This window comes from Streptomyces sp. NPDC031049, assembly GCF_055571015.1.
Map to the genome: position 1 here is coordinate 170,282 of NZ_JBVIGC010000001.1, position 55,901 is coordinate 226,182.

Genomic DNA, 55,901 nt, shown 5'->3' on the forward strand with positions numbered 1-55,901 from the left:
CGAGCGCGTCGCGCGTGAGGGTGTCCGTGGCCCGGGCGATGGTCGTCATCGTGGCGTCATCCCTTCACGGCGCCGGAGGTGAGGCCGGCGGCCATCTTCTTCTGGACGATCATGAAGAACGCGACGACCGGTATCGCGATCAGTGTGGAGGCCGCCATCAGGGCGCCGTAGTCCGTGCCGCGGTCGGTGGTGAAGTTCATGAGCCAGACGTTGAGCGTGTACTTGTCGTTGTCCTGGAGCACGATGTACGCGAGCAGGTACTCGTTCCACGCGTTGATCAGGGAGAAGATCGACGCCGCCGCGAGACCGGGGGCGAGCAGCGGGAAGATCACCCGCCAGAAGGCGCCCATGCGCGAGCAGCCGTCCACCATCGCCGCCTCTTCCAGCTCCTTGGGGACGTTCACGACGAACCCGCGGATCATCCAGGTCGCGAACGGCAGCGTGGAGACGAGGTAGATGATGATCACGCCCCAGTACTCGTTGATCGCGCCGAGGTCGTTCAACTGGATGTAGAGGGGGATGAGCATGGTGGTGGGCGGCAGCAGCTGCACCAGCAGCAACGTGATCATGAAGACCTTGCGGCCGGCGAACCGGAAACGCCCGATGGCGAACGCGGCGATCGTGGACAGGATCATCGCGCCGACGACCGCCGTCACGCAGATGATGAGGCTGGACTGGATCGCCGTGCCGAAGTTGGGCGCCTCGATCGCCCGGGAGAAGTTGTCCAGGGTGAGGGAGGACGGCCACAGCTTCTGGTCGTAGGAGCGGATCTCGTGGTTGGGGCGCAGGGCGCTGACCACGAGCCAGTAGACCGGGAAGGCCATCACCACGAAGGAGACGAGCCCGACGAGGTTGTAGAGGTGCCGGCTGCGCTTCTTGCGGTCGGGCCGGTAGGCGGGCGTCGTCGCGCCCGGCACGGTGGTGGCGGTCGTGTTGCTCACTCGACCTCTCCGATCTTGAGCAGCTGGCGCAGGTAGTAGACGGCCACGCCGGACAGGAGGAGCACGGTGATCAGCGCGATGGCGGCGCCCTGGCTGAAGGAGTTGGACTCGAAGGCCTTCTCGTACGAGTAGAGGCCGAGCAGGTTGTACTCGGGCTCCGGCTTGTTGCCGCGCATGAGGAAGATCTGGCCGAAGACGTTGAAGTCCCAGATCACCGAGAGGGTGGCCACCATCTGGAAGACGGGTTTGATCACGGGCCAGGTCACGTAGCGGAAGACGCCCAGGCGTCCGGCGCCGTCGAGTTCCGCGGCCTCCTGGAGCTCCGCGGGCACCTGGGTGAGCGCCGCGTACAGGGTGACGGCCACGAAGGGCACCGCTCCCCACACCACGACGGCACCGATCATCAGGAAGCCCTGCTTGGGGTCGAGCCACCAGTTGTGGCCCTGGAAGTCGAGACCGAAGTACTCGGTCAGCACCATGTTCACCACGCCGTAGTCGGAGTCGGCGAACCAGCGGAAGATCGAGGTGGCCACGAGCAGCGGCAGCGACCAGGCGGCGATGAGCGCGCCGGTCAGCAGCAGGCGGACGGACTTGGTCATGCGCTGCATGGCGTGGGCGAGGAAGAGGCCGATGGCCATGGTGGCGACGACGCACACGACCATGAACAGGATGGTGCGCCACAGGACGTCGTAGAACTCGCCGTCCCCGAGGATGTTGGTGAACTGCTCCAACCCGACCCACTCGGCGGCCTGGCCGGTCCACAGTTCCCGTCTGCCCACGTCCTGGAAGGACATGATGACCGTCTTGATCAACGGCCAGGCGAACACCGCGGCGAGTGCCACGACGGCCGGCGCGATCAGCAGATAGGGCAGCAGGGGCCCGTTCGTCCACCGGCTTCGCCGGGGCGCGGACGGCGCCGGGCCGTCGCCGCGGGGTGAGTCCGGGACGGACACCTCCGGGCCGGCTGTCTTGATGTCGGCGGCACTCACTGTGCTGGCCTTCCGTTCGAAGGGTTCTGCATCGGAGCGGTGGCCGGCGCGTCGCGGGCAGCCGGCCACTCGACCGGCCCTGCCCGGCCGTACGGCCGGGCAGGGCACCGGAAGTCAACGAGAATCGAGCGGTACGGCTCAGGCGGTCTCGTTGATCAGCGAGTTGATCTCCGCGTCCGCGGCCTTGGTGGCCTCGGCGACCGACTTGCCCTTGAGGATGTCGAGCAGCATCGTCTCGAGGGTCTCCTTCTTCTCGATCGCGGCCCAGCCGGGGGCGATCGGCGTGAACCACGCGTCGGGGACGGCGTTGGCGATCGGCGCCGTCTCCGGCTTGGCCTTGAGCGGCTCGAGCTGCTTGGTGTTGTTCGGCAGGATGTCCTTGGCGGCGAGGGCGGCCTGGGCCTTCTCGTTGGTGAACATCGAGATCCAGTCCTGCGCCAGGTCCTGCTGGTCGGACTTGGAGATGGTGGCCAGGTCGGAGCCGCCGATGAAGGAGGGCAGGGCCTTGCCCTCCGGGCCGGGCATGCCCGCGACGGCGATCTTGTCCTTGAGCTCGGGGTTGCCGTTGGTCTTGGAGTCGACGACGCTGCCGGCCTCCCAGCCGTTGCCGTAGAGCATGGCCGTCTTCTCGTTGGCCATGACGTTGGCGTGGTCCTGCTCGTCCTTGGTCTGGTCGCCGTTGTTGTACTTCTTGACCAGGTCGACGAAGTGCTGGATGCCCTTCTGCGCCTCCGGCGTGGACAGGGCGGCCTTCCACTCCTTGCTGCCCTCGTCGTAGGTGGCGATCTGGCCGCCGTACGCGGCGACGTAGGACATGGCGGCGTACCAGTAGCGGCCCGGCAGGTACAGCGCGGAGAAGGCGTTGTCCTCCTTGTACTCGTCCTGGACCTTGTCGAGGGCCTTGAGCAGGTCGGCCTCGGTCGTCGGCAGCTGGTCGGAACCGGTGCCGGCCTTGAACATGTCCTTGTTGTAGATGGCGACGCGGGCACCGGCGTAGTACGGGACGCAGTACAGCTTGCCCTCGTAGGTGCAGGTGTCCTTGAGACCCTCGATCCAGGTGTCCGAGTTGTCGTACTTCTTGGCGTCGATCTCGCCGAGGGCACCGTTGAGGATGTAGGTCATCGTCTCGGTGTTGCCCAGCTCGACGACGTCCGGGAACTTGTCGCCGGACAGCGCCGCGTCGAGCTTCTTCGTCTTGTCGGCCCACTGCTGGTACTGGACGTTGACCTTGACGCCCGGGTACTTCTTGTTGAAGTCGGCGTTGGCCTGCTCGACCAGCTCCGGCCAGCTGCTCTGGGCGTCGACCATGAGCCAGACGGTGAGTTCGCCCTTGCGGTCCTTCGGGTCCTGATTGGACGCGCCGTCGTCGGACCCCCCGCACGCCGCGATGGAGACCATCATGCCCGCGACACCGATCGCGGATATCAGCTTGCGCTTCACGCCACCCTCCTCAGGGATGCCACAAACCCCCCTGCCTCCCCGCGGTGTGCGTCGACGCGTAAACCGCCTCTGGGGCCGGGACCTGGACCAATGGTGTAGACCAGTACGGGGAGCTTGGCCCAGACCAATAGGGCTGTCAAGGGTGTTCCGACGGGCTCCCGGCGTCCGTGATGCGACCGAGATATGCAGGGACCTTTCATTCCGCAAGCGACAGAACGGGCGCCGCGCCGCCGGGTGTACCACACGCGCCGGCGCGGCGAGGTCGTCCGGACCCGAGGGTGCATACCACCGCCCCCGCACGGCGCGGTGGACTAGACCAACGGGTGCCCCGCGGGTATACAGAAGGGATCACGGAGCGTGCGGGGAACCCCTGGAGAACATGCCGGGAACACCCCGTACGATGCCGTGCCACGATGTGAGCCGTGGCCGATGGAGGGATGTCGGTCGCTTCGGCACCCGGAGCCGGGAAGGCAGAGCATGAGCACCGACGTCAGCAGTGCGGAGAACGAGGGTGGGACGACCGTCCGTACCGCGCGCGTGCCCAAGTACTACCGACTGAAGAAGCATCTGCTCGACATGACGCAGACGCAGGCACCGGGCACACCCGTCCCGCCCGAGCGCACGCTGGCCGCCGAGTTCGACACCTCGCGCACGACGGTCCGCCAGGCCCTCCAGGAGCTGGTGGTCGAGGGCCGGCTGGAGCGGATCCAGGGCAAGGGCACCTTCGTCGCCAAGCCCAAGGTGTCCCAGGCCCTGCAACTCACCTCGTACACCGAGGACATGCGCGCCCAGGGCCTGGAGCCCACCTCACAGCTGCTCGACATCGGCTACATCACCGCCGACGACCGGCTGGCCGGTCTGCTGGACATCGCCACCGGCGGCCGGGTGCTGCGCATCGAGCGGCTGCGCATGGCCAACGGCGAGCCGATGGCCATCGAGACCACGCACCTGAGCGCCAAGCGCTTCCCGGCGCTGCGCCGCAGCCTGGTCAAGTACACGTCCCTGTACACCGCCCTCGCCGAGGTCTACGACGTCCACCTCGCCGAGGCCGAGGAGACCATCGAGACCTCGCTGGCCACCCCGCGCGAGGCCGGCCTGCTCGGCACCGACGTGGGCCTGCCGATGCTGATGCTCTCCCGGCACTCGCTGGACCGCGAGGGGCGGCCGGTGGAGTGGGTGCGCTCGGTGTACCGCGGCGACCGCTACAAGTTCGTGGCCCGGCTGAAGCGGCCCCAGGAGGAGCACTCGTAAGGCTTCCCCGCCCCCGACTCCCCCGGACTCCCCTCCCGGCGCCCGTTCCGCCTTCCGTGGAAGGCCTGTGGAAAGCGGTGCGGATGTGCGGGCGAGGGGTTCCGCTGCCTCGACACCGTCACCTACATTGCCTGCGCATCGCTCCAGGTGATCAGTGAGGGGACGGAGAGCCGCAGATGTCACAAGCCCCACAGGCGGGCAGAGAGCCGGTGGTGACGCCCGTGCGCGTCGTCATCGGCCTCTGCCTCGCCGCACCGTTCGTCGCCATGATGTGGGTCGGTTCCTACACCAGGACCGACCCGGAGTTCATGGGCATCCCGTTCTTCTACTGGTACCAGATGGCGTGGGTGGTCATCTCCACCGCGCTGACGATGGTCGCCTACAAACTCTGGCAGCGTGACCAGCGCGCTCGCCGGGGAGGTGGCGGCAAGTGAACGACGGCGTGAACGGCGTGGCGCTCGGCGTCTTCGTCTTCTTCTTCGTGCTCGTCACCGTCATGGGCTTCCTGGCCGCACGCTGGCGCAGGGCCGCGAACGAGCACAGCCTCGACGAGTGGGGCCTGGGCGGACGCTCCTTCGGCACCTGGATCACCTGGTTCCTGCTGGGCGGCGACCTCTACACGGCGTACACGTTCGTCGCCGTCCCGGCGGCGATCTACGCGGCGGGCGCGGCGGGCTTCTTCGCGGTGCCGTACACCATCCTCGTCTACCCCCTGATCTTCACGTTCCTGCCCCGCCTGTGGTCGGTCTCGCACAAGCACGGCTACGTGACCACCTCCGACTTCGTGCGCGGCCGGTTCGGCTCCAAGGGCCTGTCCCTGGCGGTGGCCCTCACCGGCATCCTGGCGACCATGCCGTACATCGCGCTCCAGCTGGTCGGCATCCAGGCGGTGCTGGACGTCATGGGCATCGGCGGCGGCGAGGACACCAACTGGTTCGTCAAGGACCTGCCGCTGCTGATCGCCTTCGGCGTGCTCGCGGCGTACACCTACTCGTCGGGGCTGCGCGCCCCCGCGCTGATCGCCTTCGTCAAGGACACGCTGATCTACATCGTGATCGCGGTGGCGATCATCTACATCCCGATCAAACTGGGCGGGTTCGACGACATCTTCGCCGCGGCCTCCGACAAGTTCACCGAGACCGGCAAGGGCGGTCTGGTGCCGCCCGAGGCGGGCCAGTGGACGTACGCGACGCTGGCGCTGGGCTCGGCGCTCGCGCTGTTCATGTACCCGCACTCGATCACCGCGACGCTGTCCTCGCGCAGCCGTGAGGTGATCCGGCGCAACACCACGATCCTGCCGCTGTACTCGCTGATGCTGGGCATGCTCGCGCTGCTGGGCTTCATGGCGATCGCGGCCGGGGTGAAGGTGGACAACGGCCAGCTGGCGATCCCGCAGCTGTTCGAGAACATGTTCCCGGCGTGGTTCGCGGGCGTGGCCTTCGCGGCGATCGGCATCGGCGCGCTGGTCCCTGCGGCGATCATGTCCATCGCGGCCGCGAACCTCTTCACCCGCAACATCTACAAGGACTTCATCAAGCCGGACGCCACTCCCAAGGAGGAGACCCGGGTCTCCAAGCTGGTGTCGCTGCTGGTGAAGGTGGGTGCGCTGGTCTTCGTCCTGGGCATGGACAAGACAGTGGCCATCAACTTCCAGCTGCTCGGCGGGATCTGGATCCTTCAGACGTTCCCGGCGCTGGTCGGCGGCCTGTTCACCCGCTGGTTCCACCGCTGGGCGCTGCTGGCGGGCTGGGCGGTCGGCATGATCTACGGCACGCTCGCCGCGTACGGGGTCTCCTCGCCGACGCAGAAGCACTTCGGCGGCTCCTCGGAGGAGATCCCCGGCATCGGCGAGATCGGCTACATCGGGCTCACGGCCTTCGTGTTGAACGTGGTGGTCACGGTGGTGCTCACCCTCGTCCTGCGGGCCGTCAAGGCTCCCGACGGGGTCGACGAGACCAGGCCGGAGGACTACACGGCCGACGCCGGCGATCCGGGCGTACAGGTGGAGCTGCCGCCGGCCACCGCGGGGTCGTCGCACTAGAGGTGTTCTTCGGCCGCGGGTGCGTCGTGGCCGGTTCGGCTGCGGGTTTCGTCGTGGCCGGTCGCGCAGTTCCCCGCGCCCCTTTCGGGGCGCTGTCCACGGGCCGTCGGTGGGAAAACCGGCGGCCCGTTGTCGTACCCCTCGGGCAGACTCGGGCCCATGGACATCGTCATCCGGCGGGCCGACCCCGCCGAGTACTCCGCCGTCGGTGAGATCACCGCGCAGGCCTATCTCCAGGACGGGCTGCTGGACTTCGGGGAGAGCGACGCCTACCTCGGTGAGCTGAGGGACGTGGCGAAGCGGGCGGCGGCGGCCGAGGTGCTGGTCGCCGTGGACGGCGAGCGGCTGCTGGGCGGGGTCACCTTCGTGCCGTCCGGCGGGCCCATGGCGGACATCGCCGGGCCCGGCGAGGCCGAGATACGGATGCTCGCCGTGGACCGGGCCGCCCGTGGCCGGGGTGCCGGCGAGGCCCTCGTGCGGGCCTGCCTGGACCGGGCGCGGACCGTCGAGGGCTGCGTGCGCATCGTGCTGTCGAGCCAGCGCACCATGCACGCCGCGCACCGGATCTACGAACGCCTGGGCTTCGTCCGCACCCCCGAGCGGGACTGGAATCCGCTGCCGGAGCTGGACGACATCATGCTGATCACCTACGGGCTGACGCTCTGACACCACCGGCCCACCGCGGGGCGCCTGGGCCGCTCCCCGCCCAGGACACAACATCTGGGGGTGTCACCGGAACACGGCACAAGATGTATGCTCGTGCTCGCTGTCGCCGCAGGGGAATCCGGTGCGAATCCGGAACTGTCCCGCAACGGTGTACTCGCGTGTGTCCGCACGCCCGTCGTGTGCCCATACGCCTGTTCAGTCCGAGGACCTGCCGACAGTGCACCCGGCCGTCCGGTCCGGGTGCCCTGACGTCCGGGCCTCGCGGAATGGGCCGGTGGACGCGACGCCGCGCGCGCTCGTGAGCTGCCCCCTGCCCTCCGCAAGGCCCCGTGCCGAGCGAGGGAGTGCCCCACGTGACCATCGCGCCAGCCGACCCGGCCTCAGCCGACCCGGTGACGGATGCGCCGACGCCGGTGACCGAGGAGTCCGACGGGCCCGGTGCCGCACTGCTGCGGACCCTGACCGAGCTGACCGCCGACCTCCCCGACGCCGACCCCGGCCGGGTCGCCGCCGCCGCACTGCGCGGCCGGTCCGCCCGCGCCGACGACCGCGAGCTGCGCGAGCTGGCCACGGAGGCCGCCGCCGGCCTGATCTCCGAGGACCCGGCCTACTCCCGGCTGGCCGCCCGGCTGCTGACCATCGGCATCCGCGCCGAGGCCGCGTCCCAGGGCGTGGTCGCCTTCACCGACTCCGTCGCCGTCGGCCACCGCGAGGGCCTGATCGCCGACCGCACCGCCGCGTTCGTCCGGCTGCACGCCGAGCGCCTGGACGCCCTCGTCGACCCGGCCGCCGACGACCGGTTCGGCTACTTCGGGCTGCGCACGCTGCACAGCCGCTACCTGCTCCGGCACCCGGTGACCCGCAAGGTCGTCGAGACGCCGCAGCACTTCCTGCTGCGGGTCGCCGCCGGTCTCGCCGAGGACGACACGCTCCGTTCGGTGGACGAGGTCGCGGACCTCTACGGCCTGATGAGCCGCCTCGACTACCTGCCCTCCTCCCCCACCCTGTTCAACTCCGGCACCCGCCACCCCCAGATGTCGTCCTGCTACCTCCTGGACTCCCCCAGGGACGAGCTGGACTCGATCTACGAGCGCTACCACCAGGTCGCCCGGCTCTCCAAGCACGCCGGCGGCATCGGCCTGTCCTACTCCCGCATCCGCGGCCGGGGTTCGCTGATCCGCGGTACCAACGGGCACTCCAACGGCATCGTCCCGTTCCTGAAGACCCTCGACGCCTCGGTCGCCGCCGTGAACCAGGGCGGCCGGCGCAAGGGTGCCGCGGCGGTCTACCTGGAGACCTGGCACTGCGACATCGAGGAGTTCCTGGAGCTGCGCGACAACACCGGCGAGGACGCCCGGCGCACCCACAACCTCAACCTGGCGCACTGGGTGCCGGACGAGTTCATGCGCCGGGTCGCCGACGACGCGCAGTGGTCGCTGTTCTCGCCGTCGGACGTGCCCGGGCTGGTGGACCTGTGGGGCGAGGAGTTCGACACCGCCTACCGGGAGGCCGAGCGCCGGGGCCTGGCGACGAAGACGCTGCCCGCCCGGGAGCTGTACGGCCGGATGATGCGCACCCTCGCGCAGACCGGCAACGGCTGGATGACCTTCAAGGACGCCGCCAACCGCACCGCCAACCAGACGGCGGAGCCCGGTCACGTCATCCACTCCTCCAACCTCTGCACGGAGATCCTGGAGGTCACCGACGACGGCGAGACCGCGGTCTGCAACCTGGGCTCGGTCAACCTCGGCGCGTTCGCCGACCCGGCCGCCGGGGACCTCGACTGGGAGCGGCTGGACGCCACCGTCCGCACCGCCGTCACCTTCCTCGACCGGGTGGTGGACATCAACTTCTACCCGACCGACCAGGCGGGCCGCTCCAACGCCAGGTGGCGGCCGGTGGGGCTCGGTGTGATGGGCCTCCAGGACGTCTTCTTCGCCCTGCGGCTGCCGTTCGACTCACCGGAGGCCAAGCGGCTCTCCACCCGGATCGCCGAACGGATCATGCTCGCCGCCTACGAGGCGTCCGCCGGCCTGGCCGAGCGCAACGGCCCGCTGCCCGCCTGGGAGAAGACCCGCACCGCCCGCGGGGTCCTGCACCCCGACCACTACGACGCGGAGCTGAACTGGCCGGAGCGCTGGGCGGCGCTGCGGGAGCGGATCGCGACCACCGGCCTGCGCAACTCCCTGCTGCTCGCCATCGCGCCCACCGCCACGATCGCCTCGATCGCCGGCGTCTACGAGTGCATCGAGCCGCAGGTGTCCAACCTGTTCAAGCGCGAGACCCTGTCCGGGGAGTTCCTCCAGGTCAACTCCTACCTGGTGGACGACCTCAAGCGGCTCGGCGTCTGGGACGCCCGCACCCGGGAGGCGCTGCGCGAGGCGAACGGCTCGGTGCAGGAGTTCACCTGGATCCCCGAGGACGTGCGCGCGCTGTACCGCACGGCGTGGGAGATCCCGCAGCGCGCGCTGATCGACATGGCCGCCGCCCGTACGCCCTTCCTGGACCAGGCCCAGTCCCTGAACCTGTTCCTCGAGACGCCGACCATCGGCAAGCTCTCCTCGATGTACGCCTACGCCTGGAAGTCCGGGCTGAAGACGACGTACTACCTGCGCTCCCGCCCGGCGACCCGGATCGCCCGCGCGGCCCGCGCCGCCACCCCCGCCCAGGCGGCCCCGGACCCCGAGGCCGTCGCCTGCTCCCTGGAAAACCCCGAGTCCTGCGAGGCCTGCCAGTGACCACCAGCACCACCCGAGCCCGGAACCTCCTCGACCCGGGCTTCGAGCTGACCCTGCGCCCGATGCGCTACCCCGACTTCTACGAGCGCTACCGGGACGCCATCAAGAACACCTGGACCGTGGAGGAGGTCGACCTCCACTCGGACGTCGCCGACCTCGCCAAGCTCTCGCCCGGCGAGCAGCACCTGATCGGACGTCTGGTCGCCTTCTTCGCGACGGGCGACTCGATCGTGGCGAACAACCTGGTGCTGACCCTGTACAAGCACATCAACTCGCCCGAGGCGCGGCTGTACCTGAGCCGGCAGCTGTTCGAGGAGGCCGTGCACGTCCAGTTCTATCTGACGCTGCTCGACACCTACCTGCCCGACCCGGACGACCGCGCCGCCGCGTTCGCGGCCGTGGAGAACATCCCCTCGATCCGCGAGAAGGCCGAGTTCTGCTTCCGGTGGATGGACTCGGTCGAGGAGATCGACCGGCTCGAGTCCCGGTCGGACCGGCGCCGTTTCCTGCTCAACCTGATCTGCTTCGCGGCGTGCATCGAGGGCCTGTTCTTCTACGGCGCCTTCGCCTACGTGTACTGGTTCCGCAGCCGCGGCCTGCTGCACGGCCTGGCCACCGGCACCAACTGGGTGTTCCGCGACGAGACGATGCACATGTCCTTCGCCTTCGACGTGGTCGACACCGTCCGCAAGGAGGAGCCGGACCTCTTCGACGACCGGCTCCAGGAGCAGGTCACCGACATGCTGAGGGAGGCCGTCGAGGCCGAGCTGCAATTCGCGCGCGACCTGTGCGGTGACGGCCTCCCGGGCATGAACACCGACTCGATGCGGCAGTACCTGGAGTGCGTCGCCGACCAGCGGCTGACCCGCCTCGGCTTCGCCCCGGTGTACGGCTCGGAGAACCCCTTCTCCTTCATGGAGCTCCAGGGGGTTCAGGAGCTGACCAACTTCTTCGAGCGGCGTCCCTCGGCGTACCAGGTGGCGGTGGAGGGCACCGTCGACCTGGACGAGGACTTCTGAGGGGTCTCCTCTCCCTCCCGGTCCTCCCGCTGGGCCTCCCTGAGCTGACGGTCGATGCGCCGGTCGCGCACGATGCCGATCAGCGAGGGGAGGACCATGAGGACGAGGAGTCCGAAGGTCACGAGCATGCCGATCAGTGCTTCGATCTGGTTTCCGGTCATGACACCACTGTCGCGCCGGATGCTCCTTACCGGGAGTGGCAGGACTGCCGTAACACCTCGATTTCCTGCCATCGGCGAGGCACACTGGCAGCATGCTGAACAACGTGGCCGCCGTCCTGCTGGACGGGGTGCACCCTTTCGAACTCGGTGTCCTCTGCGAGGTCTTCGGCGTCGACCGCAGCGACGACGGACTGCCGGTCTACGACTTCGCGGTGGTCTCGGCGGAGGGCCCGGCGCTGGGCACCCACGTCGGCGGGCTGACCGTCTCCACGCCCTACGGCCTGGACCGGCTGGAGGCGGCCGACCTGATCGCGGTCCCCGCCGGGAGCGACTACGCCCGGCGGGAGTACCCGCCCGAGCTGCTGGACGCCCTGCGCCGGGCCGTGGACCGGGGGGCACGTGTGCTCAGCGTGTGCTCCGGCGTCTTCGTGCTCGGCGCCGCCGGCCTGCTGGACGGCCGGCGCTGCGCGGCCCACTGGCACCACGCGGCCGACCTGGCCCGGCATTTCCCACGGGCCACGGTCGAGGCGGACGTGCTCTACGTCGACGAGGACCCGGTGGTCACCTCGGCCGGCACGGCCGCCGGGATCGACGCCTGTCTGCACCTGGTCCGCAAGGAGCAGGGCCCGGAGGTCGCCAACAAGATCGCCCGCCGGATGGTCGTCCCGCCGCACCGGGACGGCGGGCAGGCGCAGTACATCGAGCGGCCGCTGCCCCGCTCCTCCTGCGACACCGTGGGCGAGGTGCTGGCCTGGATGGAACGCCACCTCGACCAGGAGGTCACGGTCGAGCAGCTGGCCGAGCGCGCCCACATGTCCCCGCGCACCTTCGCCCGCCGCTTCCAGCAGGAGACGGGCACGACTCCCTACCGCTGGCTGCTGCGCCAGCGGGTGCTGCTGGCCCAGCGGCTGCTGGAGGCGACGGACGAGACGATGGACACCATCGCGTGGCGGACGGGGTTCGGTACGGCGGCGGCACTGCGGCACCAGTTCGTCCGGACGCTCGGCACCACCCCGCACGCCTACCGGCGCACGTTCCGGGGCCCGCAGGCCGCCTGACCGTGCGCCGGGGCGCCGGTCAGCGCGGCAGGGCGCGCAGCATCAGGCGGCGGGGCCGCAGCGTGATGCCGATGCGGGGCCGGGGATCGGAGCCGGGCGCCTGCTCGAACCGGTAGTTCGCGGCGATCGCCGCCGTGATCAGCGTGAGCTCCGCCATCGAGAAGTGGTCGCTGGGGCACTTGCGGTTGCCCACGCTGAACGGGCTCATGGCGTACTTGGGCACGTCTTTCGCCCGCTCCGGCAGCCAGCGCTCGGGGTCGAACTCCTCGTGCCGGTCGTAGGACCGCCGGTCGCGCTGGATGGCGTACGGGCTGTAGATGACGTCCGCACCTTCCGGAATGCGGAATCCACCCAGCTCCGTCTCGGTCACCGTGCGCCGCGTCAGTATCCATACCGCCGGATACAGTCGCATCGTCTCGACGACCACATTCGCGGTGTACGTCAGCTTTCGGACGTCCTCGAATGCGACCGGGCGGTCACCGGCGACCGCTTTCACCTCGTCGCGGATCTTGTCCCCGAGTTCCGGGTGCTCGGCGAGAACCAGGAGAAGGGACATGATTGTGGAACCCACCGTTTCGCTTCCGGGGGTGAGGATCGCGATGACCTGATCGTGGATCTCCTGTTCCCCGATGGGCTCGCCATTCTCGTCCGTGGCGTCCAGCAAAGCCGTCAGCAAATCGTCCGGCTTTTGACCGCTTGCCCGGCGGTCGGCGATGATCTCGTCCACGAGGAGGTGCAAATCGGCCAGCGCCCGGTTGAATTCCCGGTTGGCCGGAACCGGCACCCTATAAAGCGGTCCGAGTGGGACGACCATGCGCTGGTACATGCCGCTGAAGAGGGTGGCGAGGGCGGTGCATATGCGCTCGGCGCGTGCGTCCATGTAGCTGCCCCGCATCAGGCAGCGGGCGGCGACCCGGACGGCCACCCGGAAGGACTCGGCGGTGACGTCCAGCACCTGGCCGGAGCGCCAGCGCTCCACGAGCGCGTACGCCTCCTCGGCCATGATCGGTCCGTACGCGGGAATGGCGTCGAGCCGGAACGCGGGCTGGATGGTGCGCCGCTGGCGCCGGTGCAGCGGGCCGTTGGCGGTGGCCACGCCCTCCTTGCCGAGCAGGCTCTCCAGGGACTCCCACAGGGGACCGGCGATGATGTAGTCGGGGCTCAGCGCCAGGGCGCCGGTGAGGGCCGGCGTGGTGACGGCGTACACCGTCTTCGGGCCGAGCTTGATCCGGACCACGTCTCCGTGGTCGCGCAGCTGGGCCATGAAGGCCAGCGGGTCGCGGACCAGCTTCCAGCCGTGGCCGAGGAGCGGGACGCCACCGCCCGCCACGGGCGGTTCGCGCAGGGCGGCCGTCCGGCCGTCCCGGGTCTCGGGGTGTGCGGAGTCGAGGGTCATTTCTCACCTGCCGCTTCGTTGTTGACGTACGGGGGCGTGGAGCGGTCGTCCCAGGCGTCGACCGTGTACCGGCCGGACTCGTGGTGGAACCAGTAGACCGAACTGAACCAGTTCCGCATATTGCCCACACAGGCCCGCACCGCGACGCCGAGTTCCTTTCCGCGCACCGTGCCGTCGGCGAGTTCGTCGGCGAGCCGTAATGCCTCCTGCTCGGCCTCGAGGAATTCGGATATGCATTCCTCTACGCGTCGCCGGACTTCCACGATCGCCTCTTCGAGGGTCAGCCCCTCATGAGTGATGAGACTGATCCCGAGATTGTGCACCTCATCGCCCGCAATTTCCTTGGGCAGTGAGCAGAGGTCGTTGTACCAGGCGGCGAATTCCTGGCTCAGCAGCGCGGCCCGCCTGAATGCCGGGTGTTTTCGCACCGGGTCGGGGAGTTCGCAACCCGCGCTCGGCTCCAGCAGGTCGGTCCAGATCCAGTGCGCGAAGGTGAGCCGGCGCAGCTCCAGATACTCCTGCACGCCCGGGACGATGCCGTGGCTCCGGTTGTGGAACTCCCGGTCGTACGCCTCGATCACCGTGTGGAAGTGCCGGGCGAACCGGGCGTTCCAGGTGGCGGGCAGGAAGGAGTACAGCCGCGCCACACTGTCGGCGAACCCGGCGACCAGCGGGTCCTCGTGGTGCAGGTGGTGCTGCGGTGAGTCCAGTGCCGTGTGCAGCCTCTGCCGCAGCCGCCGCCAGGCGGCGGGCCGGCCGTGCACGATGTCGCGGTCGTGCCGGTCGTCCCAGACGAAGAACCAGGCGCTGTAGTCGGCTATCGCCTGGAGCACCTCGTCGGGGGCACCGAGGTAGTACCCCGCCATGAGGTCCGTGTAGCACAGGCCATCGGCATATTCCGCGACCTTGTCCGCGGACATCAGCCGCTTTTCCAGCAACCAGGTACGCGTCTTCTCCTGGAGCTTTGGCCAATAATCATGGAGCTGCCGGGGAAACGCTGCCTCGATCACGGGCAGACGGAGCGATGACGGAACTGCGATCGCCGTCGGTGTCGATGTGGTGCCGTGTGAGAAAGCATGCACGAACAGACCCCTCTCTCAGCCGCCGATGGCGCACCCCTCCCGCTGAGCGGGGCGTGCGCCGTTGCGTATCCCCGCCGTTCCCATTGAGCACTACAACTGACCGTTCTGGGAACGGATTTGCTCCATTCACTACCCCGGGGTGCCGGGATTCTCCTGTTGTGTGGCAGGTTCCCGATCACCAGGAGAGCAACGGGCGTCGAACACACGACGGCAGGACGAACGGCGCCCGCTCGGAGGGATCGAACGGGCGCCGTGCAAGAAGAGGCCGGGGAGGCTGACGGGGATGTCCCCGCGCAGCGGTCAGTCGTTGGCGACCACGGGGTAGCGCGGCTCGTTCTCGGCCATCTGCCGCAGCGCGTCCTTGCGTTCACGCTTGGAGAGCCGGTCGATGTAGAGGTACCCGTACAGGTGGTCGGTCTCGTGCTGCAAACACCGTGCGAAGTAGCCGGTGCCGCGCACCTTGATCGGGTTGCCCTTCTCGTCCTGCCCGGTCACCTCGGCGTAGTCGGGTCGGGCGAGCGGCGCGTAGGCGGTCGGCACGGACAGGCAGCCCTCGTTGCTGTCGTCCAGGCGGCGCCGCTCGGCGGGCAGTTCGACGAGCCGGGGGTTGCAGACCACGCCGACGTGCCGGACGCCCTCGTCGTCGGGGCAGTCGTAGACGAACACCTTCAGGTCGACGCCGATCTGGTTGGCGGCCAGGCCCACGCCCTCGGCGGTGCGCTGGCTGGCGAACATGTCGGCGACCAGTTGCTGGAACTCCTCGCCGAAGTCGGTGACGTCCTTGCACTCCTTGTGCAGCACCGGGTTGCCGACCACCGTGATGGGCCGTGAGGTGCCGCGCTCGCGCCACGCCGTCTCGCGCTCCTCGCAGTCCTCCGTGTCGATGACGTACCCCTCGTCGTCCACCGGGAGCACGCCCGCGTTCTGCTGATCGGTGTCCTGCTGCGCCATGACCGACGTACGCCTTCCTCACTGAAACGGGGGTTACTGCTCGATACAGGGTACGGGCAACGCGCGCCTGGAAGGGGCGCGGGACCGTGCCGGCCCGCGGCCCCACCGCCCTGCGCGCGACCAGCCACGACGACCCCGCACCCGGTGCGGGAGATCAGCACACCTCTTCCAGATCCCGCCAGTCCCGGGAGTCCGGACTGTCCGCGACCCAGCCGTCCAGCAGCCCCCGTACCAGGGACGCCGGCGCCGCCACCCCGCACTCCCGCTCCGGCACCCACAACTGCCCGTCGGTCCGGTGGCCGAGCGGCCCGGGATGCCCCGGCTCGCTGTGGTCGTGCGGGTCGAGGTGCTCGCCGTCGCCCTCGTCCGACGGCATCCGGGACTCCGAGCACATCCGGCACAGCAGCCGCACGGACGACGACCAGTCCTCGGCCGCGAAGCCCGCGTCGGCGGCCAGCTGTTCCAGGGCGTCCCGGTCGGCCTCGGTGGCCGCCTCCAGCAGCACCACCCAGGTGGGCACCGGCGACGGCGCCCACAGCTCGATCTCGTCGAAGACCGGGAAGGAGTGCCCGGCCGCGGTGGTCCGCTCGCCGTGCGGCACCCCGTCGTGCAGGACGACCTCGCCCCAGCGCCGCCCCGAGGACGGCAGCGGGATCGACAGCACCTCGATCCGGGCGGGGTCCAGCCGCCGCCCCCACACCACCTCGGCCTCCCCTTCGGGGGACAGCCGGACGGCCGCGCTGCCCAGTTCCATCCCGGCCGGCTCCCCGGAGTCCGTGGCCCCGCCGGGCATCCGCAGCCCGTACGCCTGCCAGGCCCGGCGGGCCAGCGGCCAGTCCTGGAGGGCGGTCGCGGCGATGCCGACGTTCCACCAGTCGGGCGCCCCGGTGTCCCGGTCGAGCAGCGCGACGGCCCGCAGACCGGCGGTGCGCGCCTGCTCCCAGTCGTGCCGGAACTTGTGCAGCAGCGCGAGGTTGAACCACGACTCCGACAGCCAGGGCTCCAGATCGGCGGCCCGTGTCAGCAGTGCCCCCGCGTCCTCGTAGCGACCGTCGCCGATCAGCGTGAACGCGCGGTCGGTGGCCTGCCGCCAGGAGGCGGAGGGCCGGTGCCGTCCCTTGCCGAAGATCCTCACGATTCCCGCCTGCCAGTTCCGTTCAGTGGGCTGGCTGTGCCGTTCTGCGCCCCCGGACACCCTCTCCTGCGCATCAAACCACGTACGGCTGGAGGGGCGCTCATTACCCATGGGTTACCCAACCACACGGGACGTAAGACAGCCCCGGGACAGCACACGGGCCAGGGATTCCACGACGTCGGGGGCGTAGTCGCCGGCCGTGCCGAGGCGCAGTTCCTCCAGTGCCGCGAGGGCCCCGCCGGGACCGGCGTCGCGCACCTTCTCCTCGTAGGCGTTGACCGCCCGGACGATCCGCGCGGCGACGGGCTGCTCGCGGTAGGGGTCGGCCTGCCGCTCGACGACCACCGCGACGGCCGGGTCGACGCCGGTCTGGCGGACCACGGCGCCGCCGAGCAGCGCGATCCGGCGCCGTTCGGCGGCGGGCAGTGCGGCGGTGGCGCCCGCCGGGACCGGGTCGACCAGGCTGAGCTGCCCGATGTCGTGCATGAGGGCGGCGTACTCCAGCACGGTCAGTTCCGGCCCGGACAGTCCCAGGTCCCGTCCGACGGCGCCGCTGAGCGCGGCGACGCGGCGGGCGTGCCCGGTCGGCGTGTACCCGGCGATCTCGGTCGCCCGGGCCAGCGAGGCGATGGTCTGCCGGTAGGTGGCGCGGACGGCCGCGTAGCGCCGGTAGGACAGCTGGGTGAGCAGCAGCGGCACCGAGAAGACGGGCAGTGCCCACAGCCCGACGACGGCCACCGCGAGTGCCATCACCGCGCCGGTGGCGCACACCGCGGAGGTGATTCCGCCCATGCTGCGCAGTTCCTCGCGCAGCAGCGGGCCGAACGGCCAGCCGGTGCGGGCGTGCGCGGGCGCCGCGGCGAGCACGGCGTCGCACAGGGCGGTCAGGGTCAGCAGGACGAGCAGCAGCAGCGCGTAGACGTGGCCGTCCAGGTCGCGCAGGGCGCCCGCGTTGAACAGGGGCTGGAAGCACACGGCGGCGAAGGCGACGGTGAGCACCCGGCGCGCGAGGTGGTCCAGGCCGGCCCCGCGCCCCCGCGCGATGTGCGGCACGCTGCCGAGCAGCGAGGCGGCGAGCACGACGGCGACGGTCTCGGCGACGCCGTGCCCGGTGGGCCGGCCGGCGTTCTCCCCCAGCAGGGCGTACGCCAGTGCCCCGGCGGTCCCGAGCGGAGCGGACTCCCGGACCTCGGCGCCGGGCCGGCGGGTCAGCTCACCGACCGCGATCAACGCGCCGAATGCCAGCGCGACGGGACGCTCGGAGAGCCCGGTCCACAGCACGGACAGCAGACAGCACAGAGCGACGCAGCCGGCACCGGCATGGATCAGCAGGGGAACGACGACGGCCCGCGAGTACGTCATGCCGGCCCCCGCCCGGCGCGACCCGGCCACCGGGCGGGGGCCGGCCGCCCGGCGGAGCCCCACCGTCCGGCGCCACCCCGCCATCCGGCGCCGCCACACCCTCCGGCGGCGCTCCGTTGTCGGGTGTCACCCCGCCATACGGCACCACGGCGCCCCCCTGCGCCGCCCCACCTTCCGGCACCGCCACGCCTTCCGGCGGCGCTCCGCCACCCGGCACCACCGCACCCTCCGGCGGCGCCGCGCCACCCGGCGCCGCCGCGCCCCCCGGCGGCGTTCCGTTGCCCGGCGGCGTTCCGTTGCCCGGCGGCGTTCCGTTGCCCGGCGGCGTTCCGTTGCCCGGCGGCGTTCCGTTGCCCGGCGTCACCCCGCCCCCCGGCGCCGACCCACCTTCCGGCACCGCCACGCCTTCCGGCGGCGCCCCGCCACCCGGCACCACCGCACCCTCCGGCGGCGCCGCGCCATCCGGCGCGCGGTGTCCCGCGGCGGCCGACCGGCTCGTCCGGCGTTCTCGCGGTCCGGTGCGCAGGCCGGTGCGCTCGTGTTCTCGCGATCCGGAGCGCAGGCCGGTGTGCTCGTGCAGCGGCTGCGTGGGCCGGGCGGCGGGACGTCATGACGCCGCCCCCCGTCCGACGCTGTCCCGCCGATCCGTGATGGATCTGGTGGACGGCAGGACCGGGCCGGGTTCCGCGCCGTCGGCCGTCACCTGCGGATGCCAGCCGTACCTGCCCAGCGAGCGCACCAGCGCCGCGACCATCCGCGGGTCGAACTGGGCGCCCGCGCACCGCTGGAGCTCCGCCACGGCCGCGGCGACGGGCCGGGCCCGGCGGTAGGAGCGGGTGGACGTCATCGCGTCGAAGGCGTCGGCGACGGCCACCACCCGCGCCGACTCCGGGATCTGGCTGCCGACCAGGCCGTAGGGGTAGCCGCTGCCGTCCAGCCGCTCGTGGTGGTGCAGTACGGCGGCCCGGGCCTCGCCGAGGAAGCGGATGCCGCGCACCATCTCGTGCCCGTACTCGGGGTGCAGTTCGATCACCCGCCGCTCCTCGGGGGTGAGCGGCCCGTCCTTGCGCAGCAGGCGGGTGGGGACGCCGAGCTTGCCCACGTCGTGCAGGATCCCGGCGAAGCGGAGCACCTCCACCCGCTCCTCGTCCATGCCCAGCTCACGGGCGATCATCATCGACGCCTGGCCGACCCGCTCGCTGTGCCCGCGGGTGTACCCGTCCTTGATGTCGACGGCCTGCACGAGCGCGCGGATCGTCGCCTGGTGCGCGGCCTGCTCGCGGTTGTACTGGGCGAACGCCCACCAGGCGACGCACATCGGCAGCAGCACCAGCAGGGCGGCGACGGGACCGTACGGGCTGCGCCACAGCACGGCCATCATCAGCCCGGCGAGCCCGTGCACGGCGATCGGGGCGAGCGAGCGCCCGAGCAGCCCCCGCCACGCCCGGCGCAGTGGGACGCGTTCCGCCAGCGCCAGGATGCCGCCGTCCAGGACGGTCAGCACCAGGCAGAAGACCAGTACCGCGGCACCGGCGGGCACCAGCGCGTACGGGAAGTCGGGCGCCACGACGGCGTCCCGCCCGCCGCACTCCCAGTGCACCCGGGCCGCGGCCCACACGGCGAGCGCGAGCTGCGCGGCGCGCCAGACCCGGCGCAGCGCGGGCGCCCCCTGATCCACCGAGGACAGCAGTGCCCCGGGCAGCGGGACGAGCGCCGCGGCCGGCGCCGGCAGCAGAAACGCTCCGGCGAGCAGGACGGGGTAGCAGGTCCCGGTGTAACGCCGCCGGGCCGCGTGCTCGCAGCCGGCGTAGACCACGGACAGCAGCAGCACCGCCCACCAGGGCGTGTGCAACGACGGCAAGGGGCTCAGGCAGACCAGGGCGGCGACGGCGGCACCGGCGACGTAGACACGCGCCCGTGGCGGTACCACCTCCATGTGTCCTCCCCGGCCAGGTCCCTCAGGCTCCGGAGCCTAGGGAGACGGGGGAGGCGGGCGGGCCGATAACCCGCGGATTAGCACGTTCGGGTGACGCACGAGGGGTTCGCGACTCCCCTGCAGGGGTCGTTCACGGGGCCCACGAGGTCTTGGTCGTGGTCGTGGTCGTGCCCCGTGCGGAGGTCTACGACTCCTGCGGCGTGGCCGGGGACGCGGTGACGTCGTGGTCGGGCACGGCCTGCCCGGAGCGGATCAGATCGATCCGCCCCATGACCTTGGCCCGCAGGTCGCCCGGCACGTCGTCATGCCCGCAGCACCGCTTGACCAGCTTCTTCACGGCCTGCTCCAAGCCGTACTTCTCCAGGCACGGCGAGCATTCCTCGAAGTGGTGCTGGAACTTCTCGCGATCGACGTCCGGCATCTCACTGTCGAGGAACTCGTACAGGTGGTCCAGGACCTCACTGCAGTCCGTCTCGTGCGGCTCTCCGCAGCTCATGAGCCCGAGCCTTTCGCTTCGTTCGACTCCCCGGCGCCGGCCGGGACGAGGCCGCGCTCGCGCGCGTAGTCCTCGAGCATGCCGCGCAGCTGACGGCGGCCCCGGTGCAGCCGGGACATCACCGTACCGATGGGTGTCCCCATGATGTCCGCGATCTCCTTGTAGGCAAAGCCCTCGACGTCCGCGAGATACACGGCGATGCGGAACTCCTCGGGGATCGCCTGGAGCGCTTCCTTGACGTCCGAGTCGGGCAGGTGGTCGAGCGCCTGCGACTCCGCGGAGCGCAGACCCGTCGACATGTGCGACTCGGCGCGCGCCAGCTGCCAGTCCTCGATCTCCTCGGCCGCGCTGCGCTGGGGTTCGCGCTGCTTCTTGCGGTAGGAGTTGATGAAGGTGTTCGTGAGGATTCGGTACAGCCACGCCTTGAGGTTGGTTCCTTCGCGGAACTGGTGGAACGAGGCGTACGCCTTGGCGTAGGTCTCCTGCACCAGGTCCTCGGCGTCGGCGGGGTTGCGCGTCATGCGCAGGGCCGCCGAGTACATCTGGTCGAGGAACTCCAGCGCGTCCCGCTCGAAGCGCGCGCTGCGCTCCTCGGTCGTCTCCGTGCCCGTACCCCGGCCCTCGGGCTGCTCCGCCTGGCCGTTCTCGGTCCCTGCGTCGGTACCGGTGACCGGACCCACCTCCTCAAGAGTCTGCGCGGGGCCGACACCGGTCCCGCCAGAATCGGAGGATAGACGACGATCCGGTCCGCCCGCCGCCCGAATAGGAGCGGTCTTGGCCGCGTGCAGCACCGTCCAGTCCAGGTCAGTGCGGCTGCTGCGGCTCGGGCAGTAGATCGAACCCATGCGGCGGACTTCCTCTCCCACGGCGTCGGTGCTGGTGCTTTCAGCAACGTACGCCCGGCACAACGCGGCGGGGTCCCGCGTCATTCCCGGGGGTTCATCCGAGTGACCCGGTCCACGCGACGACGGCGTCGGTGATCACGGCGAGCGCCTCGTCCTGGCCGACCGGCGCCCGCTTCGGCACGGCGAAGCCGTGGTCGCCGTACGCCACCTCGACCAGTTCGTAGTCGCCCTCGGGGAACTCCTCGGGCTTGCCGAAGGGGTCGTTGCCGCCCTGGACGACGAGGGTGGGCACGCCGGCGCCGAGCAGTTCCTCGGCGCGGGACCTCTCGGGCCTGCCCGGCGGGTGGAGCGGGAAGCTCAGGGCCAGGACGGCGTGGGCGCCCAGCTCGGCGGCGGTGCGGCAGGCGACCCGGGCCCCGGCGCTGCGGCCACCGGAGATCACCGGCAGGCCCGGCGCGGCCAGCGCGGGCCAGACGCCCCGCCAGCCGGCGTCCAGCGTCTTCGGCGCGGGCGCCAGCTTCTTGCCGGCCAGCCGCCAGGGCTGCTCGACCAGGGCGACGGTGATGCCGTGGCCGGGCAGCGCCTGGGCGAGGGCCCGCAGGTCACGGGCCTCGATGCCGCCGCCGGCGCCATGGCTCGCGGCCAGCACGAGCCGGGCGTCCGGCGCGCGGTGCCAGGTGATGCGGGCCGGACCGGCGTCCGTCTCGACGGTCTCGGTGGTCACCGGGGCGTCGGCGGTCTCGCCGGACTCGGTGGTCACGGGAGCGTCGATAGTCCCACCGGCGCCTTTGGTCCCTTGGGTCCCTTTGGTCCCACCGGCCTCGTTCGTCTCGCTGTTCTCGGGAGTCTCGCGGGTCACGTCAGAAGAGTGTGCCCTCTTCCGGCGCCTCCAGCTCCTTCAGCAGCTCCGGGCCGTTGTTGCGCACGTTGCTGACGGCGGTGGCCACGGGGTACGCCCGCATCAGCCCGGCGGGCGGCGGCGCCAGCAGCGACGTCAGGTCGTCGACGTCGGTCCGCGCCGGGTCCAGCCAGGCGTCCCAGCGGTCCGGGGTCAGCATCAGCGGCATCCGGGGATGGATGTCGGCCAGCGAGCGCGGGCCCTCGGCCGGTGCGACCGCGAGCGGGCTCTGCTCGGCCTCCGTGGTGATCACCGAGCACGTCACCCACCAGGCCTGCGGGTGGTCGTCGGGCAGCGTCCGGTCCCGCCAGAACTCGTACAGCCCGGCCATGGCGAACACCGACCCGTCGGCCGGGGTCACGAAGTACGGCTGCTTGCGCGGGCGCTTCTTGCGGCCCTCGACCTCCAGGTCCCGCTCCTGCGTGCCGGTGACCCACTCGTAGTAGCCGTCGGCGGGCAGGATGCAGCGCCGGGTCGCGAAGGCACGGCGGTACGACGGCTTCTCGTGCACGGTCTCGGCGCGCGCGTTGATCATCCGGGCGCCGCCCTCGGGCGTCTTGGCCCAGGACGGGACCAGGCCCCACTTCAGTTTCCGCAGCTGACGAACCGGGCGCGGGTCGGGGGCGTCTTTCAGAGGGCGGTCCAGGACGGCGTAGACCTCCTTGGTGGGGGCCACGTTGTAGTCGGGCTCCAGGGTCTCCTCGGGCTCCCACTTCTCGATCTCGAAGATTCCCGCGAGATCCTCCGGTCGACGACTGGCTGCATACCGTCCGCACATACGTGCAACACTGCCAGACTCCGCGCCAACGGGAGGGGCCCTCACCACAACATGGACCCGCACATGGACCCGCACCTGAATCCGCTCACGGCCATGAGCCCGGTCGGCACCGCCGCCGCGTCGCTCACCTCCGTGTGGGACGAGATCACCGGCACCCAGCCCGACCCCGACCTGTGGGTGGTGGTCGCGACCCTGGTCGCCGCGCTGGCCGTCGTCGTGCCGCACGTGGCGTGGCGCACGGCGCGCAACGCGATCACGATCGCCCACGAGGGCGGTCACGGTCTCGTGGCGCTGCTCACCGGGCGCACGCTGACCGGCATCCGCCTGCACTCCGACACCAGCGGGCTGACCGTCAGCCGCGGCAAGCCGCACGGCCTGGGCATGATCCTGACCGCGGCGGCCGGGTACACCGCTCCCCCGCTGCTCGGCCTCGGCGGCGCCGCGCTGCTGGCGTCGGGACGCATCACGCTGCTGCTGTGGCTGGCGACGGCCCTGCTCGTGGCCCTGCTGGTGATGATCCGCAACGCCTACGGGGCGCTGACCGTCCTCGTCACCGGCGGCACGTTCGTGCTGGTGTCCTGGCTGGCCGGGCCGCAGGTGCAGGCGGCGTTCGCGTACGCGGCAGTGTGGTTCCTGCTGCTCGGCGGGGTGCGTCCGGCGTTCGAGCTCCAGGCCAAGCGGGCGCGCGGCGGTGCCGGGGACTCGGACGCGGACCAACTGGCCCGGCTGACGCACGCGCCGGCCGGGGTGTGGTTCTTCCTCTTCCACGCGGTGTCGCTGTGCTCGCTGATCGGCGGGGCGCGCTGGCTGCTGGAGGTGTGAGCCCCGGTCCGCCGGACCGGCCGGACACCGGCCACGCGGTCCGGACCGGCCGGACACCGGCCACGCTGTACCGCTTCTGATCAAGATCCCCCGTCGCCCCCAGCCATTAAAGTGGGGGCCATGGCCTCGAACCCCGCAGACACCGCCCTCTGGCCCGCCCCGCACGCGAGCGGAGCCGTCGACGCGACGGTCCACGTGCCGGGGTCCAAATCCGTCACGAACCGCGCCCTGGTGCTGGCCGCCCTCGCCTCCGAGCCCGGCTGGCTGCGCCGCCCGCTGCGCTCCCGTGACACCCTGCTGATGGCCGGCGCCCTGCGGGAGATGGGCATCGGCATCGAGGAGGGCGTCGGCCCCGACGGCACCGGGGAGTTCTGGCGCGTGATCCCGTCGGGTCTGCGCGGCCCGGCCACGGTCGACGTCGGCAACGCCGGCACCGTGATGCGGTTCCTGCCGCCGGTCGCCGCGCTCGCCGACGGCCCCGTCCGGTTCGACGGCGACCCCCGTTCGTACGAGCGCCCGCTGCACGGCGTGATCGACGCCCTGCGCGTCCTCGGCGCCCGGATCGACGACGACGGCCGCGGCGCGCTCCCGCTGACCGTGCACGGCGGCGGCGCCCTGGACGGCGGCCCCGTGGAGGTCGACGCGTCCTCGTCGTCGCAGTTCGTCTCCGCCCTGCTGCTGTCCGCGCCGCGCTTCAACCAGGGCGTGGAGGTCCGGCACACCGGCGCCACGCTGCCGTCGCTGCCGCACATCCGGATGACCGTCGACATGCTGCGCTCGGTCGGCGCCCAGGTCGACACCCCCGAGTCGGGCGGCGAGCCGAATGTGTGGCGGGTGACCCCGGGCGCGCTGCTCGGCCGGGACCTGACCATCGAGCCGGACCTGTCCAACGCCCAGCCCTTCCTGGCGGCGGCGCTGGTGACCGGCGGCAAGGTGGTCGTCCCCGACTGGCCGGCCCGCACCACCCAGCCCGGCGACCGGCTGCGCGAGATCTTCACCGAGATGGGCGGTTCCTGCGAACTGACCGACTACGGCCTGGTCTTCACCGGTTCGGGTGCCGTGCACGGCATCGACGTGGACCTGAGCGAGGTCGGCGAGCTGACCCCGGGCATCGCCGCCGTCGCCGCGCTGGCGGACTCCCCGTCGACGCTGCGCGGTGTGGCGCACCTGCGCCTGCACGAGACGGACCGACTGGCCGCGCTCACCAAGGAGATCAACGAACTCGGCGGTGACGTCACGGAGACCGCCGACGGCCTGCACATCCGCCCGCGCCGGCTGCACGGCGGGATCTTCCACACGTACGAGGACCACCGCATGGCGACCGCCGGGGCGATCATCGGCCTCGCGGTCGAGGGCGTGCAGATCGAGAACGTGGCGACCACGGCGAAGACGCTGCCGGACTTCCCCGAGCTGTGGACCGGGATGCTCGGGGCATAGGAGTTCAGCACCATGCGCCGCTACGGCAAGCACACCGACGAGGACGACATCCGCTCCCGCCCCAACCGCAAGGGCAACCGGCCCCGGACGCACATCCGGCCCAAGCACGAGGACGCCGCCGAGGGCATGGTCCTCACCGTGGACCGGGGTCGGCTGACCTGCCTCGTCGAGGACCGGGTGGTCATGGCGATGAAGGCCCGGGAGCTGGGCCGCAAGGCGGCGGTCGTCGGTGACCGGGTGGCGCTGGTCGGCGATCTGACCGGCAAGAAGGACACGCTGGCGCGGATCGTCCGCATCGAGGAGCGCACGTCGGTGCTGCGCCGTACCGCGGACGACGACGACCCCTACGAGCGGGTCGTCGTGGCCAACGCCGACCAGCTCGCGATCGTCACGGCCCTGGCCGATCCGGAGCCCCGCCCGCGCCTGATCGACCGCTGCCTGGTGGCCGCGTTCGACGGGGGTCTGGAACCGCTGCTGGTCATGACCAAGTCGGACCTGGCCCCGCCGGACGAACTGCTGGAGCTGTACGGCGCGTTGGACATCCCCTACGTCGTCACCAGCCGTGCGGAGCTGGACGGCGGCGGCGCGGCGGACCGGGTCCGCGAGCATCTCGGCGGCAAGGTCACCGCCTTCGTCGGCCACTCGGGCGTCGGCAAGACGACCCTGGTCAACGCGCTGGTGCCGGAGGAGCGGCGGCGTACGACAGGGCACGTCAACGCGGTCACGGGCCGGGGCCGGCACACCACCACCTCGGCGCTGGCGCTGCCCCTGGCCGGGGCCGAGGGCTGGGTGGTCGACACCCCCGGCGTCCGTTCCTTCGGGCTGGCCCACATCGACCCGTCGCGCGTGATCCACGCCTTCCCCGACCTGGAGCCCGGCACGGCGGGCTGCCCGCGCGCGTGCAGTCACGACGAGCCCGACTGCGCGCTGGACGCCTGGGCGGCCGACGGCCACGCCGATCCGGCCCGTCTCTACTCGCTGCGCCGGCTGCTGTCGACGCGGGAGCGGAAGGAAGGTGACTGACCTTCGCGTTGTTTGCCATGGCAGGACGCCGGTAAGTGCATAATCGCACCAAGCCGGAACCAACCCAGAGCAAAGCGGTCACGGTACGTGACACCCACGGGAGGACTGCACATGGCGTGGCTGCTGGTGATAGTGGCCGGGTTGCTCGAAACCGGTTTCGCGGTGTGCCTGAAGCTGTCGCACGGCTTCACCCGGCTGTGGCCGACGATCGCGTTCGCCGCCTTCGCGCTGGGCAGCTTCGGTCTGCTGACCCTCGCCCTGAAGCGGCTCGACGTCGGCCCCGCCTACGCGGTGTGGACCGGCATCGGCGCGGCGGGCACGGCCATCTACGGCATGGTCTTCCTCGGCGACCTGGTCTCCACGTTGAAGATCGTCTCGATCAGCCTGGTGATCATCGGGGTGATCGGCCTCCAGCTGTCCGGTTCGGCGCACTGACCCCCGCTCCGCTACGGCGCCGGCTGCCGGTGCGGCGCGCTCCGTTACGGCGCCGGCTGCCCGTGCAGCGCACTGCGCACGATCTCGGCGACGCCGCCCTCGCCGGGTGGGGCGGCGACACAGGACAGCGCGAGCCGGACGGCGAGTTCGCAGGTGCGGGTCAGCTCGGCGAGGTCCGGCCGGGACGCGCCGGGTCCGGACAGCACCGCCACGGCGCGGTCGCGGACGAGGACCACGAGGTCGCCGGGTGAGGGCAGCGCCCCGTCCGCCCGGCGCTGTGCCGGGACGGCGGAGGACGACGGCACCGGCGTCAGCGCCGGGGCGGGCAGCCGCTCGCTCCAGCAGCCGGTGAGCAGGGCGCGCACCAGGGCGTTGTCGCGGGCGGCGGACGCCGTCCACTCGGCGGTCGCGGTGAGCCGCTCACGCAGATCGCCGGTTCCGGCGAGCGCGCGGTCGACGCCGGCCAGATAGCCGTCCGCCTCCCGGCGCACGAGGGCCCGCGCGAGCCCGTCCTTGCTCCCGAACTCGTTGTAGAGGGTCTGCCGGGACACCCCGGCGGAAGCCGCCACGTCCACCATCCGCACGGCCGACCACGGCCGGCGAGCCAGCGCCGTGTACGCGGCGTCGAGCAGGGATTCCCGCGCTGCAGGCATCATCGCCTCCCTCGGGGCGGGCAACTCTGCGCCACAGAGTTGACGCCCCCAAACCCACTGTCAACCCCCCATACCGCCACCTCGTCGCCACGCAGCTGCGGGCAGCCGTGCCGCGCAACTGCCACAGCTCCCGTAGCTGCGGGCAGTCGTGCCTCCCCCAGTGCCTGGACGGCCTGGGAGGTGCCCCCAGGGCGGTGGGGGTACCTCCCGCTCGAGCGAAGCCGAGAGTGGGGGAGGGTGGGCGCCGGGGGTACCCCCTCTGGGGGAGGCACCCCCTCGCGCCGGGCTGCGCACCCACCCTCCGCACCCACGCCCCGCACTCGGCCCACGCCCACCTCCACGCCCCTGCCCCACCCCGCAGGCTCGCCCGCACCCCACCGCCCACGCCCACCCCAACGCCCCTGCTGGCCCCGCCCAACCCCCGCCGGATACCGTTGCCGCATGCCGGACTACCTCGACGACCTCCGCCTCGCCCACGTCCTCGCGGACGCCGCCGACGCGGCGACGATGGACCGCTTCAAGGCCCTCGACCTCAAGGTCGAGACCAAGCCGGACATGACCCCGGTGAGCGAAGCCGACAAAGCCGCCGAGGAACTCATCCGCGGCCACCTCGCCCGCGCCCGCCCCCGCGACGCGATCCTCGGCGAGGAGTACGGCGTCGAGGGCACCGGCCCCCGCCGCTGGGTGATCGACCCGATCGACGGCACCAAGAACTACGTACGGGGCGTCCCGGTCTGGGCCACCCTGATCGCCCTGATGGAAGCGGCCGAGGGCGGCTACCAGCCCGTCGTCGGCCTGGTCTCCGCCCCCGCCCTGGGCCGCCGCTGGTGGGCCGCGAAGGGCAACGGTGCCTTCACCGGCCGCAGCCTGACCTCGGCCACCCGGCTCCAGGTCTCGCGCGTCTCGCAGCTCTCCGACGCCTCCTTCGCCTACTCCTCCCTCTCCGGCTGGGAGGAGCAGGGCAGGCTCGACGGTTTCCTCGATCTGACCCGCGAGGTCTGGCGCACGCGCGCGTACGGCGACTTCTGGCCGTACATGATGGTCGCCGAGGGCTCGGTCGACATGTGCGCCGAACCGGAGCTGTCCCTGTGGGACATGGCCGCCAACGCGATCGTCGTGACGGAGGCCGGCGGCAGCTTCACCGGCCTCGACGGCCGCCCCGGCCCGCACAGCGGCAACGCCGCCGCGTCGAACGGCCTGCTCCACGACGAGCTGCTCGGCTACCTCAACCAGCGCTACTGAAGCGCACGGCACGCGCCACCGCACACGCGCCCGCGGCGAGGAAGCACCGAGCGCCCCCTTGTTGACCCCCGCTTTACCTGCAACTCTGAGAGTCCCCCCACTTGTGAACTTGTGAATCCATGAACTAGCTCATGGATTCCTAGGAGGTGGCTCTCTTCATGCTCGTCCGCGACGCCATGAGCACGGTCGTCCTCACCATCGGCCCCGATCACACGCTCCGCCAGGCCGCCGCCCTGATGGCCGCCCGGCGGATCGGCGCCGCCATCGTCCACGACCCGGACGCCGGCGGCATCGGCATCCTCACCGAACGCGACATCCTCAACTCCGTCGGCCTGGGCCAGGACCCGGACACCGAACGCACCCACGCCCACACCACCAACGACGTCGTGTTCGCCGCCCCGACCTGGACCCTGGAGGAGGCGGCCTCGGCGATGGCGCACGGCGGCTTCCGCCACCTCGTCGTACTGGACCACGGCGAGCCGGCCGGCATCGTCTCGGTGCGCGACATCATCCGCTGCTGGGCGCCGGTACGGCAGCGGGCCCACACGGCCCAGCAGATCCCGGCCTGACCCCGTCCCCGTAGAGCCCGGCCCGTCCCCGTAGAGCCCAACCCCGGCCCCCGGCCCCGTACGCACGAAACGGGCCGGACCCCCGTCGAAGGGGATCCGGCCCGCCGCCACGACAAGCGGTCCAGCGCTGGATTGTGTCAGCCGCGCAGGGCCTGGACCGCGGCCTCCAGCCGCTTGCCGAAGTCGCCGTCCGCCTGCCGGAAGTTGTTGATCGCGCGCTCGACGATGTCCTCGCGCGAGACCTGCGAGATGGAGCCCGCCAGGTTGTTGATCAGGCGCTCCTTCTCGTCCTCCGACATCAGGCGGTAGAGGTTGCCGGCCTGCACGAAGTCGTTGTCCTCGGCATGCGAGGGCGCCTCGTGGTTGCCCGTGCCACCGTCGACCGCGACCGGCTGCCACAGCGGCCGGTCCGTCTGGAACGGGCCGCCGAAGCTGTTCGGCTCGTAGTTCTTCGCGCCCTTGTGGCGGCCGTCGTACAGGTAGCCGTCACGGGAGTGGGTGCGGGCCTCGGTGGCGTGCGGACGGTTCACCGGCAGGTGGTCGGCGTTGATGCCGACGCGGTAGCGGTGGGCGTCGCCGTAGGCGAAGAGCCGGCCCTGGAGCATCTTGTCCGGGGACGGACCGATACCGGGCACGAAGTGCGCCGGGGAGAAGATCGACTGCTCGACCTCGGCGAAGATGTTCTCCGGGTTGCGGTTCAGCTCCAGCTTGCCGATCCCGACGACCGGGTAGTCCGCGTGCGGCCAGACCTTGGTCAGGTCGAACGGGTTGAAGCGGTACGTCGCCGCCTCGGCCACCGGCATGATCTGCACGCCGACGGTCCACGTCGGGTACTCGCCGCGCTCGATGGCCTCGCGCAGGTCCCGCTGGTGGGAGTCGGGGTCCTTGCCCGCGAGGATCTCGGCCTCCTCGGCGGTCAGGTTCTTGATCCCCTGGTCCGTCTTGAAGTGGTACTTGACCCAGAAGGCCTCGCCGGCCTCGTTGCTCCACTGGAAGGTGTGCGAGCCGAAGCCGTCCATGTGGCGGTACGAGGCGGGGATGCCGCGGTCGCCGTGCAGCCAGGTCACCTGGTGCGTGGACTCCGGCGACAGGCTCCAGAAGTCCCAGACGTTGTCCGCCTCCTGGCTGCCCGTGTACGGGTCGCGCTTCTGGGTGTGGATGAAGTCCGGGAACTTGATGGCGTCCTTGATGAAGAACACCGGGGTGTTGTTGCCGACGAGGTCGTAGTTGCCCTCCTCGGTGTAGAACTTGACCGCGAAGCCACGCGGGTCGCGGACGGCGTCCGCGGCACCGAGGTTGCCGGCCACGGTCGAGAACCGCAGGAACACCTCGGTCTGCTTGCCGACCTCGGAGAGGAACTTGGCACGCGTGTACTTGGTGACATCGGCGGTGACCGTGAAGGTGCCGTAGGCACCGGCGCCACGGGCGTGCACGACACGCTCCGGAATGCGCTCACGGTTGAAGTGGGCCAGCTTCTCCAGGAGGAGCTGGTCCTGGACGAGCACCGGGCCGCCGACGCCCGCGGTCTCGCTGTTCTGGTTGTCGGCTACCGGAGCACCGGCCTCCGTAGTGAGCGGTCCCTGAGTCACGTGCGCCTCCTGCGCCATTACTGACGTTGTCCTGTCCCTTGGCCAATGCCAGGCTCGATCCTACAATGGACATTGTCTAAGTCAAGTAAGGCTCCAACTTCACACCTGTTCGGGACCTGGTCCCCCTTGCTGCTAGGCTGGCTGCTATGAGCGACCTTCTGGAACGACTGCGCGGACGTGGGTGGCGCATGACCGCACAGCGGCGTGTCGTGGCCGAGGTCCTCGACGGCGAACACGTCCACCTGACAGCCGACGAGGTGCACGCCCGGGCCGTGACCAAGCTGCCCGAGATCTCGCGCGCGACGGTCTACAACACCCTGGGTGAGCTGGTCTCCCTCGGCGAGGTGCTCGAGGTGGCCACCGACAAGCGCGCCAAGCGGTACGACCCGAACGCCCATCGGCCGCACCACCACCTGGTCTGCGGCCAGTGCGGCTCGATCAGGGACGTCCACCCCACCGGCAACCCGCTGGCGGACCTCCCCGACTCGGAGCGCTTCGGCTTCACCGTGTCGGACGTCGAGGTGACGTACCGCGGCCTCTGCCCGAACTGCGCCTCCGCTTAAGACCCACGCGCACAGCAGCAAGCCCCGGCAGTCATCGCTGCCGGGGCTTGCTGCTGTGCGCGTACGCCGTGCGGCCACAACACACCGAGGGCCGGAACCCTTTCGGATTCCGGCCCTCGATCTTCAGTAGCGGGGACAGGATTTGAACCTGCGACCTCTGGGTTATGAGCCCAGCGAGCTACCGAGCTGCTCCACCCCGCGTCGGTGAATGCAACGTTACGTCAACCCCACACCCAAAGGCAAATTCCCCCCGGCAGCCCGCGGGCAGTCGTGCCTCCCCCCGTGCCTGAACGGCCTGGGAGGTACCCCCAGGGCGATGGGGGTACCTCCCGCTCGAGCGAAGCCGAGAGTGGGGGAGGGTGGGCGCCGGGGGTGCCCCCTCTGGGCGAGGCACCCCGCTCCGCCGGGCCGCGCAACGCCCTCGCCCCCCAACCACAACGCCGGGCACCCGAAACCACGCCCCGACCTCACCCCCGTAGCCACCCCAAGCCCAGCGCAGCGCGGCACGGCGGTCACGCCGACAGTTCCTCCCGCAACGCGTCCCGCAACCGCGCCGCCCGCTCCGCGACCTCCTCCGGCCCGGACGACACCGCCATGTCGGCCCACCGCTGCCCCTCGGCCAGCTCCCCCCGCCGCGCGTACACCAGCGCCAGCCGCAGCGCCGCCCGCCCGTGCCCGGCGTCCGCCGCCCGCCGCCACCACAGCACGGCCTCCGGCTCGCTGCCCTCCCGGGCCAGCAGCAGCCCCAGGTTGAACGCCCCGTTGCGGGACCCGGCCTCGGCCGCCTCCCGGTACCAGCGCGCCGCCTCCACGACGTCCCCGCGCGCCGCGGCCAGCATCCCGACCCGCACCTGAGCCCGCCGGTGCCCCTGCGAGGCCGCCCGCTCGTACCACTCCTCGCACTCGGTCCGCTCGTGCGCCGGCTCCCCCAGCTCGTGCGCGGGCGCGGGCGGCCGGCGCGCGTCGAGCAGGGTGGCCAACCGGTATGCCGCCTCCGCGCTGCCGCCCCCCGCGGCGCAGCGCAGATGCCGTTCCGCCTCCTGCTCGTCGCCGTCCCGCAGCCGCGCCATGCCGACCTGGAGCGCCGCCTCGGTGTGCCCGGCGGCGGCGGCCCGCTCGTACCAGCGCAGCGCCTCCCGCTCCTGCCCGCGCCCGGCGAACAGAATGCCGAGGTTGAACGCGGCGTCGACGCTGCCGGCCTCCGCGGCCTTGGAGAACCACGGCTCGGCCCCGGTCCGGTCCCCGCCCTGGAGCAGCAGGACGGCCAGCGCGTTCGCCGCCTCCCGGTGCCCGGCGTACGCCGCTCGCCGGTACCATTGCTCGGCCTGCGCGGTGCGCCCCTGCTCGGCGCAGAGCAGCCCGAGGTTGTACGCGCCGTTGTCGTCCCCGGCGTCCATCGCCGCCCGGTACCACCGCTCGGCCGTCTGCGTCTCCCCGCGCTCGGCGTGCAGCGCGCCCAGCGCGTTGGCCGCGTTGCCGTCCCCGTCCTGTGCGGCGCGCAGCCACCACACGGCGGCGCTCTCGGTGTCACCGGCGTCCCGCAGCAGAAAGCCCAGCGCACAGGCGGCGCGCGGCTCGCCGTCCTTGGCGGAGGTCAGGTACCAGCGGCCCGCCTCCTTCAGCTCCCCGCGCCTCTCGAGGATGGCCCCGAGGTGCAGCGCCGCCCGCCGGTGCCCGCGCGCGGCGGCCTGCCGGTACCACTGCTCGGCCTCCTCGGCCGCGGCCGCGTCCTCGGCGTCGGCCGAGGGGCCGCCGGCGGCGACGGACACGACACCGTTGTCCGGGCCGTACTCCCGTGCCGCGCGGCGGTCCAGGATCCGCGCCAGCCGGTAGGCGGCCTCCCGGTGCCCGCGTTCCGCGGCGGCGCGCATCCACCGCTCCGTCCCGGCGTCGCCGCGGTGCTCCAGCAGATCGGCGAGTGCGTACGCCCCGAGGGCGTGGCCCTGCTCGGCGGACTGGCGCAGCCAGTACTCGGCGGCCGGCTCGTCCCCGCGCTCGCGGAAGTGCCGCCCCAGTGCGTGTGCGGCCGCGGCGGACCCGGCGACGGCGGCGATCCGCCACCATCCGGCGGCCTCGTCGGCGTACCCGCGCTGGTGCAGCAGGACTCCGAGGTTGTTGGCGGCGGCCCGGTCACCGGCCGCGGTGGCGGCACGCAGCTGGGGTTCGGCTCCGTCGAGATCACCGCGGCGCAGCAGCATGGCTCCGAGGACGCTCATCGCCTCGACGTCCCCGGCCTCGGCGGCAAGTCTCTGCCGCACCTCCTCGGCCACCTCGTCGGCGGCCTCACTGGCCTCGTTCTCGGTGTCGGGAACGGAAGGCTGCACAAATCGCTCTGCCTCGAACAGAGTTGCCATGTCCCCCATAACGTCCATCGTCGCACCACCTGCAACCCGGGTACACCTGGTATACCGCAGCCAGTGAGGTCACTTCAGCGTTTTGTCGACATGCCCACAGAGAGACAAGTCAAACACAGATCGCCCAACTCCCGTCGCCGGCGCGGCCGTCATCGGTGTCGGCACATGCGTTCGCACACGCCGAAGGCCCGGATCCCTGTGAGGATCCGGGCCTTCGGTGTCGTTCGCGTCAAGCGCCCGACGTCAGTAGCGGGGACAGGATTTGAACCTGCGACCTCTGGGTTATGAGCCCAGCGAGCTACCGAGCTGCTCCACCCCGCGCCGTGTGATCACTACCGTATCACGGCGCGGGACGGGCAGGTCGCGGCGGCGTCAGCCGCCCGAGCCTTCGCCGGCTCCGGCGTCGGGGCTGTCGGACGGAGACGGGCTGGAGGCCGACTGTTCGCCGCCTCCGCCGCCGCCGTCCTCGTTCTTCTCGTCGCCGCCCCGGTCGGCTTCGGCCTGGGCCTTCTCGGCCCGTTGCAGCGCGTCCTCCAGATCCTTCTGCGCCTCGCCGTACTTGGCCCAGTCGTTGTCCTTCAGGGCCTGCTGCCCTTCCTCGAAGGCCTTCTGGGCGTCCTCCAGGGCCTGCTGGACCGTCGGGTCACCGGACGTCGGCGGCGGAGTCGTCGTGCCGTCGCCCTCCTCCGGCTTCTCGGGTGCCGGGCCCTCCGCTCCGAAGACCTTGTTCAGGGCCTCGTCCAGCGTGTCCTCGAAGGCGGTGTTGCCGCCGTAGGACACCAGCACCTTGCGCAGCAGCGGGTACTTGAGGCCGCCACCGCGGACGTAGACCGGCTCCACGTAGAGCAGTCCGCCGTCCAGCGGCACCGTCAGCAGGTTGCCGTACTCCACCTCCGAGTCGCCGCCTCTCAGCAGCCTGATGGACTCGGCGATGTCCTGTTCGGAGTTGAACTGGCTCTGGACCTGCTTGGGACCGTTGACCGTCGTGCTCGTCGGCAGTTTCAGGATTCTGATCTTGCCGTAGCCCTCGGTGCCCGCTTCGGCGTCGACCGCCATGAACGCGCTGAGGTTGTCACGCCCGTTGGGCGTGAACGTCGTCGTCAGCGAGAAGGCCTGCTCGTCCTGGTCGGGCATCTTCATGCTGAGGTAGTACGGCGGCACCGCGTCACCCGACTTGTTGGTCGGGTCGTCCGGCACCTGCCAGACCTCGCTGCCGCTGAGGAACGTGTTCGCGTCCTTCACGTGGTAGCGGGTGAGCAGCTCGCGCTGGACCTTGAACAGGTCCTGCGGGTACCGGAGATGGGCCATCAGGTCGTCGGAGATCTCGCTCCTGGGCTCCACCGTGTCCGGGAAGGCCTTCATCCAGGTCTTCAGGACGGGATCCTTGGTGTCCCACTGGTAGAGCTTGACCTCGCCGGTGTAGGCGTCGACGGTCGCCTTCACCGAGTTGCGGATGTAGTTGACCTGGTTCTCCTGAGCCACCACCGCGCGCTGGTCGTTGCTCGCCGTCAGCGAGTCGGCGGTCGTGTCGCCGAGCGTCGTACGGGAGGCGTACGGGTAGCCGTTGGTCGTGGTGTAGGCGTCGACGATCCACTGGATCTTGCCGTTCACCACCGCCGGGTAGGCGTCGCCGTCGATGGTCAGCCACGGGGCGACCGCCTCGACACGCTCCTTCGGCGTGCGGTTGTAGAGGATCTTCGACCCGTCGCCGATCGCGCCGGAGTACAGGATCTGCGGCTCGCCGAACGCCGCCGCGTACGCGGCCCGGTTGATCGGGCTGGAGAGGTCGACCCCGCCGTCGCCGTCGTAGCTGAAGGTCTTCTCGCCGTCGTCGTCGGAGTAGTCGATCTCCTTCTGGGGACCGCCGACGATCGAGTACGTGGTGGTCTTCTCGCCGTAGTAGATCCGCTGCTGGTACTCGCCGAGGTTGCCCTTGGAGGGCAGGTCGGACTCGGTGAACACCGGGCGCCCGCGCGAGTCGACCTCGGTGCCCTTGGCCGCCACCACGCCGTAGCCGTGGGTGTAGCGGAAGTGGTTGTTGATCCAGTTCTTCTTGTCGACCCCGGCGAGGTTCAGCTCGCGCAGACCGATGACGGTGTCCTGCTCCTTGCCGTCGTCCGTGTACCGGTCGACGTCCAGGTTGTTCGGGAACGCGTAGTACTTCCGCATCTGCTGGAGCTGCTGGAAGGTCGGCGAGATGATGTTCGGGTCCATGATCCGGATGCTGGCGGCGTCGGCGACGTCGTCCCGCAGCGTGGTCAGGTCCTCGGTCTTGGTCTCGCCCTCGTACTCGGTGACCTGGGTGCCGTCGATGCCGTACGCGTCACGCGTCGCCTTGAGGTTCTTCGCGACGTACGGCGCTTCCTTGGCCTGCTCGTTCGGCTGCACCTGGAACTTCTGCACGAGTGCCGGGTACAGGCCGCCGATGAGGATGGCGGACAGCACCATCAGACCGAAGCCGATCACCGGGAGCTGCCAGGTGCGCCGCCAGATGGTGGCGAAGAACAGCAGCGCGCAGATGACCGCGATGCAGAACAGGATGGTCTTGGCCGGCAGGTAGGCGTTGGCGTCGACGTACCGCAGGCCCGTCCAGTTGTCGGTGGCCTTGAAGTCGCTGGACTTCACCGCGAGGCCGTACCGGTCCAGCCAGTACGCGACCGCCTTCAGGGCGACGAAGATGCCGATGAGCACCGACAGGTGCCCGGTGGCCGCGGCCGTGGCACGCGCGCCCGGGCTGGTGATGCGCAGCCCGCCGTACAGGTAGTGGGTGAGCGCGGCGGCGATCACCGAGAGGATCACGGCCGCGAAGCCGAAGCCGAGCAGGAACCGGTACCAGGGCAGGTCGAAGGCGTAGAAGGCCACGTCGAGCTTGAACTGCGGGTCCTTCTGGCCGAACGGGACGCCGTTGACCCACATCAGCCACGTGCGCCACTGGGCGGCGGCGGAGGCGCCGGCGATCAGGCCGACCAGCGCCGTGATGCCGAGCAGCAGCCACTTCTTGTACGGCGCGATGCCCATGCGGTACCGGTCGAGGTTCTGCTGCTCCATCGACATGGCGCTCAGCGGCGGGCGCAGCCGGTGCGCCAGCCAGATGTTGAACCCGACGGCGAGCGCCATCAGTACGCCGAAGACGAAGAAGAGACCGATCTTGGTCCACAGGGTCGTCGTGAACACCGACGAGTAGTTGACCGACCGATACCAGAGCCAGTCCGTCCAGAAGCCCGCGAACATGGTGAACACCATGGCGAGGACGGCCAGGACGCCCAATGTCAGAAGCAGGGTCCGGACACGCCGGGACGGGCGGCCCACTCTGATCCGTGGCCCTGTCGGGCCTCCGCCGCGGTCCGGCATCTGGAAAGCCAAGGTGCGCCCCTCGAAGTCGCTGTTTGAAACCGTCAGGCCCTCGGGTCCGCGGGCCGTTCGTGCGCCCCCGTGATCGTGGGCCCACACATATGCAACTTACTCATCGTTTACTCGGTTCCCGATTCGGGCCAGGAACGAGGCAGGATTGTGACCATGTCCAACACCCCCATGGCGGCGAACCCGCTCACCCGCGCCGTGCTCGAGATCGACGAGTACGTCTCCGGCCTCGGCTGGGACCAGCCCGCACGCCTCTTCGCCCTCGTCGACACCGCACGCCTGCGGGCCGAGCAGCCCTCGCTCGCCGACCGGCTCGGGCTTCAGGACGCGGAGGACTCCTCCGGCCTCACCCCGATCGAGCAGGACGAAGTTCCAACGGACCAGCCGCTGGACGAGTTCCTCGGCACCATCGCCTGGCCCGACGCGGTGACCGGCTGCGCCCTCAGCGTGGAGCGTCTGATGCTGCCGCCGTCCGCCGAGGCCCAGGTCCCCCAGGGCCTGGACGAGCAGAAGCTCACGGCCTGGGTGGCGGAGCACCCGGAGCGGCAGGAGGTCCGGATGACGGTCGCGGTGCTGCGGGACGGTGCCCGCGAGTCGGCGCTGCGGCTGCGTGAGAAGGACTCCCCGACGGACGTCCTCACCGGTTCCGACCTGGTGCCGAACCTGGCCCAGGCGCTGTCGGCGACGTTCGCCGAGTAGCCTCCCGGGTCAGCCGGCGCTGCACTTCGGCAGGTCGGCGGTGTCCCCGGAGCGGATGTCCGCGAGCGCGTCGAGGGCGTCGTCGATGGTGCCCACCTTCACGAGGGTGAGCCCGTCGGGGACGTCCGCGGCGGCGGCGGCGCAGTTGTCGGCGGGCGTCAGGAAGTATTCGGCGCCCTTGTCGCGGGCACCCACCGTCTTCATCTGGATGCCCCCGATCGGGCCGACCTTGCCGGCGTCGTCGATGGTGCCGGTGCCGGCGACGAACGATCCCCCGGTGAGACTGCCGGGAGTGAGCTTGTCGTAGATGCCGAGCGCGAACATCAGTCCGGCGCTGGGGCCGCCGACGTCGGCGAGCTGGATGTCGATCGTGAACGGGAAGGTGTGGTCGGTGCCGGCCGCGATCCCGACGATGGCACGGTCCTCGCCGGTGTCGTCGGAGGCCGTGGTGGTGATCGTGACCTTCTCCGTCACGGCCGGCGCCCGCTTCTCCTTCTCCGCGGCGGCCTGCTCCTTGGCCGGGACGATGGTGAAGACGACCTTCTCGCCGGGTTTGTGCTGGGTGACGAGTTCCGCGACGTCGGCGGGCTCCTTGACCGCCGTGCCGTCGACGGCCTTGATCACGTCGCCCGCGTGCAGCTTGCCCTCGGACGGCGAGTCCTTGACGACGGTGGAGACCACGACCCAGGACTTCACCGGGATGTCCAGCTGCTTCAGGGCGGCGACCTTGGCGCTCTCCTGGGACTGGCTGAACTCCTCGGCGTTCTCCTGGGTGGACTCCTCCTCGGTCTTGCCGTCGGGGTAGAGCGTGTCGTGGGGCACGACCTTGTTGTCGTGGGCGAGCCAGCCGTAGACGGCCTCGACGAGGTTCATCTTGTAGTCGGCGCTGGTGACCCTGACGGTGGTCATGTTGAGATGACCGCTCGTCCCGTACGTCTTGTGCCCGGAGATCTGCAACACCGGCTCGCCGTCGTGGTCACCGAGAGTGTTCACCGTCGGCCCCGGGGACATCTCCGAATACGGCACGGGGATGAACACTCCCGCGCACAGAAGCGCGATCAGCATCAGGGTGGAGGCGAGCATCGTCGCGGTGCGGCGTGGCATGCCTCGACAGTACGGGACGTCCCTGTCAGAGCACCGTCAGGGACGGTTCCTGTGGGGCCGACCGGGTAGGCCGGCGCAGGTCGCGCTCAGCCGCCGTCGGTCAGGTGCGGGAGTGGGACTTCTCCATGGCCTCGCGGAACCGGGCGTACCCGTCCAGCTCGGGGCCGTCGCCCCGGATCTTGCGGGTGCGGTTGGCCCAACTGCCCCACATGCTCGCGCCGATGACAGCCACAAGCGGAATCAGCAACCAGGCGAGCGCCGCCATGCCGACCTCCCAACCCCTTGAGCGTCCGCGACTGACTGATCAGCAGATTAATCATCCGCAGTGACAACGCTCACGCCGGGGGTGCGGTTACGCAACCGGGGTGACGCAGAAGGGTGCGGTGACGGGAGGGACTTGTGGGGCACCTTCGGAAGGACTTGTGGGGCACCTTCAGGAAGGACTCGTGGGTCATCCCAGCGGGCGCCCTGGGCGGCGGCTGCGGCCCGGCGGGCCGCTCAGCAGGCGCCGACCCACTCCTCGGTCCCGTCGGAGAACTTCTGGTGCTTCCAGATCGGCACCTCGTGCTTGAGGTCGTCGATCAGCTTCCGGCACGCCTCGAAGGCCTCGCCCCGGTGCGGGCAGGCCACGGCGACGACGACGGCGAGATCTCCCACCTGGAGGTCGCCGACCCGGTGGACGGCGGCCAGCGCCCGGACCGGGTACTCGGCGACGACCTTCTCGGCGATCCGCCGCATCTCGGCCTCGGCGCTGGGGTGGCAGGAGTACCCCAGCTCGTCGACGTCCGCGCCCCCGTCGTGGTTCCGCACGGTCCCCACGAACAGGGCGATGCCGCCGGCCGCGGCGTCCCCGACGGCCTGGAAGACCTCGTCCACGGAGAGCGGCGTCTCGCGGATGCCGATCAGCTTGACGGGCTCCTGCGCGGCCCGCTCACCGGGATGATCGTTCATGGGTGCCATGCCTCCATCGTGCCCCACGGCACGGACGGGGGTGAATAGCGTTTTCGCCCGGCACGCGCGGGTGCCGGTTTGGAGCCTCCTACAGGGGCCGGGGCGCGGACCCGGATGCCGGGGTCCCGCCGCGGGCCACCGGGCCGGCGGGCGCGTCGCGGTGGCCGCCCGGGTGCAGGGGCCCGCGGTGGCCCCGGGTGCAGGGGCCGTGGCGGTCCGCCCGAGGTGCTGGAGACCCGTGGCGGTCCGCCCAGGGGTGCCGGGGCCCGTGGCGGTCCGCGACCTGGCGGGCCCGCGGCGGCCGGTCCCTCAGATCCGTCGTCGCGCCTTCCGCGCCCGGCGCACCACGGCGGCGGCGCCGAGCAGGGCCACCGTCGCACCCGCGGCACCCGCCGCCGTCGCGTCCTTGCGGCCCAGGCGCCGACCGGCGACCGTGTGCCGTCCGGCGACCTCTTCCAGCAGCTCGGCGAGCACCTCTTCGTTGGTGTACGCCGGCCGCCACCCGGCGTCGTGCAGCCGGCTGCCGCTGACCACCCAGGGGTACATGGTGTACGCCAGGTCGCCCGCCGGGGACGGGGTCAGCCCGATCCGGTGCAGCCGGGCCGCCGCCCCCAGGGCGACCGCCGAGGGCAGCTCCATCCGGCGGATGCCGCTGAGCTCCTCGACCTCCTCCTGCTCCAGCCAGCCATCGCAGCCGACGGCCAGCTCGCCCTCGACCTTCTCCAGCACGGCGTACTCCAGCGCGCTGCACAGGTCCTCGACGTGGCAGAACTGCCACGCGGGCCGCGATCCGGCCACCACGAGGAGCCGGGGCGACTCGAAGTACCTGGTCAGCGCGGTGTCCGTGCCGCCGACCAGCACGGCGGGGCGCGCGACGGTCACATTGAGACCCGGGTGGGCGCGCGGCGCCCGGCGCGCGAGGCGCTCGATCTCCAGCAGGTCGCCGACCCCGGTGGCCTCGGCCGTGGCCCGCAGCTCGGCGTCCTCCGACAGCGGCAGCTCGTTGTCCGGCAGCGCGCCGTAGACCATCGAGGACGTGCAGAGGACGACCCGATGGACGCCGGCGGCCGCGGCGGCGGTCAGGACCGTCTGGGTCCCCCGGACGTTGTAAGCCGTCCGGGCGGCCGCATCGGTCTCGAGGTCGAGGTCGAGGGCGAGGTGCACCACCACGTCGGCGCCGCGCAGCTTGTCGGCGATGGCCGGGTCCCGTACGTCCAGGATGTGCCACTGCGCCTGAGCGCAGTCGCCGCGCCGCTCGTCGATCGCGACGACCTCCTTGACCTCCTCCGACGCGGCCAGCCGCTCGGTGAGCAGCGCTCCGACGCCGGTCGCGGCACCGGTGACCGCGACGACGGGTCCGCGCGGCGCGGGGCCGCCGGAACTGGTTGACTGGTTTCGCGCTGCGCGAACCTGCGGATCTGGGGAACTCACCGGGCGTCTCCAGCGGTTGTCTTCAGTACGGGCGCGAGCGACGCGTACGTACCAGGTGGCATCCATCCTGCCGCAGGCCGTCAGTCGGCGAAGCACCGAGGCCCGATCCGCCCATGGTGTCTAGGCTGGGTGGTGATGTCGGGCAGCCGTGCCGCCGGAAAAGAGACCGGCGGCCCTACCAGCCGAGGAACCCCGTGAGTGACACCCCATTCGGATTCGGCCTTCCGCCGGAGGAGCCGGACGACGGCGACGAGGGCAAGAAGAAGGACCAGCAGAGCGGTGGTGGCCAGGGACCTGCCAACCCGTTCGGTTTCGGCGTGCCCGGAGCTGGAGGCCTTGGTGGCCCGGGCGGTCCAGGTGCCGACAACCCGTTCGCTGCCATGTTCGGGTCGCTGAACCCCACCGACCTGGGCGCCGCGTTCCAGCAGCTCGGCCAGATGCTCTCCTACGAGGGCGGCCCGGTGAACTGGGACATGGCCAAGCAGATCGCCCGCCAGACCGTCTCGCAGGGCGCCCCGGACGGCTCCAAGGACGCCAGCGTCGGCCCCTCCGAGCGTGGTGCCGTCCAGGAGGCCGTCCGCCTCGCCGACCTGTGGCTCGACGACGCGACGGCCCTGCCCTCGGGCTCGGGGACCGCGGTGGCGTGGAGCCGCGCGGAGTGGGTCGAGGCGACCCTGCCGGCCTGGCAGGAGCTGGTCGACCCGGTCGCCGAGCGCGTGGGCACGGCCATGGGCGACGTGCTGCCGGAGGAGATGCAGGCCATGGCCGGCCCGCTGATCGGCATGATGCGCTCCATGGGCGGCGCCATGTTCGGCACGCAGATCGGCCAGGCCGTCGGCGTGCTCGCCGGCGAGGTCGTCGGCTCATCCGACATCGGTCTGCCGCTCGGCCCGGCCGGCCGGGCCGCGCTGCTGCCGGCCAACGTGGAGCGGTTCGGCAAGGACCTGGGCGTCCCGCAGGAGGAGGTGCGGCTGTATCTCGCCCTGCGCGAGGCCGCCCACCAGCGCCTGTTCGCGCACGTGCCGTGGCTGCGCTCGCACCTGTTCGGCGCGGTCGACGGCTATGCGCGCGGCATCAAGGTGGACACGGCCAAGCTGGAGGACGTGGTCGGCCAGTTCGACCCGCAGAATCCGGAGCAGTTGCAGGAAGCGCTCCAGCAGGGCATGTTCCAGCCGGAGGACACCCCGGAGCAGAAGGCCGCGCTGGCCCGGCTGGAGACGGCCCTGGCGCTGGTCGAGGGCTGGGTGGACGCGGTGGTGCACGCCGCCGCCAAGCCGCGTCTGTCCTCGGCGGACGCGTTGCGCGAGACGCTGCGCCGCCGTCGCGCCTCGGGCGGCCCGGCGGAGCAGACCTTCGCCACGCTGATCGGTCTGGAGCTGCGCCCGCGCCGGCTGCGCGACGCCTCCCGCCTGTGGGCGTCCCTGACGGACGCGCGCGGCGTGGACGGCCGGGACGCCCTGTGGTCCCACCCGGACATGCTGCCCAACGCCACCGACCTGGACGACCCGGACGGGTTCGTGCACCGCGAGCACATGGACTTCTCCGAGCTGGACAAGATGCTCGGCGAGGCGGCGGACAAGCCCGATCTGAAGAAGTCCGACCCGCAGCAGCCGGAGCAGAAGGACAGCGGCGAGGGAGAGAGCAAGGGCGACGGCACCGAGTGAGCCTTCACGACGACGCGGTCCTGGTCCTGAAGGACTACGAGGGCCAGGACGCGCTCCGGCAGGTCTACCTGGACCATCTGGCCACGCACCCGGACGGCATGTGGAAGGCCTGCGCGGACGGGCACATCACGGCCAGCGCCCTGGTCGTCGACCCGTCGCGCGACCGGGTGCTGCTGACCCTGCACAAGAAGATGCGCATGTGGCTGCAGATGGGCGGCCACTGCGAGCCCGGCGACGAGAGCCTCGCGGCATCGGCCCTGCGCGAGGCCACGGAGGAGTCGGGCATCACCGGCCTGACCCTGCTGCCCGGCGGGCCGGTGCGGCTGGACCGGCACCACACGCCCTGCGCCTGGCACCTGGACGTCCAGTACGCGGCGGTGGCCCCGGCGGGGGCCGTCGAAGCGATCAGCGACGAGTCCCTGGACCTGCGCTGGTTCGGCTACGACGAGGTCGCGGACGTGGCCGACGAGTCGGTGCTGCGCCTGATGGAGGCGACCCGCGCCAAGGTCTGAGCGGCGCACAGGCAAGGGGCGGCCACCCGGTGGCCGCCCCTTGCGACTGTCCCTCTTGAGTCCGACTCCCGGACGGCCGTCAGCTCCAGACGTTGCCCTGGTTCTGCCCCCGGGCCCCCTGCTGGCCCATGCCGTACTGCGCGGCGAGGCCCGAGCCGATCTGGGCGTTCTGCGGCGGCAGCAGCTCGCTGGGCTGCACGAGGGCGTAGCCGCTGCCCATGAAGCTCAGCTCCCAGCCCTCACCGGTGCTGCCGCGGCGCCGCCACACCCCGGAGGAGTGGGTCTGGGCCTGCATCTGCACCCGCAGACCGGTGGACCAGGCGACGATCGCGTCGGCGTCGCAGTTGACGTACTTGTCGGGCGTCACCTGCATCAGCAGCGGCATGCCCGAGGTCATGAGGGCGACCTTGCCGCGACCGGTGATGTTGAGCTGGTACTTCCCGGAACCGGAGATGCCGTAGAGGCTGTCGACGGCGATGACCTCGTGGTGCAGCGAGGAGTCCATCGCGAGCACGTAGCTGCTGTCGACGGTGAGGCCGTCCTGGTCGACGTCCATGAGGTGGACGTGCTGCTTGAGGTTGGCGAGGTAGACCGTGCCCTGCCCGTGGCAGCGCATCAGGTCCAGCCCCTCGCCGGTGTTCGCACGCGCGCGTGACTGCTCGCGGCTCTGGTACTCCGCGTCGAACTCGACGAGTCCCTGGTAGGCGACCATCGTGCCCTTGCGGGCGAGGATGTCGTCGTGGCCCTCCAGGGCGACGCGCAGCATCTGCTTGTTCTGCAGGCTCCAGCGTTCCTGGGTCTGCTGCTCGTTGTAGGTGAAAAGCGGGCTCTGCATGGTGTTTCTGCTCCCCCTCAGCCCCGGGCCCGGAGACGGTCCGTGCTGTCCTCGCTGGGCTGGACGACGACGATGCCCTGACCGGAGAAGGCCATCTGGTAGGCCTCGCCGCTGCCGCGGCCGATCAGCGACTGGGCCTTGAAACTGCGCTTGCCCTTCACCTTGAGGTTCGGGGACCAGGCGACGAGCGCGTCGGGGTCGACGTACGTCTCGTCCTCGCCGCCACCGCAGTCGACGACGATCGGCTTGCCCCGGGAGGTCAGCGCGACCCACCCCTGCCCGGAGATCCTGGTGTTCCACAGGCCCTGGCCGGCGAACTTGGCCAGGCCCTTGACCCGTTCCACGCCCCACGAGAGGTGGGCGTCGAAGGCGAGCAGGTTGGTGGCGTTGACGGAGATGCCGTCACCGTTGAGGTTGATCACGACGACGTTGGCACCGTAGTCGGCGAGGTAGAGCAGGCCGTCGCCGGAGCACTTCATCAGGGGCGCGCCCTCACCGGTGAGCCAGTCCTTGGCGATCTGGCGCACGGCCGGCGGGTTGGGCTCGTACTGGATGAAACCCTCGTAGGCGACCATCGAGCCCACGCGCGCGAGGATGTCGTTCCCGGTCTGCATGGCGACCTTCAGCATGTGGTTGCCGTGGTTCTCCATACGGGCGGCTGCGGGTGCGGGGGCGTAGCCCGCGAGCGGCTGGTTCATGTCGGGCTCTCCCTCAGATCTCGTACGGCTGGACGACGATGAAGTTGCCGGGCGCTCCCCGGAACTGGAGGTTCACGCTCTCGCCGGTGTCGCCCGCGTAGGAGTTCCGGCGCATCCGCACCTGGCTGGAGACGACCACCTGAGCCGCCGCCGACCAGGCCACGACGGCGTTGCAGTCGGCGAACGTGGTGGGGGTGACCGGCAGCACCACGGGCGTGCCGTGCGTCTTCACGACGATCGTGCCGGTGCCCTGGAACTGCATCGTGAACAGCGCGCCGCCCGGGATGCCGTGCCCCTCGATGCGGCGGATCTCGTAGGTGAGGCTCTCGTCGAAGGCCAGGACGTTCTCCGCGGAGACGCACACGGCGTCGCCCTGGAGTTCGATGGGGTGCAGCATCGTGGAGTCCTCGGCGAGGAAGACCTGCCCCTTGCCGGTGCAGCGCATCAGCTGCATCTCCTGGCCGGTGGCGTTGCCGGCGACCCGCCCGGCGAACCCGGCGCCCTTGTAGCTGAAGTCGACCTTGCCCTGGTAGAGCACCATGCTGCCCTGTCGGGCCAGCACGGGCTGCTCGCCGATGCCGAGGTCGACGCGGATCATCTTGCGGTTCTGCTGGGTCCAGCGCTGGCCGGTGGGCGTCTCGCGGTACTGCTCCAGCGCGGCGGCCACACCGGGGCCCTGCGGGGCGCCCTGGGGCATGCCCTGCGGTACGCCCTGGGGCGCGCCATAGGGGGCGGCCTGCTGGCCGGGCGGCTGGCCGTACGGCGGTGGCTGCTGGCCGTAGCCGGGAGGCGGGGTGGGCTGGCCGTACCCCGGGGGCGGGGTCGGCCGCCCGTAACCGGGCGGCGGCGTGGGGGCCTGCGGCGCGGGCGGCTGCGGCGGCGACTGCGGCGCGTGCGGGGCCTGGGGTGCGCCGGGTGCGTGGAATGCGTTCGGTGCCTGGGGCTGGGCGTAGCCCGGGGGCAGCGGGGCGCTCTGTCCGGGGACCTGGCCGTGCTGCGGCTGCTGGGGGCCGGGGTGGCCGTGCGGCTCGGGGGCCGGGGCGGGAGGTGGCACCGGGGAGCCGGCGGACGGGGTGTGCAGCGGCGCGACGACGGTCGGCGCGGCGTGCACGTGCGTGCCCGGTGCCGGGGGCGGCGGGGTGGCACCCTGCGGCGGGGCGAATCCCTGGGCCGCGGGCTGCGGCGCGGGAGACGGGGGCGGCGCCGGCGCCGGCGCGGGTTCCGGTGTGGACGGCACGCCGAACGCCGGGGGTGCCGCGGCCTGCGCGGGCGGGGCGAAGCCCGGGGCGGCCCCGGCCTGCGGCTGCTGCGGCGCGGACGGCTCTTCCTCGGCCACCTCGCCGCCGAAGTTCTTCAGCAGGGCGTCCAGCCCGCCGTCGAAGCCCTGGCCGACGGCGGCGAACCGCCACACGTCCTTGAGGTAGAAGTCACCCAGCATCACGGCGCGCTCGGTGGAGAACTCCGACCCGCTGAAGGGATAGCGGGCCACCTCCTCGCCGCCCGCGACGATCCGGATGTACCCGGGCCCGACCTGTGACATCTGGCCTGCGCCGTCGAGCGTCGCCGTGAAGGACAGCTTCTGGATCTGCGGCGGGATGCGGTCCAGCGTGACCCGGAAGGACTCCGTGTCGCCGGCCTGGGCGCCCAGGAGCTGAATGGCCTCCTCGGGAGACTTCGGCTGGTTGTAGAAGATGAAGTAACGGTCGTCCGAGAGCCGCTCGTCGGCGTCCAGACCGAAGCAACTGATGTCGAAGGTCAGCCCGGGGCCACCGATCTGCACGCCTACGTACAGATCCGTGCCCGCGGTGAGGTCACTGATCCTGGCCTTGTGGCCGCGTTGGAATTCCCTGGCCATGCGTACGACCGTCCCCCATCCCGAATGCGAGTGCGTCGCGCCAGGCTAACGGCAGTCGCGGACAACGGGACAAGCCGGTACGGGCCCTGTGGACGAAGTCGGTACAGACCCGGGACACAACGCTCGCGCGGCTGTGGCGGACGGCCGGCCGACGCCCCACCCCGCCGCCCCGCTACTCCCGGCGCGCTCCGGGAACGTGCGGCAGCCGCTCGGCGGCGACCACGCCCTCGAGGTAGCCGCGGGCCCGCTCGGTCCGCGGGTAGGCCTCCAGCAGCCGCCAGAAACGGGGTCCGTGGCCGGGCACGAGCAGATGCGCCAGCTCGTGCAGGAGGACGTAGTCGATGACGTACTCGGGCATGCCCTGCAAGCGGTGCGACAGGCGGATGCTGCCCTCGGCGGGGGTGCACGACCCCCAGCGCGTGTTCTGGTTGGTGACCCAGCGCACCGAGCGCGGCCGGGCACGGCCCTCGAAGTACTGGGCGGACAGCCGCCGCGCCCGTTCGGCCAGCTCGGCGTCGCCGAGGACCCGTTTGCTCTCCTGGGCGGCCAGCTTGTCGAGCATGACGCTCACCCAGCGCTGTTCCTCCGCCTCGGACATCCGTGCGGGGATCAGCACGACGGTACGATCGCCCTCCCGGTACGCGGAGACCGTCCTACGGCGACGGGTGCTCCTGCGGACCTCGATCGCGCTCGCCTCCGGTCCGCCCGGCGGCGGAGGGGTCGGCTTGCGCTGGGGCGTTCCGGCGCGGTGCAGTGGGTCGGCGGACACGCCGCCGACGTTACCGGCTGCAACCGGGGAAGTCCCGGCTCCGGGACGCTTCGATGCGGCCACCCTCCGACCGTCCGATTCGTAGGACTGCCGGATCATCTGTGTGCGTGGAGGGGGGCCGCACGACTGCCGCATCACAGTGACCGCAGTTGGATCGCGGTGAGCACAGCGGGGTCGCGGTGACCGCAGTGGGGGCGCGGTGCGCACTGCGGGGTCGTGGCGACCGCAGTTAGTACGACAAACACCCCCGGCCTGTGGACAACGTCCGACGCCCGCCACCGCGACCGGGCATGCTGGCTCGTGCCGGCACGGCTGCGACCGACCGGGCCGGCAACGGTGAGTTCCATAGGTACGGGGGCCTGTCATGCATCCGATGGTCAAGCCCGCGCTCCGGCGCGGCTGGCGTGATCTCAACACCGTGCAGTTCGGGATGACCCCGGCGCACGCGCTGACCCTGGGACCGGTGGACACGGCCACGGGCAGCTTCCTGGACCTGCTCAACGGCACCCGCGGTCCCGCGCTGCTGCGCGAGGAGGGGCGCCGCATGGATCTGCCGGACGGCCATGTCGAGCGCCTGGTGGAGCGGCTCGCCGGCGCCGGGCTGCTCGACGACCCGCACGGCGGCGGGCCGGAGGCCGACGTCCTCCGCCAGAAGCCGGAGGTCCTCGACCGGCTCCGTCCCGACCTGGCCGCGCTGACCCTGACGACCACCGAGCCGGGCGACGCCTTCCGGCGGCTGGCGGCGCGCCGCTCCCTGCGCGTCCAGGTGCGAGGCGCGGGCCGGGTCGGCGCGGCCCTGGCCGCACTGCTCGCGGGCGCGGGCGTCGGAGAGGTCGACGTGCGCGACGTCGGATGCGTCGAGCCCTGGGACGTCGCCCCCGGCGGGCTGCCGGCCGAGTCCGTCGGCGCCCGGCGGACCGAGGCGGCGCGGCGGGCCGTGCGCCGGGCGGCCCCCGACCGGCCACCGCGCCGCGGCGGCTCGACGCCGGCCGAGGACGGCGACCCCGGTTTCTCCCTGGTCGTCCTCGCCCCGCGGGACGACGTCGCCGTGCACGCCCCCGATCCCTCGTCCGCCGAGCCGCTCATGGCCTCCGGAACACCCCATCTGTATGCCGGAGTGGTGGAGGGAACCGGCGTGGTCGGCCCCCTGGTCCTGCCCGGCGAGACGAGCTGCGCGGGCTGTCTGCACGAGGACCGCACCGACCGGGACCCGGTGTGGCCCCGTCTGGTGGCACAGTGGAGCTCGGGCACCCGGCGCAGAGTGGGTCCGTGTGATCTGACGCTGGCGACGACGGTCGCCGGGCTGGCCGCCACGCACGCGCTCGCGTTCCTCGACGGCCACCTGCCCTCGAGCGCCGGCGCGCGATGGGAGGTCTCGGCGCCCCATCTGACCTGGCACGCGCGACCGGTGCCGGCGCATCCCGCATGCCCCTGCGCGGCGGCGGAGAAAGGTAAGCAGGAACACACCTCCATGGACGGGGAGCGGCGCGAGACAATGACGGAGCAACCGGCGTCGGCAGCACGTCGTAAGGCAGGCGCGGCGCGGCCGGCTGGGACTTGGAGGGCGCATGTCTGATCTTCCCCGGAAGGCGGTCACCCGGACCGCCAAGCTCGCCGCGCTCCCGCTCGGCTTCGCCGGGCGGGCGACCTGGGGATTCGGCAAGCGAATCGTCGGCGAGTCGGCGGAGCTGGTCGGCCAGCAGTTGCAGCAGCGCACCGCCGAGCAGTTGTTCAAGGTGCTCGGTGAGCTCAAGGGCGGCGCGATGAAGTTCGGGCAGGCCCTGTCCGTCTTCGAGTCGGCGCTGCCGGAGGAGATCGCCGGTCCCTACCGCGCGGCACTGACCAAGCTCCAGGAGGCGGCCCCGCCGATGCCGACCCGGACGGTGCACGCCGTGCTCGGCGAGCGGCTCGGCGAGGACTGGCAGGAGCTGTTCCTGGAGTTCGAGGACAAGCCGGCCGCGGCGGCCTCCATCGGCCAGGTGCACCGGGGCGTGTGGCACGACGGCCGCGAGGTCGCCGTCAAGGTGCAGTACCCGGGCGCGGGCGAGGCCCTCCTGTCCGATCTGAACCAACTGAGCCGCTTCGCCCGCCTGTTGGGGCCGCTGATCCCGGGCCTGGACGTCAAGCCGCTGATCGCGGAGCTGCGCGACCGGGTGTCGGAGGAACTGGACTACGACCTGGAGGCACAGGCCCAGCGGAAGCACGCCACCGAGTTCGCGGACGACCCGGACATCGTCGTGCCGGACGTGGTCCACCAGTGCGAGCAGGTGCTGATCACGGAGTGGATCGACGGCATTCCGCTGTCCGAGATCATCTCCGACGGCACCGAGGAACAGCGGGACCGGGCCGGTCAGCTCCTGGCCCACTTCCTGTTCTCCGGACCGGCCCGCACCGGCCTGCTGCACGCCGACCCCCACCCCGGAAACTTCCGCCTGCTGCCCGGGGGCCCCGCCGGGGAGGACGACTGGCGGCTGGGCGTGCTGGACTTCGGCACGGTCGACCGGCTCCCGGGCGGTCTGCCGCTCCCCATCGGCGAGTCGCTGCGGATGACCCTCGACGGCGAGGCGGAGAGCGTCTATGAGCTGCTCTGCGCGGAGGGCTTCGTCAAGGAGTCGATCGATCTGGACCCCGACGCCGTCCTGGACTATCTGCTGCCGATCATCGAGCCGGCCAGAGTGGAGGAGTTCACGTTCACGCGTGGCTGGATGCGCAGCCAGGCGGCCCGGATCGGGGACATCCGCTCCCCCGCCTACCAACTGGGCAAGCAGCTGAACCTGCCGCCGGCCTATCTGCTGATCCACCGGGTGACGCTGAGCACGATCGGCGTGCTGTGCCAGCTGGGAGCGACGGTGCGGCTGCGCGAGGAGCTTCAGGAGTGGCTTCCGGGCTTCGTGCCGGAGGCGCCGGACCAGGAGCAGGCCGCGGCCGAGGCTTAGACCGGGCGGGGGGCACGGGCTACCACCAAGGGGAATCCAGTCGTCCCTCGATCGATCTGAGGTGCTCGCGCGAGCAGGCCTCGCAGACATAGCGACGGCCCCCCTGCTCCACCGAGCAGGTCCAGGTCGGCGGCGGGCCCTCCGCCGTGGTGCCGCAGCGGGCGCACACGACAGGTCCGGGCCCGACACCGGCAGCGCGGTCGGCGTCGGCTCCGCCGGTGTCTTCGTCGCCGGGGCATCCGTCGCCTGTGCCGCGGGCACCGGGATCGCTCGTCATCCCGGTGACGATAGCGCCGGGCGGGGCGGGTGAGTGGAAAGCACCGCGGGGGCCGGTCCGCATCGGACGGACCGGCCCCCGCGGGGAGAGCTTCGCCTCCCTGCCGGGAGGCCACCGCTTCGGGTGGGGACGGTTACTGCATGACGGCCATGGCGAGCGCGCGCCGGGCACGCAGCGAGGCGCGCTCGGCCCGGCGCTGCATCCGGCGGGCGGTCACCAGGCGCACGGCCCGGCGCTCCTGCTCGGCCTCGTGCAGGCGCTGGCGCATATGCGCACGGGCCAGGGCTTCTGGGATGAGTTGCATCTCTCGGGTCCTGTTCTGGCGCGTGTCGTTCGCGCCGCTGGTAAGGAAGTCTTCGGTCGCGGAGCCTGCGGGCTCGTGAGTGGACGGCTTCATCGGGGCCTGCTTCGCGGGGTCGTGCGTGAGGGGGCGGTCGATCGTTCCTGCGGTGTTCATGCCGTGACCGGGTTCTTGCGCGGGCGGCCACGCGGCCGCTTCCGGGCGACGACGACACCCTGGACGAACAGCTCGCCACCCCAGACGCCCCAGGGCTCGCGCCGCTCCTTGGCGCCGGCGAGGCAGGCCTCCATCAGCGGGCAGGTGCGGCACAGGGACTTGGCGTACTCGACGTCCGCCGGCGACTCCGCGAAGAAGACCTCGGGGTCGTACGAACGGCACGGGACGGGCACACCCAGGTTCTCGATGGCGTCGTCGAGCGCGGTCAGCGCGGTCAGGGGGGTCAAGGAGTCCTCCGGGACGGGCTTGGGGATCGTGTCGGAAGGCGGTACGGACGGGGCGTGCGCTTCGAGTTGCACGGGTCGTCTTCCTCGTCTGGTCGTTCCGGCCGGTTGGCCGGGGGCGGCTGGTACCGGGTTCTTTTCTTGTCCCGAGGCCCCTTCGCTCCGTCATCCACGTTCGTGGACAAACAGAAGGGCCGCGGATCCCGGATGGGGTTCCGCGGCCCTGAAGGCGCCGGCCTGATCGGCGATCAGGCTGGATCACTCCAGGGTTCAGGCCCACGGAAGGCCCACATCAGGTGGTGCTGCGTCGTCTGCTTCCGGAATCCGGCACCGGTCGCCGCAAAGGCATAGGCCTGCGCCTGTGCCGCTACTGCTGCCGCTTCCAGTGCCTTGGTCGGTCGCTCATTGCGCTCGCGGACGGGCAGGCCCGCGGGAGCAAGGGAGGACGCCGGACGCACGGCACGGATGCCGGACAGACCGGTGCCCGGGTTCGAGGCGCCGAGAATGCACAGGGAGACGGTCGAGCGATCGGTCATTTTCACGATGGTGCTGGTGATGATGTTGGTCACTGGACTCGCCTCCTCTCGGCGTCTCGGGGGACCAGGGTGAACCGGTCCACGGATATGCAAGTACAACACGGACTCAGGGCCTCCGGGAAGGCCGCTGTTCCCGTGTCCAAGAACCTATGGGGATTCCTGGGGCATGCGCAAACTATTTTTTCGACGAGTTCGTTTCAGCCGTCCTCGTCAACTCCGCTGACGGGCCTGCCCGCACAGATGGCCAGGACGTCGGCTCCGTAGCGGTCGAGCTTGCGGGCGCCGACCCCGGGGATGCGGGCCAGTTCGCGGTCGTCCTCGGGGACGGATTCGGCGATCGCCATCAGTGTCTTGTCGGTGAAGACGCAGAAGGCGGGCTGTCCGGTGCGCCGCGCCTGGGCCTCGCGCCATGCGCGCAGCCGCTCGTAGACCCCCTCGTCCATGTCGGAGGGGCAGTCCTCGCAGCGCATCAGCTTCATCTCGCCGGCGTCGGTGAGAGTCCGCCCGCAGACCCGGCACCGGGCCGGGGTGCGCTGTCTGCGGCGCGGGGCGGCGACCGCGGAGGCCGGTCCGCCGCCACGCGCGGAGCCGCGTTCGACGCCTCCGGGACCGCCCGTCGCCGCTCGGCCCGCCATGGCGCCCGATCCGGGGCGCAGACCGTCGAGGAAGCGGCTCGGACGGCGGTTGGGGCGGCTGCCCGGCGAGCGGGCCAGCGCCCAGGACAGATGCAGCCGCTCACGCGCGCGGGTGACGCCGACGTAGAGGAGCCGGCGTTCCTCCTCGATCTGCTCGTCCGTCTTCGCATAGGTGATCGGCATCATGCCCTCGGCGACGCCGACCAGGAAGACGACGTCCCACTCCAGGCCCTTGGCCGAGTGCAGGGAGGCCAGGGTGACGCCCTGCACGGTCGGGGCGTGCTGGGCGTTGGCCCGCTCGTCCAGCTCGGCGACGAGGTCGCTCAGGGTGGCGCCGGGTCTGGCGGCGGCGAAGTCCTGCGCGAGGCCGACCAGCGCGGCCAGCGACTCCCAGCGTTCCCGCACCGCCCCCGATCCGGCCGGGGGCTGCGGGGTCCAGCCCTCACCCGACAGCACGGCCCGCACCTGTGAGGGCAGGTCGACGGCGTCGTCCAGCAGGGAGTCGTTGCCCCCGAAGCGGGCCGCGCCGCGCAGCGCGACACCTGCTTTGCGCACCTCGGGCCGGTCGAAGAAGCGCTCGGCACCCCGGAGCTGGTAGGGCACCCCGGCGTCGGCGAGGGCCTGTTCGTAGGTCTCGGACTGGGAGTTCGTGCGGAACAGCACCGCTATCTCCGCGGCCGGGACGCCCGAGTCGATCAGCTCGCGGATGCGGCGGGCCGCGCCCTCGGCCTCGGCGGGCTCGTCGGTGTACTCCACGTATTCGGGCTCCGGGCCCGGGGGGCGCTGGGAGATCAGCTCCAGCCGGTGGTCGGCGGCCCGGCCGCGGGCCTGGGCGAGCAGGCCGTTGGCCAGGTGGACGACCTGCGGGGTGGAGCGGTAGTCGCGGACCAGCTTCACCACGGTGGCGCCGGGATGACGGACACGGAAGTCGAGCAGGTGGTCGGGGGTTGCGCCGGTGAACGAGTAGATCGTCTGGCTGGCGTCCCCGACCACGCACAGGTCGTCGCGGTCGCCGAGCCACAGCTCCAGCAGACGCTGCTGGAGGGGGCTCACGTCCTGGTACTCGTCGACCACGAAGTGCTGGTACTGGGCGCGGACCTGTTCGGCGACGTCCTGCCGGTCCTGGAGGACGGCGACGGTCAGCAGCAGCACGTCCTCGAAGTCGATGACGCCACGCCCGCGCTTGAGGTCCTCGTAGGCGGAGTAGAGCTGGGCGATCTCGGCGGGGTCGCGGGGAGCCTCCCGGCCGGCCTTGGCGGCGGCGAGCTGATAGTCGGCCGGGACGGTCTGGGTGACCTTGGACCACTCGATCTCGGCGGTGACGTCGCGCAGCTCGCCGCGGTCGAGGCGGATGCGGCAGGCGGCCGCCGCGTCGGCCACCAGCTGGACCTTGCGGTCCACGAGGCGGGGCAGGGAGCCACCGATCGCTTTCGGCCAGAAGTACTGGAGCTGGCGCAGGGCCGCCGAGTGGAACGTGCGGGCCTGGACGCCGACGGCACCGAGCTGGCGGAGCCGGCCGCGCATCTCGCCCGCCGCGCGGTTGGTGAAGGTGACGGCGAGCACACTGGAGGGCTGAAGGATCCCCGCCCGCACCCCGTAGGCGATGCGGTGGGTGATCGCCCGGGTCTTGCCGGTGCCGGCGCCCGCGAGCACGCACACCGGGCCGCGCAGCGCGGTGGCGACCTCGCGCTGCTCGGGGTCGAGCCCTTCGAGCACCGCGTCGGCCGAGTCCGGTACCTGCGGGAAGAGAGGGGAGTGCGTTGCTGCTGTCACACCGCCATGCTGCCAGGTCGGCGGAGACGGGTGCGCAGGTTGTCCACAGGTGCGCCCCGTTAGTCGTACCAATGCGGCAGGCGCCGGCGCGGCAGGGGTTCCCGTGGTGCGGGCGGGGCCGCCCGCGGGAATGGCCGGGCCCTCGCGTACGTTCCACCACTGCGAACACGCACCCTCCCCGAGCCGTTCGAAGGAGCGCGAGAGACATGCCGGGCACTGTGACGATGTACAGCACCACGTGGTGCGGCTACTGCCGTCGGCTGAAGAGCCAGATGGACCGCGAGGGCATCGCGTACACCGAGATCAACATCGAGCAGGACCCGGAATCCGCCGCGTTCGTCGAGAAGGCGAATGGCGGAAACCAGACGGTCCCGACCGTGCTCTTCCCGGACGGTACGACGCTCACGAACCCGTCGCTGGCCCAGGTGAAGCAGAAGATCGGCGCGTAAACGGTACGCCCATGACGAAGGGGTGGCCGTCCCCGACCGGGACGGCCACCCCTTCGTCGCGTCTCGGACGGAGTCATCGCGTCTCGGACGGAGTCATCGCGTCTCGGACGGAGCCGTCGCGGCTCGGACGCCGTCGTCGCGGCTCAGAAGACGCTTCGCGTCGGCAGCGGCTTGCCGTACCACAGCTCGATCAGGCGGGCGGCGATGGAGATGCCGTAGGGCGGCAGCACCTCGCCCGTCTCGAAGGCGGCGGTCAGTTCGTCGCGGGAGAACCAGCGGGCCTCCTGGATCTCGTCGCCGTCGACCTCGATGTCGGTGGACGTGGCCCGGGCCATGAAGCCCAGCATCAGACTGGACGGAAAGGGCCAGGGCTGGCTGGCGACGTACTCGACCTGGCCGACGGTGACACCGGCCTCCTCCTGGACCTCGCGGCGCACCGACTGCTCGACGGACTCGCCGGGCTCGACGAAGCCGGCGAGGGTGGAGAAGCGGCCCTCGGGCCAGTGGACCTGCCGGCCGAGCAGGATCCGGTCCTGCTGATCGGTGACGGCCATGATCACGGCGGGGTCGGTGCGCGGGTAGTGCTCGGCGCCGCAGGCGGGGCAGCGGCGGATGTGGCCGGCCGCCGCGATGACCGTGCGCTCGCCGCAGCGGGAGCAGAAGCGGTGGGTGCGCTGCCAGTTCTCCAGGCCCACCGCGTGCACCATCAGGCCCGCGTCGCGCGGCGACAGCAGCAGCCCGGCCTCGCGCAGGCCCGCCGGGCGCGCGGACTGGTCCATGCGGCCGGGCAGGGAGTCCTTCTGGAG

52 protein-coding genes, 2 tRNA genes and 1 riboswitch (2 of these 55 running past the window's edge) are annotated in these 55,901 nt (G+C 71.3%); of the genes, 20 read left to right on the forward strand and 34 right to left on the reverse strand.

Annotated features, from left to right (window positions below; all coding sequences use genetic code 11):
- From ACZ45Q_RS00755 to ACZ45Q_RS00770, 4 genes are all read right to left on the reverse strand, one after another.
- Positions 1-49, reverse strand: partial view of a glycoside hydrolase family 3 protein gene (locus ACZ45Q_RS00755; protein ID WP_468253618.1) — the 5' portion only. 1,445 nt of this gene lie to the left of the window's left edge; only the first 49 of its 1,494 coding nucleotides appear in the window; its start codon is at positions 47-49; its stop codon lies beyond the left edge, outside the window.
- 7 nt (positions 50-56) lie between these two features.
- Positions 57-941, reverse strand: a complete 885-nt coding sequence (locus tag ACZ45Q_RS00760) for a carbohydrate ABC transporter permease (RefSeq protein WP_468253619.1) — start codon at positions 939-941, stop codon at positions 57-59.
- Positions 938-1,930 (reverse strand): carbohydrate ABC transporter permease, encoded by a 993-nt coding sequence (locus ACZ45Q_RS00765; protein WP_468253620.1) that lies wholly within the window; start codon positions 1,928-1,930, stop codon positions 938-940. Before ACZ45Q_RS00765 ends, ACZ45Q_RS00760 begins: the two co-directional genes overlap by 4 nt.
- Before the next feature lie 138 nt (positions 1,931-2,068).
- The gene (locus ACZ45Q_RS00770) at positions 2,069-3,370 is read right to left on the reverse strand and encodes a sugar ABC transporter substrate-binding protein (protein ID WP_468253621.1); all 1,302 of its coding nucleotides are present in this window, start codon (positions 3,368-3,370) and stop codon (positions 2,069-2,071) included.
- Between the two features lie 477 nt (positions 3,371-3,847).
- Between ACZ45Q_RS00770 and ACZ45Q_RS00775 the strand changes: the two genes are divergently transcribed.
- From ACZ45Q_RS00775 to ACZ45Q_RS00800, 6 genes are all read left to right on the forward strand, one after another.
- Positions 3,848-4,621 carry a GntR family transcriptional regulator gene (locus tag ACZ45Q_RS00775; RefSeq protein ID WP_468253622.1) on the forward strand — a complete coding sequence of 258 codons (774 nt, stop codon included), beginning with the start codon at positions 3,848-3,850 and terminating at the stop codon, positions 4,619-4,621.
- Between the two features lie 176 nt (positions 4,622-4,797).
- On the forward strand, positions 4,798-5,055 hold the full coding sequence (locus ACZ45Q_RS00780) for a DUF3311 domain-containing protein (RefSeq protein ID WP_468253623.1): 258 nt from the start codon (positions 4,798-4,800) through the stop codon (positions 5,053-5,055).
- Positions 5,052-6,662, forward strand: a complete 1,611-nt coding sequence (gene mctP / locus ACZ45Q_RS00785) for a monocarboxylate uptake permease MctP (protein ID WP_468253624.1) — start codon at positions 5,052-5,054, stop codon at positions 6,660-6,662. Before ACZ45Q_RS00780 ends, mctP begins: the two co-directional genes overlap by 4 nt.
- 159 nt (positions 6,663-6,821) lie before the next feature.
- The gene (locus tag ACZ45Q_RS00790) at positions 6,822-7,328 is read left to right on the forward strand and encodes a GNAT family N-acetyltransferase (RefSeq protein WP_468253625.1); all 507 of its coding nucleotides are present in this window, start codon (positions 6,822-6,824) and stop codon (positions 7,326-7,328) included.
- Positions 7,329-7,415: 87 nt separating this feature from the next.
- Positions 7,416-7,558, forward strand: a riboswitch (cobalamin riboswitch).
- 123 nt (positions 7,559-7,681) lie between these two features.
- Positions 7,682-10,066: a ribonucleoside-diphosphate reductase subunit alpha gene (locus ACZ45Q_RS00795; RefSeq protein WP_468253626.1), complete on the forward strand. Its 2,385-nt coding sequence runs from the start codon at positions 7,682-7,684 to the stop codon at positions 10,064-10,066.
- A 62-nt stretch (positions 10,067-10,128) separates the two neighbouring features.
- Positions 10,129-11,085, forward strand: coding sequence for a ribonucleotide-diphosphate reductase subunit beta (locus ACZ45Q_RS00800; protein ID WP_468254267.1), 957 nt, complete (start codon positions 10,129-10,131; stop codon positions 11,083-11,085).
- Here the strand turns inward: ACZ45Q_RS00800 and ACZ45Q_RS00805 are convergent.
- Positions 10,998-11,246, reverse strand: a complete 249-nt coding sequence (locus tag ACZ45Q_RS00805; RefSeq protein WP_468253627.1) for a hypothetical protein — start codon at positions 11,244-11,246, stop codon at positions 10,998-11,000. The two genes, ACZ45Q_RS00800 and ACZ45Q_RS00805, sit on opposite strands and share 88 nt — an antisense overlap.
- A 92-nt stretch (positions 11,247-11,338) precedes the next feature.
- Between ACZ45Q_RS00805 and ACZ45Q_RS00810 the strand changes: the two genes are divergently transcribed.
- Entirely contained in the window at positions 11,339-12,304 is a 966-nt protein-coding gene (locus ACZ45Q_RS00810; protein ID WP_468253628.1) for a GlxA family transcriptional regulator, read from the forward strand.
- Between the two features lie 19 nt (positions 12,305-12,323).
- Here ACZ45Q_RS00810 and ACZ45Q_RS00815 read toward each other — a convergent pair whose 3' ends face one another.
- The 10 genes from ACZ45Q_RS00815 to ACZ45Q_RS00860 all read right to left on the reverse strand — a co-directional run bounded on the left by ACZ45Q_RS00815 (position 12,324) and on the right by ACZ45Q_RS00860 (position 23,183).
- Positions 12,324-13,700, reverse strand: coding sequence for a bifunctional albaflavenone monooxygenase/terpene synthase (locus ACZ45Q_RS00815; RefSeq protein WP_468253629.1), 1,377 nt, complete (start codon positions 13,698-13,700; stop codon positions 12,324-12,326).
- Positions 13,697-14,782: an epi-isozizaene synthase gene (gene cyc1 / locus ACZ45Q_RS00820; protein ID WP_468253630.1), complete on the reverse strand. Its 1,086-nt coding sequence runs from the start codon at positions 14,780-14,782 to the stop codon at positions 13,697-13,699. Before cyc1 ends, ACZ45Q_RS00815 begins: the two co-directional genes overlap by 4 nt.
- Positions 14,783-15,082: 300 nt before the next feature.
- Positions 15,083-15,733, reverse strand: coding sequence for a peptide deformylase (gene def / locus ACZ45Q_RS00825; RefSeq protein ID WP_468253631.1), 651 nt, complete (start codon positions 15,731-15,733; stop codon positions 15,083-15,085).
- A 154-nt stretch (positions 15,734-15,887) separates the two neighbouring features.
- On the reverse strand, positions 15,888-16,868 hold the full coding sequence (locus ACZ45Q_RS00830) for a tetratricopeptide repeat protein (RefSeq protein ID WP_468253632.1): 981 nt from the start codon (positions 16,866-16,868) through the stop codon (positions 15,888-15,890).
- Between the two features lie 114 nt (positions 16,869-16,982).
- Positions 16,983-18,230 (reverse strand): HD-GYP domain-containing protein, encoded by a 1,248-nt coding sequence (locus tag ACZ45Q_RS00835; protein WP_468253633.1) that lies wholly within the window; start codon positions 18,228-18,230, stop codon positions 16,983-16,985.
- Positions 18,231-18,837: 607 nt separating this feature from the next.
- Entirely contained in the window at positions 18,838-20,166 is a 1,329-nt protein-coding gene (locus tag ACZ45Q_RS00840; RefSeq protein ID WP_468253634.1) for an HD-GYP domain-containing protein, read from the reverse strand.
- A 184-nt stretch (positions 20,167-20,350) separates the two neighbouring features.
- On the reverse strand, positions 20,351-20,662 hold the full coding sequence (gene rsrA / locus ACZ45Q_RS00845; RefSeq protein ID WP_468253635.1) for a mycothiol system anti-sigma-R factor: 312 nt from the start codon (positions 20,660-20,662) through the stop codon (positions 20,351-20,353).
- Positions 20,659-21,342: an RNA polymerase sigma factor SigR gene (sigR, locus tag ACZ45Q_RS00850; protein WP_468253636.1), complete on the reverse strand. Its 684-nt coding sequence runs from the start codon at positions 21,340-21,342 to the stop codon at positions 20,659-20,661. Before sigR ends, rsrA begins: the two co-directional genes overlap by 4 nt.
- A gap of 259 nt (positions 21,343-21,601) precedes the next feature.
- A complete protein-coding gene (locus ACZ45Q_RS00855) occupies positions 21,602-22,267 on the reverse strand; it encodes an alpha/beta hydrolase family protein (RefSeq protein WP_468253637.1) in 666 nt (221 codons plus the stop codon).
- Between the two features lie 100 nt (positions 22,268-22,367).
- On the reverse strand, positions 22,368-23,183 hold the full coding sequence (locus tag ACZ45Q_RS00860; protein WP_468253638.1) for an SOS response-associated peptidase: 816 nt from the start codon (positions 23,181-23,183) through the stop codon (positions 22,368-22,370).
- Positions 23,184-23,246: 63 nt separating this feature from the next.
- Between ACZ45Q_RS00860 and ACZ45Q_RS00865 the strand changes: the two genes are divergently transcribed.
- From ACZ45Q_RS00865 to ACZ45Q_RS00880, 4 genes are all read left to right on the forward strand, one after another.
- Positions 23,247-24,005: a M50 family metallopeptidase gene (locus ACZ45Q_RS00865; protein WP_468253639.1), complete on the forward strand. Its 759-nt coding sequence runs from the start codon at positions 23,247-23,249 to the stop codon at positions 24,003-24,005.
- Between the two features lie 120 nt (positions 24,006-24,125).
- Positions 24,126-25,442: a 3-phosphoshikimate 1-carboxyvinyltransferase gene (gene aroA, locus ACZ45Q_RS00870; RefSeq protein ID WP_468253640.1), complete on the forward strand. Its 1,317-nt coding sequence runs from the start codon at positions 24,126-24,128 to the stop codon at positions 25,440-25,442.
- A 12-nt stretch (positions 25,443-25,454) separates the two neighbouring features.
- Entirely contained in the window at positions 25,455-26,465 is a 1,011-nt protein-coding gene (gene rsgA, locus ACZ45Q_RS00875) for a ribosome small subunit-dependent GTPase A (RefSeq protein ID WP_468253641.1), read from the forward strand.
- 111 nt (positions 26,466-26,576) lie between these two features.
- Positions 26,577-26,900 (forward strand): DMT family transporter, encoded by a 324-nt coding sequence (locus ACZ45Q_RS00880; protein ID WP_468253642.1) that lies wholly within the window; start codon positions 26,577-26,579, stop codon positions 26,898-26,900.
- A 44-nt stretch (positions 26,901-26,944) separates the two neighbouring features.
- Here the strand turns inward: ACZ45Q_RS00880 and ACZ45Q_RS00885 are convergent, their stop codons facing one another.
- Complete coding sequence (locus ACZ45Q_RS00885; protein ID WP_468253643.1) at positions 26,945-27,556, reverse strand: TetR/AcrR family transcriptional regulator; 612 nt, start codon at positions 27,554-27,556, stop codon at positions 26,945-26,947.
- A gap of 438 nt (positions 27,557-27,994) precedes the next feature.
- Between ACZ45Q_RS00885 and hisN the strand changes: the two genes are divergently transcribed.
- Both hisN and ACZ45Q_RS00895 read left to right on the forward strand, forming a co-directional pair.
- Complete coding sequence (hisN, locus tag ACZ45Q_RS00890) at positions 27,995-28,795, forward strand: histidinol-phosphatase (RefSeq protein WP_468253644.1); 801 nt, start codon at positions 27,995-27,997, stop codon at positions 28,793-28,795.
- Between the two features lie 158 nt (positions 28,796-28,953).
- Positions 28,954-29,364 (forward strand): CBS domain-containing protein, encoded by a 411-nt coding sequence (locus ACZ45Q_RS00895; protein WP_468254268.1) that lies wholly within the window; start codon positions 28,954-28,956, stop codon positions 29,362-29,364.
- Positions 29,365-29,501: 137 nt separating this feature from the next.
- Here the strand turns inward: ACZ45Q_RS00895 and ACZ45Q_RS00900 are convergent, their stop codons facing one another.
- The gene (locus ACZ45Q_RS00900; protein ID WP_468253645.1) at positions 29,502-30,953 is read right to left on the reverse strand and encodes a catalase; all 1,452 of its coding nucleotides are present in this window, start codon (positions 30,951-30,953) and stop codon (positions 29,502-29,504) included.
- Between the two features lie 146 nt (positions 30,954-31,099).
- On the opposite strand from ACZ45Q_RS00900, the gene ACZ45Q_RS00905 reads away from it, so the two are divergent.
- Positions 31,100-31,516: a Fur family transcriptional regulator gene (locus ACZ45Q_RS00905; RefSeq protein ID WP_468253646.1), complete on the forward strand. Its 417-nt coding sequence runs from the start codon at positions 31,100-31,102 to the stop codon at positions 31,514-31,516.
- A gap of 127 nt (positions 31,517-31,643) precedes the next feature.
- Here the strand turns inward: ACZ45Q_RS00905 and ACZ45Q_RS00910 are convergent.
- From ACZ45Q_RS00910 to ACZ45Q_RS00925, 4 genes are all read right to left on the reverse strand, one after another.
- A tRNA-Met gene (locus ACZ45Q_RS00910) sits at positions 31,644-31,717 on the reverse strand.
- Positions 31,718-32,028: 311 nt separating this feature from the next.
- On the reverse strand, positions 32,029-33,888 hold the full coding sequence (locus ACZ45Q_RS00915) for a tetratricopeptide repeat protein (RefSeq protein ID WP_468253647.1): 1,860 nt from the start codon (positions 33,886-33,888) through the stop codon (positions 32,029-32,031).
- Between the two features lie 229 nt (positions 33,889-34,117).
- Positions 34,118-34,191 (reverse strand) — tRNA-Met (locus tag ACZ45Q_RS00920).
- Positions 34,192-34,242: 51 nt separating this feature from the next.
- Positions 34,243-37,221, reverse strand: coding sequence for a UPF0182 family membrane protein (locus ACZ45Q_RS00925; RefSeq protein WP_468254271.1), 2,979 nt, complete (start codon positions 37,219-37,221; stop codon positions 34,243-34,245).
- 165 nt (positions 37,222-37,386) lie between these two features.
- On the opposite strand from ACZ45Q_RS00925, the gene ACZ45Q_RS00930 reads away from it, so the two are divergent.
- Entirely contained in the window at positions 37,387-37,929 is a 543-nt protein-coding gene (locus tag ACZ45Q_RS00930; RefSeq protein ID WP_468253648.1) for a PPA1309 family protein, read from the forward strand.
- A gap of 9 nt (positions 37,930-37,938) precedes the next feature.
- On the opposite strand, the gene ACZ45Q_RS00935 is transcribed toward ACZ45Q_RS00930, so the two are convergent.
- The 4 genes from ACZ45Q_RS00935 to ACZ45Q_RS00950 all read right to left on the reverse strand — a co-directional run bounded on the left by ACZ45Q_RS00935 (position 37,939) and on the right by ACZ45Q_RS00950 (position 41,415).
- Entirely contained in the window at positions 37,939-39,033 is a 1,095-nt protein-coding gene (locus ACZ45Q_RS00935) for a YlbL family protein (RefSeq protein ID WP_468253649.1), read from the reverse strand.
- A gap of 100 nt (positions 39,034-39,133) precedes the next feature.
- Positions 39,134-39,265, reverse strand: coding sequence for a hypothetical protein (locus ACZ45Q_RS00940; protein ID WP_468254340.1), 132 nt, complete (start codon positions 39,263-39,265; stop codon positions 39,134-39,136).
- Positions 39,266-39,531: 266 nt separating this feature from the next.
- Positions 39,532-39,993 (reverse strand): molybdenum cofactor biosynthesis protein MoaE, encoded by a 462-nt coding sequence (locus ACZ45Q_RS00945; RefSeq protein ID WP_468253650.1) that lies wholly within the window; start codon positions 39,991-39,993, stop codon positions 39,532-39,534.
- 300 nt (positions 39,994-40,293) lie between these two features.
- The gene (locus ACZ45Q_RS00950) at positions 40,294-41,415 is read right to left on the reverse strand and encodes an SDR family oxidoreductase (RefSeq protein ID WP_468253651.1); all 1,122 of its coding nucleotides are present in this window, start codon (positions 41,413-41,415) and stop codon (positions 40,294-40,296) included.
- A 194-nt stretch (positions 41,416-41,609) separates the two neighbouring features.
- Here ACZ45Q_RS00950 and ACZ45Q_RS00955 point away from each other — a divergent pair, with 194 nt between their 5' ends.
- Entirely contained in the window at positions 41,610-43,079 is a 1,470-nt protein-coding gene (locus tag ACZ45Q_RS00955; protein WP_468253652.1) for a zinc-dependent metalloprotease, read from the forward strand.
- Entirely contained in the window at positions 43,076-43,591 is a 516-nt protein-coding gene (locus ACZ45Q_RS00960) for an NUDIX hydrolase (RefSeq protein WP_468253653.1), read from the forward strand. The genes ACZ45Q_RS00955 and ACZ45Q_RS00960 overlap by 4 nt, the downstream gene beginning before the upstream one ends.
- A gap of 79 nt (positions 43,592-43,670) precedes the next feature.
- Here ACZ45Q_RS00960 and ACZ45Q_RS00965 read toward each other — a convergent pair whose 3' ends face one another.
- The 4 genes from ACZ45Q_RS00965 to ACZ45Q_RS00980 form a co-directional block, all read right to left on the reverse strand.
- The gene (locus ACZ45Q_RS00965) at positions 43,671-44,426 is read right to left on the reverse strand and encodes an AIM24 family protein (protein WP_468253654.1); all 756 of its coding nucleotides are present in this window, start codon (positions 44,424-44,426) and stop codon (positions 43,671-43,673) included.
- Positions 44,427-44,443: 17 nt separating this feature from the next.
- Positions 44,444-45,124 carry an AIM24 family protein gene (locus ACZ45Q_RS00970; RefSeq protein WP_468253655.1) on the reverse strand — a complete coding sequence of 227 codons (681 nt, stop codon included), beginning with the start codon at positions 45,122-45,124 and terminating at the stop codon, positions 44,444-44,446.
- Positions 45,125-45,137: 13 nt separating this feature from the next.
- Positions 45,138-46,979, reverse strand: coding sequence for a TerD family protein (locus tag ACZ45Q_RS00975; RefSeq protein ID WP_468253656.1), 1,842 nt, complete (start codon positions 46,977-46,979; stop codon positions 45,138-45,140).
- A 172-nt stretch (positions 46,980-47,151) separates the two neighbouring features.
- Positions 47,152-47,748, reverse strand: a complete 597-nt coding sequence (locus ACZ45Q_RS00980; protein WP_468253657.1) for a M48 metallopeptidase family protein — start codon at positions 47,746-47,748, stop codon at positions 47,152-47,154.
- Between the two features lie 364 nt (positions 47,749-48,112).
- On the opposite strand from ACZ45Q_RS00980, the gene ACZ45Q_RS00985 reads away from it, so the two are divergent.
- Positions 48,113-49,324, forward strand: a complete 1,212-nt coding sequence (locus ACZ45Q_RS00985) for a ThiF family adenylyltransferase (RefSeq protein ID WP_468253658.1) — start codon at positions 48,113-48,115, stop codon at positions 49,322-49,324.
- Positions 49,317-50,684 (forward strand): ABC1 kinase family protein, encoded by a 1,368-nt coding sequence (locus tag ACZ45Q_RS00990; RefSeq protein ID WP_468253659.1) that lies wholly within the window; start codon positions 49,317-49,319, stop codon positions 50,682-50,684. Before ACZ45Q_RS00985 ends, ACZ45Q_RS00990 begins: the two co-directional genes overlap by 8 nt.
- 410 nt (positions 50,685-51,094) lie before the next feature.
- On the opposite strand, the gene ACZ45Q_RS00995 is transcribed toward ACZ45Q_RS00990, so the two are convergent.
- From ACZ45Q_RS00995 to ACZ45Q_RS01010, 4 genes are all read right to left on the reverse strand, one after another.
- A complete protein-coding gene (locus ACZ45Q_RS00995; protein WP_468253660.1) occupies positions 51,095-51,418 on the reverse strand; it encodes a hypothetical protein in 324 nt (107 codons plus the stop codon).
- Complete coding sequence (locus tag ACZ45Q_RS01000) at positions 51,415-51,777, reverse strand: WhiB family transcriptional regulator (RefSeq protein WP_468253661.1); 363 nt, start codon at positions 51,775-51,777, stop codon at positions 51,415-51,417. The genes ACZ45Q_RS00995 and ACZ45Q_RS01000 overlap by 4 nt, the downstream gene beginning before the upstream one ends.
- A gap of 173 nt (positions 51,778-51,950) precedes the next feature.
- Positions 51,951-52,238, reverse strand: a complete 288-nt coding sequence (locus tag ACZ45Q_RS01005; RefSeq protein WP_468254273.1) for a hypothetical protein — start codon at positions 52,236-52,238, stop codon at positions 51,951-51,953.
- A gap of 197 nt (positions 52,239-52,435) precedes the next feature.
- A complete protein-coding gene (locus ACZ45Q_RS01010; RefSeq protein ID WP_468253662.1) occupies positions 52,436-54,646 on the reverse strand; it encodes an ATP-dependent DNA helicase UvrD2 in 2,211 nt (736 codons plus the stop codon).
- 206 nt (positions 54,647-54,852) lie between these two features.
- Here ACZ45Q_RS01010 and ACZ45Q_RS01015 point away from each other — a divergent pair, with 206 nt between their 5' ends.
- A complete protein-coding gene (locus tag ACZ45Q_RS01015) occupies positions 54,853-55,095 on the forward strand; it encodes a mycoredoxin (RefSeq protein ID WP_468253663.1) in 243 nt (80 codons plus the stop codon).
- A 143-nt stretch (positions 55,096-55,238) separates the two neighbouring features.
- Here the strand turns inward: ACZ45Q_RS01015 and nudC are convergent, their stop codons facing one another.
- Positions 55,239-55,901, reverse strand: partial view of an NAD(+) diphosphatase gene (gene nudC, locus ACZ45Q_RS01020; protein ID WP_468253664.1) — the 3' portion only. Its footprint extends 282 nt past the window's final position; only the last 663 of its 945 coding nucleotides appear in the window; its start codon lies beyond the right edge, outside the window; it ends in the stop codon at positions 55,239-55,241.

Excerpts from the sequence above, each read along its gene's own strand:
- ACZ45Q_RS01015 (WP_468253663.1), top strand. The coding sequence starts at position 54,853 with ATGCCGGGCACTGTGACGATGTACAGCACCACGTGGTGCGGCTACTGC.
- ACZ45Q_RS00780 (WP_468253623.1), top strand. The coding sequence starts at position 4,798 with ATGTCACAAGCCCCACAGGCGGGCAGAGAGCCGGTGGTGACGCCCGTG.
- ACZ45Q_RS00995 (WP_468253660.1), bottom strand. The coding sequence starts at position 51,418 with ATGAACACCGCAGGAACGATCGACCGCCCCCTCACGCACGACCCCGCG.
- ACZ45Q_RS00915 (WP_468253647.1), bottom strand. The coding sequence starts at position 33,888 with ATGGACGTTATGGGGGACATGGCAACTCTGTTCGAGGCAGAGCGATTT.
- ACZ45Q_RS00965 (WP_468253654.1), bottom strand. The coding sequence starts at position 44,426 with ATGCAGAGCCCGCTTTTCACCTACAACGAGCAGCAGACCCAGGAACGC.
- ACZ45Q_RS00925 (WP_468254271.1), bottom strand. The coding sequence starts at position 37,221 with ATGCCGGACCGCGGCGGAGGCCCGACAGGGCCACGGATCAGAGTGGGC.
- ACZ45Q_RS00860 (WP_468253638.1), bottom strand. The coding sequence starts at position 23,183 with ATGTGCGGACGGTATGCAGCCAGTCGTCGACCGGAGGATCTCGCGGGA.
- ACZ45Q_RS00885 (WP_468253643.1), bottom strand. The coding sequence starts at position 27,556 with ATGATGCCTGCAGCGCGGGAATCCCTGCTCGACGCCGCGTACACGGCG.
- ACZ45Q_RS00895 (WP_468254268.1), top strand. The coding sequence starts at position 28,954 with ATGCTCGTCCGCGACGCCATGAGCACGGTCGTCCTCACCATCGGCCCC.
- ACZ45Q_RS00805 (WP_468253627.1), bottom strand. The coding sequence starts at position 11,246 with ATGACCGGAAACCAGATCGAAGCACTGATCGGCATGCTCGTGACCTTC.
- ACZ45Q_RS00930 (WP_468253648.1), top strand. The coding sequence starts at position 37,387 with ATGTCCAACACCCCCATGGCGGCGAACCCGCTCACCCGCGCCGTGCTC.
- ACZ45Q_RS00880 (WP_468253642.1), top strand. The coding sequence starts at position 26,577 with ATGGCGTGGCTGCTGGTGATAGTGGCCGGGTTGCTCGAAACCGGTTTC.
- def (WP_468253631.1), bottom strand. The coding sequence starts at position 15,733 with ATGGCGCAGCAGGACACCGATCAGCAGAACGCGGGCGTGCTCCCGGTG.
- ACZ45Q_RS00815 (WP_468253629.1), bottom strand. The coding sequence starts at position 13,700 with ATGACCCTCGACTCCGCACACCCCGAGACCCGGGACGGCCGGACGGCC.
- ACZ45Q_RS00800 (WP_468254267.1), top strand. The coding sequence starts at position 10,129 with ATGCGCTACCCCGACTTCTACGAGCGCTACCGGGACGCCATCAAGAAC.
- ACZ45Q_RS00835 (WP_468253633.1), bottom strand. The coding sequence starts at position 18,230 with ATGACGTACTCGCGGGCCGTCGTCGTTCCCCTGCTGATCCATGCCGGT.
- ACZ45Q_RS01005 (WP_468254273.1), bottom strand. The coding sequence starts at position 52,238 with ATGACCGATCGCTCGACCGTCTCCCTGTGCATTCTCGGCGCCTCGAAC.
- ACZ45Q_RS00985 (WP_468253658.1), top strand. The coding sequence starts at position 48,113 with ATGCATCCGATGGTCAAGCCCGCGCTCCGGCGCGGCTGGCGTGATCTC.
- ACZ45Q_RS00865 (WP_468253639.1), top strand. The coding sequence starts at position 23,247 with ATGGACCCGCACCTGAATCCGCTCACGGCCATGAGCCCGGTCGGCACC.
- aroA (WP_468253640.1), top strand. The coding sequence starts at position 24,126 with ATGGCCTCGAACCCCGCAGACACCGCCCTCTGGCCCGCCCCGCACGCG.
- ACZ45Q_RS00905 (WP_468253646.1), top strand. The coding sequence starts at position 31,100 with ATGAGCGACCTTCTGGAACGACTGCGCGGACGTGGGTGGCGCATGACC.
- ACZ45Q_RS00790 (WP_468253625.1), top strand. The coding sequence starts at position 6,822 with ATGGACATCGTCATCCGGCGGGCCGACCCCGCCGAGTACTCCGCCGTC.
- rsrA (WP_468253635.1), bottom strand. The coding sequence starts at position 20,662 with ATGAGCTGCGGAGAGCCGCACGAGACGGACTGCAGTGAGGTCCTGGAC.
- ACZ45Q_RS00970 (WP_468253655.1), bottom strand. The coding sequence starts at position 45,124 with ATGAACCAGCCGCTCGCGGGCTACGCCCCCGCACCCGCAGCCGCCCGT.
- ACZ45Q_RS00935 (WP_468253649.1), bottom strand. The coding sequence starts at position 39,033 with ATGCCACGCCGCACCGCGACGATGCTCGCCTCCACCCTGATGCTGATC.
- hisN (WP_468253644.1), top strand. The coding sequence starts at position 27,995 with ATGCCGGACTACCTCGACGACCTCCGCCTCGCCCACGTCCTCGCGGAC.
- ACZ45Q_RS00810 (WP_468253628.1), top strand. The coding sequence starts at position 11,339 with ATGCTGAACAACGTGGCCGCCGTCCTGCTGGACGGGGTGCACCCTTTC.
- ACZ45Q_RS00945 (WP_468253650.1), bottom strand. The coding sequence starts at position 39,993 with ATGGCACCCATGAACGATCATCCCGGTGAGCGGGCCGCGCAGGAGCCC.
- rsgA (WP_468253641.1), top strand. The coding sequence starts at position 25,455 with ATGCGCCGCTACGGCAAGCACACCGACGAGGACGACATCCGCTCCCGC.
- ACZ45Q_RS00840 (WP_468253634.1), bottom strand. The coding sequence starts at position 20,166 with ATGGAGGTGGTACCGCCACGGGCGCGTGTCTACGTCGCCGGTGCCGCC.
- ACZ45Q_RS00990 (WP_468253659.1), top strand. The coding sequence starts at position 49,317 with ATGTCTGATCTTCCCCGGAAGGCGGTCACCCGGACCGCCAAGCTCGCC.
- ACZ45Q_RS00775 (WP_468253622.1), top strand. The coding sequence starts at position 3,848 with ATGAGCACCGACGTCAGCAGTGCGGAGAACGAGGGTGGGACGACCGTC.
- ACZ45Q_RS00975 (WP_468253656.1), bottom strand. The coding sequence starts at position 46,979 with ATGGCCAGGGAATTCCAACGCGGCCACAAGGCCAGGATCAGTGACCTC.